Source organism: Pseudomonas sp. 10S5 (assembly GCF_035019745.1).
Taxonomy (GTDB): Bacteria; Pseudomonadota; Gammaproteobacteria; order Pseudomonadales; family Pseudomonadaceae; genus Aquipseudomonas.
This window is the reverse complement of sequence record NZ_JASJVL010000003.1, coordinates 1-56,893: the sequence shown is the minus strand read 5'-3', so window position 1 is coordinate 56,893 and position 56,893 is coordinate 1. Positions and strand designations below refer to the sequence as shown.

Sequence of the window (56,893 nt, the reverse complement as noted above, 5' to 3'; positions counted from 1 at the left end):
ACAGCATGCCGACCAGCATGGCTAGTATGAAAACGACGATTTGCCAGCGACCTGTCATTAGCATTGTCACCGCAGGCCCAGGACAGATACCAGCAATCCCCCAGCCAATACCAAACAATAAGCTGCCGCCGATGAGCCGCGAGTCCAACTCCCGCTTTACAGGTAGTTGCATTGGTCTCCCTAGCAATGATCTGGATTGGTGGCGCGCCCAAGTAAGCGGGCCGATGGCTATACCGATTGCCCCAACCATGACCAGGCCCAAGGACGGGTCCCAAGCACCCGTAAAATCTAAGAACGCCAATACCTTTCCAGGATTCGCCATGCCCCCCAAGAGCAGACCGAAGCCAAACAGCAGACCGGCAATGAACGCAGTTAGTTTGATCATATTTAGCCTCCGAACAAATGACGCAAAAAAAATACCGTAGTAAAACCACTGAACATGAAACACGCAGTGGCGATCATTGAGCGCGGCGAAAGGCGCGATATCCCGCACACCCCATGGCCGCTCGTACAACCCGATCCATAGCGGGTGCCGACCCCCACCAAGGCGCCTGCGACGACAAGACCGAACCAACCAGTCTGAAACTCCATCTGTGGCAGGGCGGTAAACAACTCCCATAAGAGCGGTGCGACGAGCAGTCCGAGGAGAAACAGCGCTTTTTCACTCACCCCCTCGCTACCACGCTGTAAAAGATTCGCAATCAGGCCGCTGATACCAGCAATACGCCCATTGGCAACAGTAAATAGACTTGCAGCCAAACCAATTAATATGCCGCCTGCAAGGGATGACCATGGAGTAAAGTTGAGCCAGTCGACATTCACAAAGCTTCTCCGACGCGAAATTGTTTAAACCGATTTGAATAACCACAAACCGCGCAGATGCAGATGCAGATGCAGATGCAGATGCAGATGCAGATGCAACAGATAATCTGCTTTCTGTAACGGCGAGTTTTCACCCGTCCTCCACGGCGTTTACTTGCTGCCCCACGCCTACAGCCTTCCGCGATGGTTACACACCCTGTGCAGACCGACGTATTTTAGTTCTGCCGACTGACCTAACGAAATCTGTCCAGATACCGATAGTCTTGGTACGAGGTGAGGTATGAACATAGGTGTCTGCGTTGACATATTTTTCATGGATTTTTTTTGCGAGCGAAGTCAGGCGACGTTAAGAGGGATTTTCAGATAGCGTGTGCCGTTTGCTTCAGCTTCAGGAAAATGTCCAGCTCGCATATTTACCTGAACCGATGGCAGGATCAGCGTCGGCATCTCCATGATTGCATCGCGCTTGGTGCGCATTGTTACAAACGCCTCCTCACTAATACCGTTACGGACATGTACGTTGTGGGCGCGTTGGTCAGCAACGGTGCTGACAAATTGCACCTCTCGGTCGTCGGGTTGATAGTCGTGACACATGTACAACAAGGTGTTGGCTGGCAGACTCAGCACCTTGTTAATCGACTGAAATAACGTGCGCGCGTCACCGCCGGGAAAATCACAACGTGCCGTACCGTAGTCGGGCATGAACAGGGTATCGCCAACGAATGCGACCGTTTCGTTGCCGTCGCTGATTACATACGTCATGCACGCCGGTGTGTGTCCTGGCGTGTGCAGCGTTCGGCATTGCAACGTGCCAATGGAGAATGGCTCGTCATTCATGAACAGGTGATCGAACTGACTTCCGTCCCGAGCCATTTCCTTACCTGTGTTGAACAAAGCGCCAAAGACTTCTTGCACGGCCGCAACTTGGTTGCCAATACCTGTTTTGCCACCGAGCTTTTCTTTTAGGTAAGGCGCAGCCGTAAGGTGGTCCGCATGCACATGGGTCTCAAGTATCCATTTAACCTTCGCATTTAGCTCGACCACCCTTGCAATCAACTTATCTGCAGACGTAGTAGCCGTGTGGCCTGACTTACAGTCGTAATTAAGTACGCTGTCCACTAAGGCGCAGTGGCGAGTAGGTAGATCCAGCACAAGATAGCTGACAGTACGGGTGGCAGTATCGAAGAATCCTTCAACGTGAAGTTTTGCGGTCATGATCAGTCTCCTTAGGGGGGCTCTTTCCGAGTCGCTCGCACCAAGGGCTGACAATTGCAATAAAGCTGCCAACTAGGAATAGTGCTCGTAGTAAATTCATCTAATTGATTTTATTGAAATATTTATTTATTTATTGGGATAACTCTGTATTCCAGCAGTTCTAACAAACTGCCATTGGCAGCTTGTTGACATAGGTGGCACTGCCACAACAGTATGAGCCAATCCCCTTGGAGCCATGATGACCAATAGCCGGCCTCCCCAAAACGGTCCACACCCGCACCAAGTACAGTCACTTGTCTCGTTTCTTGAACACGAGGCAGATCCAATGATCGTGCTTGATCCGGACTACAACATCCTGGCTGCCAATACCGCGTATCTGCGTCAGTTCGGGAGCATTGATAAACCCTTCATCGGCCACAAGTGCTATCAGATTTCGCACCATTACGATGTTCCCTGCGATCAGGCCGGCGAGCATTGTCCGATGAAAAAAGCGCAAGAGTTGCGCGGCCCAGATCGAGTTTTGCACATTCACCACACACCACGCGGTCCCGAGCATGTCGAAGTCGAACTACGCCCGATTCTAGATGTAAAGGGAGTCATCACCGCTTATGTGGAACGCCTTAAGCTGGTCCGCAGCGCATCGGCGCGACCCAGCAATGAGGGGTTGGTCGGATCGTCACCTGCTTTCAACCTTGCCCTGTCGGAACTTCAGCGAGTAGCACCGTCAATGTTGCCGGTACTGTTATTGGGAGAGTCCGGCACAGGTAAGGAGCTATTCGCCCGCGCCGTACATGAAACCAGCGAGCGCACAGCTGGACCGTTTGTGGTGGTCGATTGCTCGGGACTGACTGAAACGCTCTTTGAAAGCGAACTGTTCGGACATGAAAAAGGCGCGTTCACCGGTGCCACCACTCGCAAGCCTGGCTTAGTTGAAACAGCTCAGGGCGGCACGTTATTTCTCGATGAGATAGGCGACGTTCCACTGGCGATGCAGGTGAAATTGTTACGTTTGATCGAGTCCGGCACTTATCGCCGCGTTGGCAGCGTCGAGACCTTGCACGCTAACTTTAGATTGATTGCAGCAACTCACAAGCCTCTGGAAAAAATGATGGAGAAAGGCGAGTTCCGGCAGGACTTGTACTACCGCATCAGCGCTTTTCCGATTCAGCTGCCGCCGTTGCGCCACCGAATCGAAGACATTGGCTTGCTCACTCATTCATTTCTGCAACGGGTAGGCCCTGGTAGGCGCAGGCTGACCATCGACATTGATGCCCTTGTGCAACTGCAGCACTTTGCCTGGCCGGGCAATATTCGCGAGCTACGCAACGTGCTGGAGAGAGCCAGTCTATTCGCCGACGACGGCGTAATCCGCACGGTACATCTACCGGTGACGTCAGCTTCGATACCTGCCCAAGTTTCTGTTCCCGCTCCTTTCGACAGCGGCACGCTGAAACATGTACTGGCCACATTCAGAGGCACCCGCAGCGAACTTGCAAAGCATTTGGGCATTAGCGAACGTACGTTGTATCGGCGACTGAAAGAGCAAGGACTGGCCTAACTATACGACAGCCTATGGCTGCCAATCACTGCCGCAATGGCAGATTGGCAGCATCTCAATCTGCCAAGGTATCTCCGGTCTTTATACTGAAACATTTAAGTTATTGTTATTAAACGATAAAAATCACATTTCCCTCTTGGCATGACACGTGCTAACTGCATAGTCATGACCAATTCCGACAAACGACTACGGCGCCATCTGCTAATAGCAGTGCTAATCAAGTTGGTGGTGCTAACGGTGCTTTGGTGGCTGTTCATCCGAGAATCGCGCGTGAGCGTTGACTCGAACACCATCAGCGAAAGGTTCGGCGTACCCACCTCGACTCAAGGGGCAAGCAAGTGATTTCAGAACATCTGGTGGAATTGTCACGGCTGCAGTTTGCAGCCACAGCGCTGTACCACTTTCTATTTGTACCTCTCACCGTTGGCATGGTGTGGCTGCTGGTCATTATGGAAAGCGTCTACGTGATGACGGGTAATGTCATCTGGAAAGACATGACACGATTCTGGGGCAAGCTGTTCGGTATCAACTTCGCGTTAGGCGTGACTACCGGTATCACACTGGAGTTTCAGTTCGGGACCAACTGGGCGTACTACTCACACTACGTAGGCGACATCTTCGGTGCTCCGCTGGCGATCGAGGGCATGATGGCGTTCTTCCTCGAATCAACAATGATTGGTTTATTCTTTTTTGGCTGGGACCGATTAAAAAAGGAGCACCACTTTCTGGTCACCCTGCTAATGGCCATCGGGACCAACCTTTCAGCGCTGTGGATTTTGATTGCCAACGGCTGGATGCAAAATCCGGTGGGTTCTGAATTCAGCTATCTAACCATGCGCATGGAGATGGTTGACTTCTGGGCAGTGGTTTTCAATCCAGTTGCACAGGCCAAGTTTGTGCATACCGTCTCGGCCGGATACGTCACCGGTTCAATGTTTGTGCTGTCTATTTCAAGTTGGTATCTGCTTAAGAATCGAGATGTCGAGTTTGCAAAGCGAAGCTTTCGGGTTGCGGCAGCCTTCGGCTTGGCGTCAGTGTTAAGCGTTATCGTCTTGGGTGATGAGTCTGGTTATACGGTGGGCGAGGCACAGCAAACTAAGATGGCGGCCATGGAGGCCATGTGGGAAACAAAACCAGCACCCGCCGGACTGACATTATTGGCCAGCATCAACGAAGGCGAGTCGAAGAATAACTGGGAAGTTGAAGTGCCGTGGTTGATGGGGTTGATTGGCACCCGATCGGTAAGTAAGCAAATCCCTGGTATCCATGAGATCAAGGAAAAAAACCGGGCTCGCATCCTGCGCGGCATTACTGCAGTCAATGCGCTGGAAACATTGCGCAAGCATCGCGGTGATCCAGCTGCACTGCAGGTGTTCGAAGAATATAAGGCAGACCTCGGTTTCGGCCTGCTGCTTAAGAAGTATGTCGAGGATGTCAATCAGGCCACACCGGACATCATAGATAAAGCCGTCAACGATACCGTGCCTCGCGTTACACCTATGTTTTGGGCATTTCGGATCATGGTAGGTCTAGGGTTTGCGATGCTGCTGCTATTTGGGCTGTCGTTCTGGAGCACGTTGAAGTCGACCTGCACGCAACGCCGCTGGTTATTGCGTTTAGCGCTCTGCATGCTGCCAGCGCCTTGGATCTCCTGCGAACTTGGCTGGTTCGTTGCCGAATACGGCCGCCAGCCATGGACTATCTACGGTGTGTTACCAACCCACATGAGTGTCTCAACGCTTGGCGTCAACAATTTATACGGGTCGTTAGCAGGATTCATTGTCTTCTACACCACGCTGCTGGTGGTAGAGATGTTCTTGATGGTCAAGTTCGCCCGTCAAGGTCCAGGCAGTCTCGGAACTGGCCGGTATGTCTACGACGCCAATTTGAAGGAAAGCCATCATGCTTGATTATTTCACCCTGAAAATTATCTGGTGGGCGCTGGTAGGCGTACTGCTGATTGGCTTCGCCATTATGGACGGCCACGATATGGGGGTCGGTACATTACTGCCGTTCGTTGGCCGCAATGATATGGAGAGGCGCGTCGTTATAAACACTGTCGGCCCACACTGGGATGGGAATCAGGTCTGGTTCATCACTGCTGGCGGCGCGTTATTTGCAGCATGGCCAGTGGTTTATGCAACGGCGTTCAGCGGTTTTTACTGGGCGATGATACTGGTTCTTTGGGCGTTGTTTTTCCGCCCCGTCGGCTTCGATTATCGCAGCAAGATTCAAAATTCAACGTGGCGCAACACTTGGGATTGGGGTCTATTCGTGGGGGGTACAGTACCCCCACTTGTATTCGGGATCGCGTTCGGGAATTTGCTGCAAGGAGTACCGTTCCAGTTCAACGATTATTTGGTATCAACCTACACTGGCAGCTTCTGGCAGTTGCTGAATCCCTTCGCACTGTTGTCGGGCGTTGTCAGTAGCGCAATGATTACTCTGCAAGGCGCAAGCTATCTGGCACACCGTACTGAAGGTGTTATCCAGACCAGGGCTGTAAAGGGTGCGGTGGGTGCGGCCATCGTGCTGGCTTGCTCATTTGTAATCGCCGGAATTTGGCTACAGTCGATCGATGGCTATCGCATTACCTCAGTGGTTGACACGGCTGGACTGCCCGACATCCTCGGTAAATCAGTAGTACGCGAAGCGGGTGCCTGGATGACCAACTATAGCCACTACCCTTTGTTGTGGCTGTTACCTTTGATGGGCTTGGCTGGCGCAGCGAGCGCAGCCATGCTGCTGATGGTTCGCCGCACTCTCTCAGCATTTGTGGCGTCATCGCTTGCTGTCGCCGGTGTCATCAGCACCGCAGGCGTTTCAATGTTTCCATTCATCATGCCGTCATCGTCAATGCCCGCTGCAAGTCTGACCGTTTGGGACAGCGTTTCCAGCCACCTTAGCCTTGCCATCATGTTCTGGGCGGCATTGATTTTCATGCCACTGATCATCCTTTATACCTCATGGGCGTATCGCGTCATGCGGGGCAAGGTGACCATCGCGCACATTAAAGCCAACGACCACTCAGCCTACTAGTGCCAGCAAAGGAGTAAAAAATTATGTGGTATTTCGCCTGGATGCTGGGAGTCGGTTTTGCATTGCTACTGGCGATATTGAACGCGATGTGGGGCGAGAACGAAGCTGGTCGCGCCAGGACAGACAGCGATGAGGCAGAGTCACGATGACCCACGTCGCTAACGTCCCACCTACCTCACGCATACACGTGCTGAGTTTGATTATCGCCGTGGCGATCATGCTGGCTTGCACCCTTTATCCGCCTCTGATCGCAGCCGCAGATGGAAAAGCTGACCACGCTCTTGCAACTGCGCTGTTCGCAGCCATGAGCGTGGCTTTTGTAAACGGGGTGGGATTTGTCCCGCGCGCGCCGGTCTGGCGATGGTTATTTTCAGGATGGACCTGCCTTGCAGCGCTTGCCCTCGCCGGCTGGATAAAGTTCTTACTTTGAATAGTGATGACATGACTGAACTATTAAATTCCCAGCATGAGAACAACGCCAGTGCTTACCTCCAGTTAGGGGGTGAGGCAGGTATCCATAAATTGGTCGACCGTTTTTATGAGCTGATGGAAGTGCTATCCGAGGCGCGAATAGTGCGTCGGATGCACCCACCAAGTCTCAAGGGCAGCGCGGACAGCCTTTTTAAATTTTTGAGCGGGTGGCTTGGAGGGCCACCACTGTTCCGGCAGGAGCGTGGCCACCCGCGTCTGCGCATGCGACATGCGCCCTACGCGGTCGGTATTGTCGAACGCGATGAATGGATGTTGTGCATGCATCGGGCGATCAACGAGCAGGTAGACGACTCGGGCCTAAATGCGAAGCTGCAACGTATGTTTTCCGAAATGGCCGACCACATGATCAATGTCGACATTTCTTTCGATAAATAAGATGGGATTGGCCGCTAAAGCATTGCCTTTCGAATCCGCTTCGCCCGCGATGCGCTTGCCTCAGGGGATATTTAAATGCCCTATGTGCCGCCGTTGGTAGGGTCAACTACTTGAAGCACCCGAATTCCAGGCAAAAAAAGGGCTTAGATTATCTCTAAGCCCTTTATTTTTTTGATGTTTGGCGGGAAACCAGGGATTCGAACCCTGGGAACGCTATTAACGTTCGCCGGTTTTCAAGACCGGTGCATTCAACCGCTCTGCCAATTTCCCGTATTACCTGTAGCTTAACGCAGGCGTGCAGCTGAGAAGTACCTGATATAAGGACTCATCGACCTGTTACGGTCGGCGGCTTCAAGACTGCTACCTTAGACCGCTCGGCCACACCTCCGTTGCTGTTGCGGGCGCCATAATACCCGAATGAAACACACTGTCAAACTCTGATGCTAGCCAGCAGCGATGCCTCTGTTATGATCTTTGCGTCTTAACATTTCAACCACCGGGAGTCTCGCCATGCGCGAACAGGATTACGCAGTCAACAACGGCGTGCAGGCCGATCAGCTAGAGATTAGCCGCGTCCTGCGCAATACCTACGGTCTTCTGGCTATCACTCTCGCCTTCAGCGGTCTGATGGCTTATATCGCTCAGCAGAATCACGTGCCTTACCCTAACGTGTTCGTCGTGCTGATCGGCTTTTATGGCCTCTTTTTCCTCACCAACAAATTACGTGACTCGGCATGGGGCTTGGTTTCGACCTTCGCTTTGACCGGTTTCATGGGGTACCTGCTCGGCCCGATCCTCAATCGTTACCTGGGTATGCAGGGCGGCGCTGAGGTGGTTAGTTCGGCGTTTGCGATGACTGCCCTGGTGTTCGGCGGCTTGTCTGCTTACGTATTGATCACCCGCAAGGACATGAGCTTCCTCGGTGGCTTCATCACCGCTGGTTTCTTCGTTCTGCTGGGTGCCACGTTGGCGAGCATGTTCTTCCACATCAGCGGTCTGCAATTGGCGATCAGCGCCGGCTTCGTGCTGTTCTCGTCGGTGTGCATCCTGTTTCAGACCAGCGCCATCATTCAGGGCGGCGAACGTAACTACATCATGGCAACCATCAGCCTGTATGTATCGATCTACAACCTGTTCATCAGCCTACTGCAAATATTTGGCCTGATGGGCAGCAGCAAAAACTGATGCACTGCTGACCTTCAGTAAGCTTAGCTCCAACAAAAAGCCCGCCGAGCGGGCTTTTTGCTGCCTGCCGTTCGCAAACTCTTTATCATGGCCACAGATTTGTTGACCGAGCTGACACATGAAGTTTGCCATCGCCTTATTCTCTGCGGCCCACGTGCCCTCTTCCCGCCGCGCCTTGCTGTTTGCTCAGGCGGCGCTGGCCGGTGGTCATGAGATTGTACGGTTGTTCTTCTATCAAGACGGCGTGCACAGCGCATCGGGCAATATCGTCACGCCTCAGGATGAACTCGACCTGCCGCGCCTATGGCGCGAGTTCGTGACCGAGCATCAACTTGATGGCGTGGTCTGCATCGCCGCCGCCTTGCGTCGCGGCGTATTGAATGAAGAAGAAGCGCAACGCTACGAGCGACCGGCCGCCAACTTGCCAGCTCAGTGGGCATTGTCAGGGCTTGGCCAGCTGCACGATGCAGTGCAAGAAGCTGACCGACTGATCTGCTTCGGAGGACCGTGAAATGCCTAAATCACTATTGGTTATTAGCCGTCAGGCGCCATGGTCCGGCCCCGGTGCGCGGGAAGCGCTGGACATCGTGTTGGCAGGCGGCGCATTCGATTTGCCGATTGGCCTTCTCTTCATGGATGACGGTGTGTTTCAGCTGATACCCAATCAACAAGCCGCCCAACTCCAGCAGAAAGACCTGACCGCCAACTTGAAGGCCCTTTCGCTGTTTGGCATCGACGATATTTACGCGTGTGGCGACAGCCTCGCGGAGCGCGGCGTACTTCCCGACGAGTTGACGATCGAAAACCTGACGCTGCTGCACGGCCCGGAACTGTCGGCGACCATTGACCGCTACGACCAAGTGATCACGCTCTGATGTCGACTTTGCATGTGTTATCTCACTCGCCGTTTACCGACAGCCGCTTGACGAGCTGCCTGCGGCTGTTGGGCACCAAGGACGCCATTTTGCTGTGTGGCGACGCAACCTATGGGCTGAGTCAGGACTCTGCGCCATTCAAGGCGCTTGAGACCCGCCGCGCTTCACTCAAGCTGTTTGTGCTGGAAGAAGACCTCCTTGCGCGGAATCTGGCGTTACCGCTCTGGGCCGAAAGCGTCGATTATCCTGGCTTCGTTGCGCTGTCGATCCGCTTCGACAAGGTGAATACCTGGCTATGAAACAGTTGCAGATCGCCGAACACCATGTGGCGTTGGACAAGGATGGTTTCCTTGTAGACCTCAATGACTGGTCCAGCGAAGTGGCAACTACCATCGCCGAGCAAGAGGGCATTGCCCTTAACACCGATCATTGGGAAATTCTCCACTTACTGCGGGCGTTTTATGCGGAGTTCCAGCTATCACCCGCCACCCGCCCGCTGATCAAATACACGGCGTTGAAGCTCGGTCCTGAAAAGGGCAACAGCATGCACCTCAATCGCCTGTTCAATGGCACTCCCGCCAAACTCGCCGCCAAGCTGGCGGGCCTGCCCAAACCGACGAATTGCATATGACCGACTTTGCCCCGCTGACCCTTGAAACCCCCGCCGAACACCCGTTTGCCCCGTTCGTGCGTATTCTCGGCAAAGGCAAACGTGGCGCCCGCGACATGACCCGTGAAGAAGCCCGGGAAGCCATGGGCATGCTCCTCGACGATAAAGTCGAAGATACTCAGCTTGGTGCCTTCTTGATGCTATTGCGTCACAAAGAAGAAAGCGCGGAAGAACTCGCAGGCTTCACCGAAGCGGTGCGCGAACGCTTGCACGCGCCGGCACTCAAGGTGGATATCGACTGGCCAACCTACGCTGGCAAGAAACGTCACCTGCCGTGGTACCTGCTCGCGGCTAAATGCCTGGCACAAAACGGAGTCCGGGTATTGCTTCACGGTGGAGGCGCACATACCGCAGGGCGGTTATACAGCGAGCAGTTGCTCGACCTGCTGGGCATCCCGCTGTGCCGCAATTGGCAAGCGGTCGGGACCGCGCTTGAGCAGTACAACCTGGCGTTTATTCCACTGGGAGATTGGGCGCCGCAATTACAGCGCATGATCGACCTGCGCAACACGTTGGGCCTGCGTTCGCCGATTCACTCGCTGGCGCGGGTGCTCAACCCACTGGATGCACGCTGTGGCTTGCAAAGCATTTTCCACCCCGGCTACCAAGGGATGCACCGCGAAGCCAGCGGTCTGTTGGGGGATAACACCATCGTCATTAAAGGCGATGGCGGTGAAGTTGAAATGAACCCCGACACCATCAGCCATCTGTATGGCACCACTGGTGGCCAAAGCTGGGATGAAGAATGGCCTGCACTGGCACCACGACGCCACGTCAAACCGGCCACCCTTGACCCCTTACAGTTAACGGCGTTATGGCGCGGGGAGATTGAAGACAGCTATCCGCAGCTCGCGCTGATTTCAACCATCGCCCTGGCTTTACGGGGTCTTGGAACACCGCGGGATGAAGCATTCGTGCTGGCTCAGAAATATTGGGACGCCCGAGATCGATCGATTTAACCGATCATAACCGTCGATGCTTTGTATTATTTGCTCAAAGCATTGCCTTTAGACTGATCTCCAACGCAAAACAGCTTAGGAGATTGTCATGGGCCTTCTGATCGACGGACGCTGGCATGACCAGTGGCATCAAAGCAGCAAAGACGGCGCGTTTCAGCGCGAAGAAGCGCAACGTCGCAATTGGATCACTTCAGATGGCAGTGCCGGCCCTAGCGGTGAAGGCGGTTTCCCCGCGCAAGCCGGTCGCTATCATTTGTACGTTTCCCTCGCTTGCCCGTGGGCACATCGCACACTGATCGTGCGCAAGCTAAAAGGCCTCGAAAGCTTGATTGACGTGTCCGTGGTCAGTTGGCTGATGCTGGAAAATGGCTGGACCTTCGACCAGACCCTTGGCTCCAGCGGCGACAAGTTGGACGGTTTCGAGTTTATCCATCAGCGTTACACCGCAGACGACATCAACTACACCGGTCGGGTAACGGTCCCGGTGCTGTGGGACAAACAACAGCAGCGAATCGTGAGCAATGAATCCTCGGAAATTATCCGCATGTTTAATTCGGCGTTTGACGGATTGACCGGCAATCGATTGGACTTGTACCCGAAATCACTGCGCGCCAACATCGACGAGCTAAACAATCATATCTATCCCTCGGTGAACAACGGCGTTTACCGCGCAGGCTTTGCAACGTCGCAAGGCGCTTATGAGCAAGCATTTGATGAGGTGTTCGCGGAATTGGACACCCTGGAAATGCTTCTGGGCCAAAAACGCTATCTGGCTGGCGCGCATCTGACTGAAGCCGATGTACGCCTGTTCACAACCATCGTTCGCTTTGATGCGGTGTATTACGGTCACTTCAAATGCAACTTACGACGCATTACCGACTACCCGAACCTGAGCAATTGGCTACGGGAGTTGTATCAGTGGGAGGGCGTTGCTGAGACCGTGGACTTCAAACACATCAAGAATCATTACTACGGGAGCCACAAGACCATCAACCCCACCGGGATCGTGCCAAAAGGCCCAGCGTTGAACTTGCACACAAACCATGATCGCGCACGCCTTGAAGGCAGCGGCATTTGGTCAGGCGCTTAAACAGTTGAGGTAAAGACCCTGATCACCGGAAATGGGTGACCAGAGTCTTCGCGCAATCGTTAAATTTTCGACTGAGCGCCTTCAAACCATTTCAGTTTTTCCCGCAGCTGAACAACCTCTCCCACGATAACCAGTGTCGGCGCATGAACTTCATGCTCGGCCACTAATTGCGGAAGGTTCGCCAGCGTGCCAGTAAACACCCGCTGATTCGATGTGGTGCCTTGCTGGATCAGCGCGGCAGGAGTGTCGGCGCTGCGACCATGCTTGATCAGTTGCTCACAGATAATCGGCAACCCAACCAGCCCCATGTAAAACACCAACGTCTGTGCCGGTGCCACCAAGTCGTTCCAACGCAAGTCGGTGCTGCCGTCTTTAAGGTGCCCAGTGACGAAGCGCACAGACTGCGCATAATCACGGTGGGTCAGCGGAATACCGGCGTAGGCCGCGCAACCACTGGCGGCGGTAATGCCTGGCACCACTTGGAACGGTATGCCGTGGGCCGCCAACTCTTCGATTTCTTCGCCGCCGCGTCCGAAAATAAACGGATCGCCGCCCTTGAGGCGCAAAACACGCTTGCCTTGTTTGGCCAGTTCAACCAGCTGCTGATTGATCTCGTCTTGCGGCAATGTGTGATCGGCACGCTGTTTACCCACGTACACCCGCTCGGCGTCGCGTCGGCACAACTCAAGAATCGCCGGCGCAACCAAGCGGTCGTACAGCACCACGTCGGCTTGCTGCATCAATCGCAGGGCACGAAAGGTCAACAAGTCCGGATCGCCCGGACCCGCACCGACCAGATACACCTCGCCCACCGCGCTGGGTACTTCGCCGTTGATCTTGGCAACTAATAAACGCTCGGCTTCTGCACCTTGCCCGGCCAACTGCCGATCAGCAATCGGCCCTTGAAACACCTCTTCCCAGAACGCCCGACGCTGCTGAACATCCGGGAGCAGGTTTTTTACCTGACTGCGAAACCGCGCAGCGAGGCCAGCCAATTGACCGTAGGTCGATGGAATCCAGGTTTCCAGCTTGGCGCGAATCAACCGCGCCAGAACCGGCGCATCCCCACCGCTGGAGACCGCGATCACCAACGGCGAGCGATCAACGATGGCCGGGAAAATCACGCTGCATAACGCTGGCGAATCCACCACATTGACCGGCACACAACGCCGTTTGGAGTCACGGGAGACCTGGGCGTTGAGCGGCTCGTCGTCGGTGGCTGCGATGATTAACACGCAGCCGTCGAGATCACTCTCAACGTAACCACGGACAATCACTTCGCCGCCGCCACCCTCTACCAACTCGCGCAGTTGCACCTCTATTTCAGGTGCAACCACCCGTAACACTGCACCGGCATCAGCGAGCAGGCGGGATTTGCGTAACGCAATTTCACCCCCGCCCACCACCAGCACGCGACTGCCATGCAGGTTATGAAACAGCGGTAGAAATTCCATTTAGCCGATGACCTCAAGGCCACCCATGTAAGGCTTAAGTACCTCAGGTACCCGAATCGAACCGTCGGCCTGTTGGTAGTTTTCCAGCACGGCAACCAGCGTCCTACCGACAGCCAGACCCGAACCGTTCAATGTATGAACAAGTTCCGGCTTGCCGGTTTCCGGGTTGCGCCAGCGTGCCTGCATGCGTCGTGCCTGAAAATCACCGCAGTTTGAACACGACGAAATTTCACGGTATTTGTCTTGGCTAGGAATCCAGACTTCAAGGTCGTAAGTCTTGACTGCACTAAAGCCCATGTCGCCGGTGCACAGCGCCAGCACGCGGTATGGCAATTCCAGCAGTTGCAACACGCGTTCAGCGTTACCAGTCAAGCTTTCCAAGGCAGCTTGCGATTGATCGGGCTGAACGATCTGAACCATCTCGACCTTGTCGAATTGGTGCTGACGGATCATTCCCCGGGTGTCGCGGCCCGAGGCGCCAGCTTCGCTGCGGAAGCACGGGGTGTGTGCGACGAATTTCATCGGCAGCAGCTTGGGGTCCAAAATCTCGCCAGACACGATATTGGTCAGCGACACTTCCGCCGTCGGAATCAGGTACAGATCGGCCTCACCTTCGCGGGTGATTTTGAACAGATCTTCTTCGAATTTCGGCAATTGGCCGGTGCCCTGCAACGCAGGCGCCTGCACCAGATAAGGCGTGTAAGCCTCTTCGTAGCCGTGGTCGGTAACGTGCAGATTGATCATGAACTGCGCCAGCGCGCGGTGCATACGGGCAATCGGGCCACGTAACAACGCAAAACGTGCGCCAGAAAGCTTGGCCGCGGTTTCAAAGTCCAGCCAACCGAATTTTTCGCCCAGCGCGACGTGATCCTGAATCTCGAAATCGAAAGCAGTTGGAGTGCCCCAACGACGAACTTCGACGTTGTCGTTTTCGTCAGCGCCCAACGGCACCGATTCGTGCGGCAGGTTCGGCATGCTCAGTAACATCGAATCCAGATCTACCTGAATCGCGTCCAGTTCGATTTTGCCGGCAGCCAGTTCATCGGCCATGCGGTCCACATCGGCCATTAGTGGAGCGATGTCTTCGCCCCGCTGTTTAGCCTGGCCGATAGATTTGGATCGGGCATTACGCTCGGACTGCAACTGTTCAGTACGGGTCTGGACGGTCTTGCGCTGGGCTTCCAGCGCTTCGATGCGGGCGATATCCAGGGTGAAACCACGGGACGCCAGGCGATCCGCTACGTCCTGAAGTTGGGTACGTAACAGTTTTGAATCGAGCATATCGTTCTCTCGTCTATCAAAGTTTGGTCAGGGACAGGCCTGCCCAAGTGGCAAGTAGCCCGCCGAATACGCTAATACCCGCATAGCCCAGGGCCAGTGGCACTTGCCCGCTTTCAAGCAAGCGCAGCGTATCCAGTGAAAAGGATGAAAAGGTCGTCAGACCACCTACAAAGCCGACAATCAGGCCAGCACGAATCTCGATGGGTACTTCAGGACGGGTCAAGAACAGCCCGTACAGAATGCCAATGATAAGGCAGCCGACCAAGTTAACGGCCATTGTCGCCGCGTAAAAGTGGCGTGGCCAGTTAGCATTGACCCAGTTGCCCGTAGCGAAGCGCAATAATGTACCAGCGATGCCGGCTACGGACACCGCAAGAATCATTTGAATCACTACTTTCTCCGTTTGCGCGGGCTGGCTTTGTCTAGCGCCGCCAGATGGTTGAGCTTTTCTCCGATCTTCAACTCAAGACCTCGCGGGACGGGCTGGTAGTACTGACGCGGCTCAAGGTCGTCTGGAAAGTAGTCTTCGCCAGCGGCATAGGCATCAGGTTCATCGTGGGCATACCGATACTCCTCGCCATAACCGAGCTGTTTCATCAGTTTGGTCGGTGCGTTACGCAAATGCAGCGGGACTTCCAGCGAGCCGTGCTCAGTGGCTTCACGCATCGCGGCCTTGAAGCCCATGTACACGGCGTTGCTTTTTGGCGCACACGCGAGATAAACGATGGCCTGGGCCACGGCCAACTCTCCTTCAGGGCTGCCCAAGCGCTCTTGCACGTCCCACGCCGACAAGCAAAGGGTCAGCGCGCGCGGGTCGGCATTGCCGATATCTTCACTGGCCATGCGCACCACGCGCCGGGCCAGGTACAACGGGTCGCAGCCGCCATCGATCATGCGCGCGAACCAATACAACGCAGCATCCGGGTTTGAGCCACGAATCGATTTATGCAGCGCCGAAATCTGATCGTAGAACGCTTCGCCGCCTTTATCGAAACGACGACGGCTGTCGCCGAGCAAGCTTTGCAGCAGCTCGACGCTGATTTCGGCGCCGTCTTCGGCCAGGTCTGAGGCGTTTTCCAGCAGATTGAGCAAGCGCCGGCCATCACCGTCGGCGGCGGCCAACAGCATCTTGAAACCTTCATCGCTCAGCGACAGCTGATGTTTGGCTAAACCGCGCTCTTCGGTCAGGGCGCGCTGAACCAGTTTGTGCAGCGCCGCTTCGTCCAGGCTTTTAAGCACGTAGACTCGGGCGCGCGACAATAAGGCGTTGTTCAATTCGAAGGATGGATTTTCGGTGGTAGCGCCAATAAAAATCAGCGTACCGTCTTCAACATAGGGCAGAAACGCGTCCTGTTGTGACTTGTTAAAACGGTGCACTTCGTCGACGAACAGGATGGTGCGCCGCCCGTATTGCCCGGCCTGTTGTTTAGCGATTTCAACAGCCTGGCGAATTTCCTTCACCCCAGCCAAGACCGCCGAGACTGTCTCGAAGTGCGCATCAGAGACTTTCGCCAGCAGCCGCGCCAACGTGGTTTTACCCACGCCTGGTGGCCCCCAGAAAATCATCGAATGAAGCGCGCCCTGCTCCAGCGCCTCACGCAGAGGCTTGCCGGGAGCCAGCAAGTGTTCTTGGCCGACGTACTCATCAAGATTGGCCGCGCGCAGGCGTGCAGCCAAGGGTTGAGCAATCGGATCGCTTCGAAACAAGTCCATGGGCTGCGCTTGAAACCTCTTATTCCTGAATGACGTCAGCGCCTTTCGGGATGTCGAACACAAACTTGCTCGCCGGAATCGATTGGTTGGCCTTGACGCCAGTGAACAAGATATTGGTGCGCTGACCGACGCTGTCGACCAGTTGCATGTCATTGATCATGCCGTTACGGAACGACAGCCGCAGGCTGTCGAACAGCGTGTCCTTGGTCTTGGGCTTGAGGATAAAATCAATCACGCCACCCGCTTCTTTAGCGCTGATATCGAAGCTTTCGCTGATTTTCGACACATCACCGGAAAGCAGCAACGCAGGGGTTTGAGTCAGGCGCTGATCCAAGGTCTTGATGGTCACTTGTTGCAAATCCGGATCCCACAGTGAGACTTTTTTGCCGTTGGAAACCATCAATTGCTCTTGGGGCGCATCGGTGTGCCAGTAGAACAGGCCAGGGCGCTGCAGTGCCATGTCACCGGCGGTCTCCTGCAACTGGGTGCCACTGCCGTCTAGCGTCAGCTGAGAGAAGCGTGCAGATAGGGTTTTCGACGTTTCAAGCAACTGCGTCAGGCGCGTAACGTCCTTGCTATCGGCGTGAGCCGAAACCGCAGAAAAAGCCAGTGCAGATACAAACAACATGCGAATAAGGCGCATGGGATTCCTCATTGAATTCAGTGATAGTCCGAACGATGCAGAACCACGCCGTCCGGGTTAGTCGCGCATCGGGGCCGGCGCGAGCACTTCGCGCGAGCCATTGGTATTCATGGACGTCACAACCCCAGCCTGCTCCATGGTTTCGATCATACGCGCCGCACGGTTGTAGCCAATTTTCAGTTTGCGCTGAACGGCAGAAATGGAAGCGCGGCGGCTTTCCAAGACGAAACGTACTGCTTCGTCGTACAGCGCATCGCTTTCGCTGTCGTCGCTGCCTTCACTACTGCCACCGTCAAAGCCGCTGCCAGGCTCTTCAACGCCTGCCAGAATATCTTCGTTGTAATCGGGTGTACCTCGTAGTTTCCACGCCTCTACGACGCGGTGTACTTCTTCGTCGGAAACATAGGCGCCATGCACCCGAATCGGCAAACTAGTGCCAGGCGGCATGTAAAGCATGTCGCCGTTGCCCAACAGCTGTTCAGCGCCGCCCTGATCAATGATGGTCCGGGAATCGATCTTGCTCGATACCTGGAACGCCATACGGGTAGGAATGTTGGCTTTGATCAGGCCGGTGATAACGTCCACCGACGGACGTTGGGTCGCAAGAATCAAGTGAATACCGGCCGCTCGGGCTTTCTGGGCAATACGCGCAATAAGCTCTTCGACCTTTTTACCGACAATCATCATCATGTCGGCGAATTCATCCACCACCACCACGATGGTTGGAAGGGTTTTTAGCAAAGGCGCTATATCGTGAATGCTTTCGCGTTTGTACATCGGATCTGAAAGCGGTGTGCCCGCCTCTTCTGCGTCCTTCACCTTGCGGTTGAAGCCAGCGAGATTTCGCACACCCATATTCGCCATAAGCTTGTAACGCCGCTCCATCTCGGCAACGCTCCAACGCAGGGCATTTGCGGCGTCCTTCATGTCGGTAACCACCGGGCACAACAGATGCGGAATGCCTTCGTAGATCGACAGTTCAAGCATTTTCGGGTCGATCATGATCAGCTTGGCGTCTTCCGGGCCTGACTTGAACAGGATCGACAGGATCATGGCGTTGACCCCCACTGATTTACCGGAACCTGTAGTGCCGGCCACCAATAAGTGCGGCATTTTTGCCAAATCGGTGATAACCGGGCGACCGCCGATATCATGCCCCAGCGCCAAGGTAACGGGAGACTTGGCGTCATCGTATTCAGGCGACGACAGTACTTCAGAAAAGCGCACCACCTGACGGTCTTCGTTGGGAATCTCGATACCAACCGTAGTTTTGCCAGGAATCACTTCAACCACACGCACGCTGGTCACAGCCAGTGAACGCGCCAAATCCTTGGCCAAGTTTGAAATACGACTGACCTTGACTCCCGCAGCAGGCTGAATTTCGTAGCGCGTGATCACCGGGCCTGGGTGAATGGAGTCAACGGTGACTTCCACACCAAACTCTTTGAGTTTGATTTCCAGCAGATGGCCAACGGCGGCCAATGACTCGGGGGAATAGTTGAGCTTCTTGACCTCCGCCGGGTCGAGGATAGAAATGGGCGGCAGGGTGCCTTCTACCGCGCTGTCGATGAACAGTGGCGTTTGTTTCTCTTTCTGCACGCGCTTACTCGGCTCCAGGGCCTTCGCCGGTGCGGGGGTAATGACGGCTGGCACGTGCTTCTCGCGGTCGGTCATGTGCTTGCTGAGGGCTTGTTCCCGCTCGATCAACCGCTCTTTGGCCTTAACTTGCTCGCGGCGATCAGCGGTTACCGGGGCGACTACTTCGTTTACGCGGCTGTCGACCTCACGCAGTTGAGCAACCATTTGCTTGCGATCATTGCGCGATGACCACCAGCGATTGGCCGCGCTTTGAAACAATTCGAACAGATCAAGGGTGATCTTGCCGGTAACATCCATCACCTTGAACCATGAAAGGTCCGTGAATACGGTCAGGCCGAACAAAAACAGCGCGATGAACAACAACGTACTGCCCTGAATATTCAGTGCATTTTTTGCAAGGTCGCCCAGACTTTCTCCTAGCGCCCCGCCACTTGACGCAGGCAGCCCCGCCGTAAAATGAAAATGGATATGGGCCAATGCTGCGCCGGACAACACCAAAAATACCAAGCCGATCAACCGCCAGGAAAACAACCAGCCACTCCACAGCCACGGTTCATGCCGCTGACGGAAGATCTGATAGGTTTTAATCGCCAGCAACAGCGGGAATATGTAAGCGAAATAGCCCAACACCATAAACAGGATGTCGGCCGAGAATGCACCTGCGCGGCCCGCAGCGTTTTGTACCTGCAGCGAATTACTGGTATGACTCCAGCCGGGGTCGCTCTGGTCATAGGTCAATAACGCCATCATCAGGTACAGGCACAGAGCGCCAATGGCAATCAGCGCACCTTCCTTAAGTCGGTAGTGCAACTGCTGACGCCACAGCGGTAGGGGATTGGTTACTACGGTGGATTTCTTCAAACGCTTTTTTTCCTGCGCCTCGGCGCGAACATCTAATGATTGACTATAAAATCCAATTTCCAGCGCCAAGAAGTAATACACCCACGGCACCGTTCACTTCCAATTCACTCTGAAAATCTTTAGCCACATCATACGAACAGCATTGTACGGGTTTGCGCGACCGATGCCACGTTCCACTGGCATGAGTTAGCATAGCTTCACCTATTCAACAAACAGCGCAATTTGAGCACGCATTGTCTTTTGTGACAAAGGGTTATGAGATGCTTTCAATACGCACCAGTAAACCTAAACTCAGCACTCATCTGATCCACGAAACGTTTAGAAACAGCGGCTCATCGCAAGAATTCGAAACATGTTTCTTTAACGGGACCGTCTACGACCACGCCTGCAACCCAGAGTTGCAAACGTCGAGCGATTCCGCCCTCCCCTTGCGCAAAGTTCTTACGCCATGTTGACTTGGTTACAGCGAAACACCCTGACATTTCCTCCGCTGGAAAAAGCCATGCGCGAGCCCAATGGCTTATTGGCAGCCGGCGGCGATCTTTCTCCCGACCGATTGATTCAAGCATATCGGCATGGCTGCTTTCCGTGGTTCCAGGCAGGCCAGCCGATTTTATGGTGGTCGCCGGACCCGCGCACGGTTCTGTTTCCGCAAGAAATACACCTGTCCCGAAGCTTGGGTAAAGTCATGCGTCAGGGGAATTTTCAAGTGACCTTTGATCAGAACTTTACTGCGGTGATTCAAGCCTGCGCCGCACCACGCACTTACGCGGACGGAACATGGATTACCGACTCCATGCAATCGGCCTACCTTGAACTGCATCGGCGCGGCTTCGCCCATAGCGTAGAAGTTTGGGAAAACGGCCTGCTCGTCGGCGGACTTTACGGCTTGGCGATGGGTCAACTTTTTTTCGGCGAGTCCATGTTTAGCGTGGCGGATAACGCCTCTAAAGTTGGCTTTGCGACGCTAGTCGAACGGTTAACCGCGTGGGGATTCGTTTTGATTGACTGCCAGATGCCTACCCAGCACCTCCATAGCTTTGGCGCCAGATCAATAGCACGCCAGACGTTTGCTGATTACCTTCGCGCCCACTTGGATATGCCCACAATCGCCGACTGGTTACCTAGGCGAGTTCCGTAGCCTGACATACACTTAATAAAGATTTTATCCGAGGGTTGATCCATGACCGAGCTGGCGCGGCTTAAGTTTTATGCCACTCAACCCCATTCCTGCAGCTATTTGCCTGAGGAACAAGCGACGACGTTATTTCTGGACCCTAGCCAGCCTATGGATGTTCAGGTGTATGCCGATCTTTCCGACATGGGATTTCGCCGGAGCGGCGATCACCTGTATCGACCTCACTGCCAAAACTGCAGCGCCTGCGTACCTGCGCGCATCCCTGTCGGACTGTTCGCTCCAGACCGCCAGCAAAAACGCATATTTAAACGAAATGCTGATTTGCACGTCCGTGCGGCAAAACCCCATTTCAGTGAAGAGTACTTCGACCTCTATCAACGCTACATTGAGCAGCGACACGCCGACGGCGACATGTATCCTCCTAATCGCGATCAGTTTTCTACCTTTTTGATCCGCGATCTACCGTTCTCGACGTTTTATGAATTTCGCCTTGATGATCGCTTGTTGGCGGTAGCCGTTACAGACCTTCTGCCGAACGGACTGTCAGCGGTGTACACCTTTTACGAACCGGCCGAAGATCACCGCAGTCTGGGGCGCTATGCCATCCTTTGGCAAATCGAAGAGGCAGCCCGGCTGCAGCTGCATGCGGTTTATCTAGGGTACTGGATTAAGAACTGTAAAAAGATGAATTACAAAACACAATATCGCCCCATCGAGCTGCTGACTAATCAACGTTGGGTCACTCTTTATTGAACGCTTAGCTAGACCCCTATTTTTAACCCCATTTTTCGGGCACAATGCACGCCGCTTTTGCCTGGCGCAGTTGCACCAGGCCACTCATTGGATACCGAGGGCTTTTACTGCATGGCGAAAGAAGAAGCTTTTGAACTGGAAGGCACGGTCGTAGATACCCTGCCCAACACCATGTTCCGCGTGGAGTTGGAAAACGGGCACATCGTCACCGCGCATATTTCCGGCAAAATGCGTAAGAATTACATCCGTATTCTTACTGGCGACAAGGTGCGCGTCGAGTTGACGCCCTATGACTTGAGCAAAGGGCGTATCACTTACCGCGCCCGCTAACAGGTCTTAACAAAAACGCTCGGCTTACGCCGGGCGTTTTTGTGTGGCCGGCTTCTGAGGGACCGCTCAATCGGGCACCCGGCGAGGCTCAGACTCTGCGGCATCCCAAACCAGAAAAACCGACGCCCACAAAAAAGCCCCGCACCCATCTTTCGACGAAATGCAGGGCTTTTTTCCGGCTTTACGCCATTTCTGCCGTGGTCTCGAAGTCGAAGGTCATTTCTCCATCCTTGACGTCGATATGTACTACACCGCCATGCTCGGCCAATTCGCCAAACAGAATTTCTTCAGCCAGCGGACGCTTGATTTTATCTTGAATCAAACGAGCCATTGGTCGCGCACCCATTTGCGCATCGTAGCCACCTTCTGCAAGCCAGGTTCTGGCAGCATCGGTCACTTCAAGCAATACACGCTTGTCTTCCAGCTGCGCCTGCAGTTCGGTAAGGAATTTGTCCACCACACTTTTAATCACCTCATGGCTGAGGCGAGTAAATTGGATGATGGTATCCAGCCGGTTGCGGAACTCGGGAGTGAAGCTTTTCTTGATCACTTCCATTGCATCGGATGAGTGATCTTGGTGCGTAAACCCGATGGATGCCCGCGCCGCAGTTTCAGCGCCAGCGTTGGTTGTCATGATAACAATAACGTTGCGGAAATCCGCTTTACGTCCGTTGTTATCAGTCAGCGTACCGTGATCCATAACCTGCAGCAGAAGATTAAAGACTTCGGGGTGCGCTTTCTCGATTTCATCAAGCAGCAGAACACAATGCGGCTGCTTGGTGATTGCTTCGGTCAGCAAACCGCCCTGATCAAAACCTACGTAGCCCGGTGGAGCACCGATCAAGCGCGAAACGGTGTGACGTTCCATATATTCGGACATATCGAAGCGAACCAACTCGATACCCAACGCCTTGGCCAACTGACGGGCAGCTTCGGTCTTACCGACGCCTGTGGGGCCTGCGAATAGAAAAGAGCCCACTGGCTTGTCCGGAGACTTCAAGCCGGCACGTGATAGCTTAATCGCGGTCGACAGCGCATCGATCGCGGCATCCTGACCAAATACAGTCAGCTTTAAATCACGCTCTAGATTACGTAAAAGCTCTTTATCGGAGCTGTTGACGTGCTTGGGTGGAATACGTGCGATTTTGGCCACGATGTCTTCGACCTGAGGCACTTCAATACGCTTCACCCGTTTCTCGATCGGCTGCAGGCGCTGGTACGCCCCAGCTTCGTCGATAACATCGATGGCTTTGTCCGGCATGTGACGATCATTGATGTAACGCGACGCCAGTTCGGCTGCGGCGCGCAATGCTTCATCGCTGTATTCGATACCGTGATGCTGCTCGAAACGCCCCTTGAGGCCTCTCAGAATGCCAATGGTGTCTTCAACCGAAGGTTCCGACACATCGACTTTCTGGAAACGCCGGGCCAACGCGCGATCTTTTTCGAAAATGCCACGAAATTCTTGAAAAGTCGTCGACCCGATGCAACGGATATCGCCCGAAGACAATAACGGCTTTAGCAAGTTGGACGCATCCATCACGCCACCGGACGCGGCCCCGGCACCGATGATGGTATGAATTTCATCGATAAACAGGATCGCCTGAGGGCGCTTTTTCAGCTCGTTGAGCAACGCTTTGAAGCGCTTCTCGAAGTCGCCACGGTATTTAGTCCCCGCCAGCAAAGCGCCGAGGTCGAGGGAATAAACCACGCTATTAGCGAGCAAGTCAGGCACTTGGTTGTCAACGATGCGCTTGGCCAAGCCTTCAGCAATGGCGGTTTTACCGACACCGGCCTCACCCACCAGCAATGGATTGTTTTTGCGACGTCGGGCGAGGATCTGCGCGACACGCTCGACTTCCATTTCACGGCCAACCAACGGATCAATACGACCCTGACGAGCCAATTCATTCAAGTTGCTGGCATAGGCATCCAGAGGATTGCCAGAGGAAGAAGACTCACCGCCCTCGTCGTCCTGCATATCTTGCTCACCTTCAGAGTGATCGCCATGCCCCGGCACTTTGGAGATGCCATGAGCGATGTAATTGACAACATCGATCCGGGCAACAGTCTGCTGCTTGAGCAGAAATACTGCCTGGCTTTCTTGTTCGCTGAAGATAGCGACCAGCACGTTAGCGCCAGTCACTTCACGCTTGCCGGAGCTTTGCACATGGAAGACTGCCCGTTGTAATACGCGTTGGAACCCAAGTGTTGGTTGGGTTTCGCGATCTTCGTCATGGACAGGGATCAATGGGGTCGTGGAGTCGATAAACTCCTGCAAATCATGCTTGAGCTTATCGAGGTTTGCGCCGCAGGCACGCAGAACGGTGGCGGCAGCCTCATTATCCAATAGAGCCAAAAGGAGATGCTCAACTGTCATGAATTCATGACGCTTCGAGCGAGCCTCCTTGAAGGCTAAATTAAGGGTGACTTCGAGCTCACGGTTTAACATAGCTTCACCTCATACCCAAGTGGTCGGCGTTAACCGTCCTTCTCGATCTCACAGAGTAGCGGATGCTGGCTTTCCCTGGCGTATTGGTTCACCTGCATTGCCTTGGTCTCGGCGATGTCGCGGGTGAACAATCCACATACTGCCCGTCCCTCCGTATGGACGGCCAGCATGACCTTGGTCGCCAGCTCACGATTCAGGTTGAAAAATACCTCGAGTACTTCGACGACGAAATCCATCGGGGTGTAATCATCATTAAATAAAACCACCTTGTACATTGGTGGCGCCTGCAATGCTGGCTTAGCTTCTTTCAGCGCCACTCCAGCGGCGTCGTCGTCATGTGTTTGTGGACGATCCTGATTGAATGTTAGTCGAATCTGGCTGATTGCATGCATGGAAAGAAGGGTTCGTAGGTGGACGGATTCATTAATTAAGCCGCAGGTAGGTCGGTTTTTCAACGGACTGCCGCATGACCTTGACTATCGGCAAAACAGTGTTACAAACAATAGAACCCACATTGGGTAAAAAGGGTCCGTGCAGTCAACCAAATTCTTTTCGGTCCGGCGGATGAGGTGGATCATACTCCAGACGGAGTCCTTTGCAGAGGGATGAGAAAATGGCAATAGTTAGCAGTAGCAACTCTGTCAAGCACGGTAAGGTCAAGTGGTTCAACAATGCCAAAGGCTATGGTTTCATCAATGAAAACGACAAGACCGAAGACTTGTTTGCCCACTATTCAGCAATCACGATGGACGGCTACAAGACGCTGAAAGCAGGCCAACCCGTGGTTTTCGAAATCATTCAGGGCCCCAAAGGACTGCATGCGGTCAATATAATGGCCGCGAGCGAGATTCAATCGGAGCAACCGGTGGCTGCTCCCAGTGAGACCAAGACAACCTCAGATGTAAGTGCCTGAAACGTCGAATTCAAGACCTTAGCGAAAAAAAGCCAAAAAAACCGGCCAGTTCATCACCTGAACTGGCCGGTTTTTGCGTTCTGAACTGACGCTACATGTGCGAGATCAGCGCGTCGCCGAAGGCTGAAGAAGACAGCAGCGTGGCGCCGTCCATCAGGCGCTCGAAGTCGTAAGTCACGGTTTTGGCAGAAATGGCGCCATTGGTGCCTTTAATGATCAAGTCCGCAGCCTCGATCCACCCCATGTGACGCAACATCATTTCAGCGGAAAGAATCAGCGAGCCTGGATTGACCTGATCTTTGCCGGCATATTTGGGTGCCGTACCGTGAGTGGCTTCAAACATCGCGATGGTGTCGGACAAATTGGCGCCCGGCGCGATACCAATGCCGCCGACTTCTGCTGCCAGGGCGTCGGACAAATAGTCTCCGTTCAAATTAAGCGTCGCGATCACATCATATTCAGCTGGGCGGAGCAAAATCTGCTGAAGCATGGCGTCCGCAATCGCATCTTTGACGACTACGTTTTTGCCGGTTTTTGGATTTTTGAACTGCATCCAAGGGCCACCGTCGAGCAGGGTAGCGCCAAACTCTTCGGCCGCCACTTCATAGGCCCATTCCTTGAAGGCACCTTCGGTGAATTTCATGATGTTGCCTTTGTGCACAATCGTCAGGGAGTCACGATCGTTATCGACCACGTATTGCAAAGCTTTGCGCACCAGGCGCTTAGTGCCTTGCAGCGAAACAGGTTTGACGCCAATACCACAGTTTTCTTCGAATCGAATTTTAGTAACGCCCATTTCTTCTTTCAGGAATTTGATGATTTTGACGGCTTCAGGCGAGCCTGCTTTCCATTCGATCCCAGCATAAATATCTTCGGAGTTTTCACGGAAGATGGTCATGTCGACTTCGCCGGGTTTTTTCACCGGGCTCGGCACGCCTTCGAACCAGCGCACTGGCCTTAGACACACATAAAGATCCAGTTGCTGACGTAGAGCAACGTTCAGAGAGCGAATACCACCGCCGACAGGTGTGGTCAGCGGTCCCTTAATAGAGACGACGTACTCTTTTACGGCGTCCAAGGTTTCTTGAGGTAGCCAGGTGTCTTGATCGTAAACTTGGGTCGCCTTCTCTCCGGCGTACACCTCCATCCAAGAGATTTTCCGCTCACCGCTATATGCCTTATTAACGGCCGCATCTACTACTTTGATCATCACCGGACTGATGTCGACACCGATACCATCACCTTCAATAAAAGGAATAATCGGGTTGTTCGGCACATTCAAGGAATGATCTGGATTGACCGTGATCTTTTCGCCGACTTTGGGAACCTGAATCTTCTTGTATTCCATATGGGACTCCACGCTTAAGTTAACATCCTGGTTACGGCTGAGCGTAACCCACCTGAAACTTGACTGGAACTCTAGGATCAAGCCGTCAATACCCGCTTAATGATCCCGCCACAGGCCACTACCTGCGTATTAATGCCTAAAACCGGTGGTATACTGCGGCCGGTGACCAACAAGTCACTGAGGACGGAGCCTCTGGATCAGCACTCCCATGCTTCTAACAGGCCGAGCTTAACCTTAGCTCAATCGTTCGATGCCGTATGGATGCATTCCTCATCACCGTGACGCCCCTCGACTTTCGCCTCATTGATGACTTTGGACGAAAGCGCCTACCCTGCGCATCTCGAGATTTTGTGCACGCTCAGCAAAGAAGAGAGTTACCAAAAATGTCCATCCGCTCGAAAATCATCTACACCTTTACCGACGAAGCTCCTGCACTCGCCACTTACTCCTTGCTCCCCATCATCGAAGCGTTCACTGCCTTTGCTGATATCGACGTTGAAACGCGTGATATCTCTCTCGCAGGCCGAATACTTGCAAGCTTCCCTGAGAGCCTTAGTGCCGACCAGAAGGTGCCGAACCATCTTGCTGAGCTCGGCAGTCTGGCGAATACCCCAGAAGCCAACATCATCAAGCTGCCTAACATCAGCGCCTCGGCCCCTCAATTAATCGCAGCCATCAAAGAATTACAAGCCAGCGGTTTTGATATCCCGGATTACCCGGAAGCACCGACTAGCGACGCTGATAAAGAAGTTAAGTCACGCTACGACAAAATTAAAGGCAGCGCTGTAAACCCAGTGCTGCGCGAAGGCAATTCTGACCGTCGTGCGCCTCTTTCGGTCAAGAATTACGCTCGCAAGCACCCGCACAAAATGGGTGCATGGAGCGCAGATTCGAAGTCACACGTTGCTTACATGAATAACGGCGATTTCTACGGCAGCGAAAAAGCTGCCCTGATCGACAGCGCAGGCAGCGTTAAAATCGAATTGATCGCTCAGGGCGGCGTTATTACCGTTCTGAAAGAAAAAACCACCGTGAAAGCGGGCGAGATCATCGATTGCTCAACCTTGAGCAAAAAAGCCTTGAGCAAATTCGTTGCAATTGAAATCGAAGACGCTAAAAAGCAGGGCGTTTTGCTTTCGGTTCACTTGAAAGCCACCATGATGAAGGTCTCGGATCCAATCATGTTCGGCATCATCGTGGCCGAGTACTACAAAGATGCGCTGAACAAACACGCGGCAGTACTGAAAGATATCGGCTTTAATTTGAACAACGGCATTGGCGATCTGTACTCGCGCATCAAAGCCTTGCCAGCCGAAAAACAAGTTGAAATCGAAGCGGACATCCAGGCGGTTTACGCCACTCGCCCTCCTTTGGCGATGGTCAACTCCGACAAGGGCATCACCAACCTGCACGTCCCAAGCGACGTCATCGTCGATGCTTCGATGCCTGCAATGATTCGTGACTCTGGCAAAATGTGGAACACCGCTGGCATCCTTCAAGACACCAAGGCCGTTATTCCGGACCGTTGCTACGCGACGATTTACCAAGCCGTAATTGAAGACTGCAAAAAACACGGCGCTTTCGACCCGACTACAATGGGCAGCGTGCCTAACGTGGGCCTGATGGCACAAAAAGCCGAAGAGTACGGTTCGCACGACAAGACATTTGAAATTCAGGCCAACGGCGTTGTGCGTATTACTGACGACAAAGGCCGTCTACTGCTTGAACAGAACGTTGAAACGGGTGATATCTGGCGCATGTGCCAGGCCAAAGACGCACCGATCCAAGACTGGGTCAAACTGGCTGTCAACCGCGCCCGCGCCAGCAACACACCGGCCATCTTCTGGCTTGACCCGTTGCGCGCCCACGACGGTGTGGTGATCGAGAAGGTCCAAAAGTACCTGAAAGACCACGACACCTCTGGCCTCGACATTCGCATCATGTCGCCCGACGACGCGATGAAATTCACCCTGGCACGTACTCGCTTGGGCCAAGACACCATTTCGGTGACTGGCAACGTGCTTCGCGACTACCTGACTGACCTGTTCCCGATCATGGAACTGGGCACCAGCGCGAAAATGCTGTCGATCGTACCCTTGATGGCCGGCGGTGGCCTGTTCGAAACCGGCGCGGGCGGATCAGCACCGAAGCACGTTCAGCAACTGCTGGAAGAAAACTTCCTGCGCTGGGATTCTCTGGGTGAATTCCTGGCCCTGGCTGCGTCGCTTGAACACTTGGGCGTCACTTACCACAATTCGAAAGCCAAGGTATTGGCCAGCACACTTGACCAGGCAACTGGCAAGTTCCTGGACAACAACAAGTCGCCTTCGCGCAAAGTCGGCAACATCGACAACCGCGGCAGCCACTTCTACCTGGCGATGTACTGGGCTCAGGCGTTGGCAGCTCAAACTGAAGACGCCAGCTTGCAAGCACCGTTCAGCAAATTGGCTAAAACCCTGGCAGACAATGAGGCAACCATCGTTGCCGAATTGAACGCCGTTCAGGGCAAGCCAGTGGACATCGTCGGTTACTATCGCTTTGATCCTGAGTTGGCGAGCGCAGTCATGCGCCCAAGCAAAACCTTGAACGCGGCGATCGCCGCACTTTAAGGCGCAACCGGCCGGGCGCTTTAGCGTCAGACCTGTCAGAGACCCCGGCCGTGTGCCGGGGTTTCTGTCTCTGCGTTATTCTCTTTCTATAGAGGGCGAACATTCAAATGGATTGGCACCCCCATATTACCGTGGCAACTATCGTTGAAATTCAAGGCCGGTTTTTGCTGGTCGAGGAATTCAAGGGAAATCGAAACGTACTCAACCAGCCCGCAGGGCATCTTGATCCCAACGAAACCTTGCGCCAGGCCGCCGTGCGCGAAACCCTTGAAGAAACTGGCTGGGACGTTGAACTGACAGGCGTCGTTGGCATTTATTTGTACACTGCGCCCAGCAACGGGGTGACTTACCAGCGTGTGTGCTTTGCCGCCAAACCGGTTTTGCATCACCTGGAGCGCCTGTTGGACACCGGCATCGTCCAAGCCCTCTGGCTCAGCCGCGATGAACTGTTCTCTCAACCTGAGAATTGGCGCAGCGAATTGGTCATGCGCTGCATCGACGATTATCTCGCCGGGCCGCTTCATGACCTGGAGCTGATACGTGATTGATCACCGGTTTAGCCTTGGCGCGGACAGCCTGTTAGAATCGCGTCCTTTTTACAGACACACATCGAATCCCTATGCGTGATCAAGCCCTGCACGATCCAGCAAAAACGCGCGTTATCGTCGGCATGTCCGGCGGCGTCGACTCTTCCGTTTCTGCCGTTCTGCTGATTGAGCAGGGGTATCAAGTGGAAGGCCTGTTCATGAAGAACTGGGAAGAAGACGACGGAACCGACTATTGCACTGCCCGAGAAGACCTCGCGGACGCCCAGGCTGTTTGCGACAAAATTGGCATCAAGCTGCACACAGCCAACTTTGCCGTCGAATACTGGGACAACGTGTTCGAGCACTTCCTGGCCGAATACAAAGCAGGGCGTACCCCTAACCCAGACATCCTGTGCAACCGCGAAATCAAGTTCAAGGCGTTTCTCGACTACGCCCTGATGCTCGGTGCAGATTTGATCGCCACCGGACACTACGTGCGTCGCCGCGATGTAGACGGCCGTACCGAGCTGCTTAAAGGCCTGGACGCAAACAAAGACCAGAGCTATTTCCTGCATGCCGTAGGCGGCGAACAGATCGCCAAGACTCTGTTCCCGGTCGGGGAGCTGGAAAAGCCTGCGGTGCGCGCCATTGCCGAAAAGCACGATTTGGCCACGGCCAAGAAGAAAGACTCCACCGGTATCTGTTTTATCGGTGAGCGTCGCTTCAGTGACTTCCTCAAGCAGTACCTGCCGGCCCAACCGGGGGAAATCAAAACCACCGAAGGTGAAGTCATAGGCCGCCACCACGGCTTGATGTACCACACCATCGGCCAGCGCCAAGGCCTCGGCATCGGCGGTTTGAAAGACGCCAGCGATGATCCCTGGTACGTGCTGATCAAAGACCTGGAAAACAACGAGTTGATCGTTGGCCAAGGCAATGACCATCCTTGGTTGTTCTCCCAGGCACTGGTGGCCTCTGACATCTATTGGGTCAATCCGATTGATCTGAGCACCCCCCGACGGTTGACCGCCAAAGTGCGTTATCGCCAAAGCGATCAGCAATGCACCCTGGAGCAAACAGCGGCGGGCTATCGGGCCACCTTTAACGAACCTCAGCGCGCCGTGACACCCGGTCAATCCGTGGTGTTTTACGACGGCGAAATCTGCTTGGGCGGCGGCGTCATCGAACTCGCCGAACCGTGGCATAGCAAGGACAAGCGCTGATGACTCCAACACATGAACAACTGATCGCCTTAGGCGGTGTATTTCAAGCAGCAGTACTGGTCGACAAAATAGCCAAGACCGGACAAGTCAGTGAGGCGGCACTGGGCTGCATGCTAGGCAGCCTGTTGGTCATGGACCCAAAAGACACAATGGACGTCTACGGCGGCGATGACTTGAACCTGCGCGAAGGTTATCGCTCGTTGGTGAGTGCACTTGAGCGCGATCCCACGGCCTTGCAGCGAGAACCTCTGCGCTATGCCCTCTCCATGCTCGGGCTGGAGCGCAAGCTGGCCAAGCGCGATGACCTGCTCGAAGTCATCGGCAAACGTATACCGCAGATCAAATCCCAGGTCGAACACTTCGGACCGGTTCACGAAAACGTGATCGCCGCTAGCGGAGCGTTATATCAGGACACTCTGAGCACCTTGCGCCAACGTATACAGGTCCACGGTGACATGCGTAATTTGCAGCAACCAAACAACGCGTCGAAAATCCGTGCCTTGTTGCTGGCAGGCATTCGCTCCGCGCGCTTGTGGCGACAGTTGGGCGGTCATCGCTGGCAGTTGGTGGTCAGCCGTCGCAAATTATTGAAAGAGCTTTATCCGATGTTACGCGGCTGACTCATCCCTTTTAACGCCGTCGTTGTTAATCATTGCGCGCCATACGCTGGTCAGATCGAAACGGGCTGATCAGCTTTTCATGTATGATACGCGCCCCATTTCGTCGCCCGACTGTTTGAGAATACCCCATGCAGCTTTCTTCGCTCACTGCGGTTTCCCCTGTTGATGGCCGCTACGCCGGCAAAACCCAGGCCCTGCGCCCGATTTTTAGTGAATACGGTCTGATCCGTTTTCGCGTCATGGTCGAAGTTCGCTGGCTCCAGCGCTTGGCTGCTCATCCACAAGTGACTGAAGTCCCGGCGTTTTCCGCCGAAGCGAACGCGATCCTCAACACCTTGGCCGAGGAGTTTTCCCTCGTCCACGCTGAGCGTGTCAAAGAGATCGAACGCACGACCAATCACGACGTAAAAGCCATTGAATACCTGCTCAAGGAACAAGCGGCCAAGCTGCCTGAACTGGCCAACGTCAGTGAGTTCATCCACTTCGCCTGCACCAGCGAGGACATCAACAATCTGTCCCACGCGCTGATGCTGCGCGAAGGGCGCGATAACGTACTGTTGCCGCTGATGCATGAAATCGCCGGGGCCATTCGCGAACTGGCGATCCGCTTTGCCAACGTGCCGATGCTGTCGAGAACTCACGGTCAACCGGCCTCCCCCACTACATTGGGCAAAGAGCTCGCGAACGTGGTGTACCGTCTGGAACGCCAAATCGCTCAAATCGTTGCGGTTCCGCTGCTTGGCAAGATCAACGGCGCTGTCGGCAACTACAATGCCCACCTCTCTGCTTACCCGAATATTGACTGGGAAGAAAACGCGCGCGCCTTCATCGAAGACGAACTGGGTCTGGGCTTCAACCCGTACACCACGCAAATCGAACCACACGATTACATCGCCGAGCTGTTCGACGCGATTGCGCGCTTCAATACCATCCTCATCGACTTTGACCGCGACATCTGGGGCTATATTTCCCTGGGCTATTTCAAGCAGCGCACCATCGCCGGCGAAATTGGCTCGTCGACCATGCCGCACAAGGTCAACCCCATCGACTTCGAAAACTCCGAAGGCAACCTGGGTATCGCCAATGCGCTGTTTCAGCACTTGGCCAGCAAGTTGCCTATTTCACGCTGGCAGCGCGACCTCACAGACTCCACTGTCCTGCGCAATCTGGGTGTAGGCTTTGCACACAGCATCATCGCCTACGAAGCCAGCCTCAAAGGCATCAGCAAACTGGAACTCAACGCGGCGAAAATCGCGGCGGATCTGGATGCGTGCTGGGAAGTGTTGGCCGAGCCGATCCAAACGGTCATGCGTCGCTACAACATCGAAAACCCGTATGAAAAACTAAAAGAATTGACGCGCGGCAAGGGCATCAGCCCCGAAGCACTTCAGACTTTTATCGACGGCTTGGAAATGCCCGCCGAAGCCAAGGCTGAGCTGAAAAAGCTTACTCCTGCCAATTACATCGGCAGTGCAGTGACCCAAGCTACACGGATCTGATACGCAACAAAATTTGCACGCCCGGCTGTGCCGGGCGTTTTCATTTCAAGGGCTTACACATGAATCCTGATATTCCTCTTCAACTTCTGGGCGGCATCAGCGCTCGCGTCTTTCTGCGCGACTACTGGCAGAAAAAACCACTGCTGATCCGCCAGGCTCTTCCGGATTTCCAAAGTCCGATAGACCCGGACGAACTGGCTGGCCTGGCCTTGGAAGAAGAAGTTGAGTCGCGCCTGATCATCGAAAATGGCGAACGCCCTTGGGAAATGCGCCGTGGTCCGTTTGCTGAAGATGAATTCAGCAAATTGCCTGAGCGTGACTGGACCCTGCTGGTACAAGCGGTGGATCAGTTCGTACCCGACGTCGCTGAACTTCTGGAAAACTTCCGTTTCTTGCCGAGCTGGCGCATCGACGACGTGATGATCAGCTTCGCCGCCCCCGGTGGCAGCGTTGGCCCGCATTTCGATAATTACGATGTGTTTTTGCTTCAAGGTCACGGCCAGCGCAACTGGAAAATCGGCCAAATGTGCGATTCCGATAGCCCGCTGCTGGATCATGCCGACCTGCGCATTCTCAAGGACTTCCATGCCACCGACGAGTGGGTACTGGAACCTGGCGACATGCTTTATCTGCCACCCCGTCTGGCCCATTGCGGTGTAGCCGTTGATGACTGCCTGACCTACTCCGTCGGTTTCCGCGCACCTAGCGCCGCCGAAGTGCTGACTCACTTTACCGATTTCTTGAGCCAGTTCCTGCCGGATGAAGACCGTTACTCCGACGCCGATGCGCAGCCGGTCAGCGACCCGCATCAAATTCAGCACGACGCCCTTGACCGTCTCAAAAGCCTGCTGGCAGAGCACATGAGCGATGAACGCTTATTGCTGACCTGGTTCGGCCAGTTCATGACCGAGCCACGCTACCCGGAAATGGTTGTCGGCCCAGAATTGGACGAAGACGATCTGTTCAGCAGCCTGGAACAAGGTGCTGTGCTGATTCGCAATCCGAGCGCGCGCTTGGCTTGGTCCGAGGTAGATGACGATCTGTTGCTGTTTGCCAGCGGCCAAAGCCGCCTGTTGCCGGGTAATTTGCGCGACTTTCTGAAATTGATCTGCGCCGCTGACGCCTTACACACAGAAAACCTCGGCCCATGGTTGGCTGATGAATATGGACGCAACCTGCTCTGCGAGCTGGTTAAACAAGGAAGTCTGGGGTTTGCTGATGAATAAAATCCACGTACGTGTCGCCGATTGGCAGAAAGATAACGCCGACATACGGCGCATTCGGGAAGCCGTGTTCATCGCCGAGCAATGCGTGCCGCCTGAATTGGAATGGGATGCCGAAGACGCCAGTGCCGTTCATTTTCTGGCGTATGAAGGTGATTTTCCGATTGGAACTGCGCGGTTGTTGCCCGACGGCGAAATTGGTCGCCTATCGGTGCTTAAGGATTGGCGCGGCTTGAAAGTGGGCGACGCAATAATGAAGGCGGTAATCGGCGAAGCGGAAAACCACGGACTGAAACAACAAAAGTTGATTGCTCAGGTACAGGCCACACGCTTCTACGAGCGTTTGGGTTTTACCATTGTCAGCGGTGAGTTTCTTGAAGCTGGAATTCCGCACGTCGACATGGTGCGGGGCGCATAAGACGCCGCGAAAAAACCGCCCTAAGAGTTTCTAAACGCCCCGTTTTTTCGTCATGACCGGGGCGTTTTATTGTCTGCGATTCAACTTGGTCCCATCCGCGCCGACAAAGTGTCAAACTCAGGCTTTAATGCGCCTATTGCGGAGACACGGACATGTTCCTACGCATCCTATTGACGTCACTATTGTTGGTTTGGAGCTTCGACTCCTTGGCCGCGACAGAAGTCGTACCTCTGAACTATCGTACCAGCGACGATTTGCTACCGGTGGCGAAGTCTTTTCTAGGTAAAGACGGAACCGTCAGCGCTTACGGCAATAAACTGATCGTCAACGCTGAACCAGGCAAGATCGAAGAGTTGCGTACCCTGCTAGGACAGCTAGACAAAGCGCCCAAGCGGTTATTAATCAGCGTCGACACCAGCGACAACAACAATCAAGACAGCCAACGCGCCAATCGGACTCGGATCATTAATCGCAGTACTGACAGCCGTGACGGCGGTGTGCAGCAAATTCAAGCCAGCGAAGGCACGCCGGCACTGATTCAAGTTGGACAATCAGTGCCCTTGACCACTACACGCACCGACTCTTACGGCTATGCACAAAGCGACACTCAGTACCGCAACGTGACTCAAGGCTTTTACGTCACCGCTAGCCTGACCGGCGACACCGTACACCTGAGTATCAGCACCAATCACGACCGGATGAGCCAGGAACACCCCGATGTAGTGAATGTTCAAAGTACTGACACAACCGTCACAGGACGTTTGGGAGAGTGGATAACCCTCGCCGGTGTTAGCGACCAATCGCAAGCCAATCAACAAGGCTCAGCCCAGAGCTATAGCACCCAGGGCCGCAGCGACATGAGCTTGCGGGTCAAAGTGGACGTTCTTGACTAAGCGCAAAACCTCATGCCCAAAAATTGACCGCATGGTCGCATCAACGCAAATATGTAGTGCTTTTAAAAAAGCACTACAAAACATTTGACGAGTCAAATCTGAGGAGGCATGATTGCCCCGCTCCCGCTAATCAGAGGCTCTGCCACGAGCCTTCGAATCGCCGCTCTGACTTATCCAACATGAGCCGATTCGTGTCTGTACCGCCCACAAGGCTGTTTGACGAGGTTGTGACTGAGAACGAGGTTGTCCCGAGGGACGGAAGCTTAATTCGGTAGATCGGCACTGCGTTCTGATGATCACAACAAGGCATCCACGAGCCGAACTGCGACTTTCAGTTGAGCCTTTTATTCCGCTGTCTTGCTCTCTTTGCACTCATCGTTCATTCGTCATAGCCCCGACTGAAACTGGCTTGACTGCCACGCTTCTGATTAGCGAGTAGCCCATGACGCGCATTATTGAATAAGGCCGTATTGGCGGAGCAGGATTTTTCACTCAAGACTATGCGACGAGGCTTATCTCCATGGCACTGACACGCGAACAGCAAATTGCAGCCCTTGAAAAAGATTGGGCTGAAAACCCACGCTGGAAAAACGTGACGCGCAATTATTCTGCCGCTGACGTCGTCCGCCTGCGTGGCTCTGTCCAGCCTGAACATACATTCGCCAAGCTGGGTGCCGAAAAGCTCTGGAATCTGGTCACCCAAGGTGCTCACCCGTCTTTCCGCCCTGACAAAGATTTCGTCAACTGCATGGGCGCCCTGACCGGCGGCCAAGCGGTGCAACAAGTCAAGGCCGGTATTCAGGCGATCTACTTGTCTGGCTGGCAAGTAGCTGCCGATAACAACTCCGCCGAGTCCATGTACCCTGACCAATCGCTGTACCCGGTTGACTCGGTTCCAACCGTGGTCAAGCGCATCAACAACTCGTTCCGCCGTGCCGACCAGATTCAATGGAAAGCGGGCAAAACTCCGGGCGACGAAGGTTACATTGACTACTTCGCACCTATTGTTGCTGACGCCGAGGCCGGTTTCGGCGGTGTGCTGAACGCTTACGAATTGATGAAAAGCATGATCGAAGCAGGCGCTGCCGGCGTTCACTTTGAAGATCAATTGGCATCAGTCAAAAAATGCGGCCATATGGGCGGCAAAGTATTAGTGCCAACCCAAGAAGCCGTGCAGAAGCTGACCGCTGCTCGCTTGGCCGCTGACGTTGCTGGCGTACCGACCATCATTCTGGCCCGTACCGACGCTAACGCAGCTGACTTGCTGACTTCCGACTGCGATCCGTACGACGTGCCATTCGTGACCGGCGAACGTACTCAGGAAGGTTTCTACAAAGTCCGGGCCGGCCTGGACCAAGCTATTGCTCGCGGTTTGGCTTACGCGCCATACGCCGATCTGATTTGGTGTGAAACCGCCAAACCGGATCTGGCAGAAGCTCGTCGCTTTGCTGAAGCGATCAAAAAGGAATACCCGGACCAACTGCTTTCCTACAACTGCTCGCCGTCTTTCAACTGGAAGAAAAATCTGGACGACGCAACCATCGCCAAGTTCCAACGCGAACTTTCAGCCATGGGCTACAAGCACCAGTTCATCACGCTGGCGGGTATTCACAACATGTGGCACAGCATGTTCAACCTGGCGCACGACTACGCCCGCAACGACATGACTGCCTACGTGAAACTGCAAGAGCAAGAGTTCGCTGACGCTTCCAAGGGTTACACCTTCGTGGCTCACCAGCAGGAGGTCGGTACTGGCTATTTCGACGACATGACCACTGTGATCCAAGGTGGCTCGTCCTCCGTGACCGCACTGACCGGCTCGACCGAAGAAGAACAGTTCCACTAAATCTTCATCGCAACCCGCAGCACTGAAAAAGCCGCCCCACTTGGGGCGGCTTTTTCGTATCTGCGCTATCGCGCAGCAGATAGCGCCTAGAGAAACACGCAATTGCGGCCGGCTGCAAAATTACACATCACGATGGCTTCTTTGCAAGCAAGTTGACTCCACGTGACTGATAGATGTTTTAAATCTAATTAATCGCATCGAACATCGATAGGTTACGAAAACAGTCCACGGATGATATTAATTATCATCAATAAAACGAATGTTTATTACCCTACGAAAGAATCATTATTGGCGAAATTCCGTGTAATGCCCGTGGAGCCTGGCCCTGCGGGGGTTTAAGCGTGTTCGGCCGGTTAACCAAATGAATATTTTTGAGCTAGATAATTTTACTTGGCACCCGTTTACCCATAAAATCACCCGGATTGATTTGCTGCGACATATCGTCACTGCTTTGTTACTCAAGCTCAGAGACCTTTGCTCTCTGTTAAGGATTACAGCATGCCCGAATCGACAGGTCTGATTGCCCATAACTGGGGCTTCGCCATTTTCCTTTTGGGTGTAGTAGGCCTTTGTGCCTTCATGCTCGGTGTATCTAGCCTCTTGGGCAGCAAAGCCTGGGGCCGCAGCAAAAACGAACCGTTCGAATCAGGCATGCTGCCTACTGGTGGTGCCCGGCTGCGGCTTTCGGCAAAATTCTATCTGGTCGCGATGCTCTTCGTGATCTTCGACATCGAAGCCCTTTTTCTCTTTGCCTGGTCTGTGTCCGTCCGCGAAAGCGGCTGGACCGGATTCGTTGAAGCTCTCGTTTTCATAGCAATTCTGTTGGCAGGTCTTGTCTACCTATGGCGGGTTGGAGCACTTGATTGGGCTCCTGAAGGTCGCCGTATTCGGCAAGCGAAGCTGAAACAATGAGGCTTTGGCGATGCAATACACTCTTACAAAGATCGATCCGGATGCTCCTAACGAGGACTATCCAATCGGCGAGCGAGAAATCGTTGCCGACCCGCTAGAAGATCAAGTCCACAAAAACATTTACATGGGCAAGCTCGAAGACGTGCTCAACGGTGCCGTCAACTGGGGTCGAAAAAACTCCCTGTGGCCGTACAATTTCGGCCTGTCGTGCTGTTATGTGGAAATGACCACCGCTTTCACGGCGCCCCATGACATCGCACGCTTCGGCGCCGAAGTTATTCGGGCATCACCGCGTCAAGCGGACTTCATGGTTATTGCCGGGACTTGCTTTATCAAGATGGCGCCGATCATTCAGCGCCTCTACGAGCAAATGCTCGAACCCAAGTGGGTTATCTCCATGGGCTCGTGCGCCAACTCCGGTGGTATGTACGACATCTATTCTGTAGTCCAGGGGGTGGATAAATTCCTTCCCGTGGATGTCTACGTGCCTGGCTGCCCACCCCGTCCAGAGGCATTTCTGCAAGGCTTGATGCTGCTGCAGGAATCTATTGGACAGGAGCGTCGTCCGCTTTCTTGGGTTGTCGGTGATCAAGGCGTATACCGCGCCGAGATGCCGTCGCAAAAGGAACAGCGCCGCGAACAGCGTATTCAGGTCACCAACCTGCGCAGCCCCGACGAAGTCTGATTCGGTTCTTTCTTTTTACAAAAGAGAAAAGAACCTGGGTTCATTCTGTACGTTGACCGAAAGCGATCGAGACCTATGACTGCAGACACCGCTCTGTACATCCCGCCTTACAAGGCTGACGACCAAGACGTCGTCGTTGAATTGAACACCCGCTTTGGCCCGGAGACGTTTACCGTCCAGCCTACGCGCACCGGTATGCCGGTGCTCTGGGTTGACCGTGCGAAGCTGGTTGAAGTGATGACCTTCCTGCGCAAGCTGCCTAAGCCCTACGTCATGCTGTACGACCTGCATGGCATGGATGAACGCCTGCGCACTCACCGGCGCGGCTTGCCGGCTGCCGACTTCAGCGTGTTCTACCACCTGCTGTCGATCGAACGTAATAGTGACGTGATGATCAAGGTCGCCTTGTCTGAGAGCGACCTCAGACTGCCGACGATCACCGGCATATGGCCAAACGCCAACTGGTACGAGCGCGAAGTGTGGGACATGTTCGGCATCGACTTTGCGGGCCATCCACACTTGACTCGAATCATGATGCCGCCGACCTGGGAAGGTCACCCGCTGCGCAAAGACTTCCCGGCACGCGCCACTGAATTCGACCCGTTCAGCCTGAACCTGGCTAAACAACAGCTTGAAGAAGAAGCCGCACGCTTCCGCCCTGAAGACTGGGGCATGAAGCGTTCGGGCGCGAACGAGGACTACATGTTCCTCAACCTCGGACCGAACCACCCTTCTGCCCACGGCGCGTTCCGCATCATCCTGCAACTGGACGGTGAAGAAATCGTCGACTGCGTTCCGGACGTCGGTTACCACCACCGGGGTGCCGAGAAAATGGCCGAGCGCCAGTCCTGGCACAGCTACATTCCATACACGGACCGCATCGACTATCTCGGCGGGGTTATGAACAACCTCCCGTATGTACTCTCAGTCGAAAAGCTGGCCGGCATTAAGGTGCCAGAAAAAGTCGACGTCATTCGCATCATGATGGTCGAGTTCTTCCGTATCACCAGTCACCTGCTGTTCCTCGGGACTTACATCCAGGACGTAGGAGCAATGACCCCGGTGTTCTTTACCTTCACCGACCGTCAACGGGCGTACACCGTAATCGAAGCTATCACCGGCTTCCGTCTGCACCCGGCCTGGTTTCGCATCGGCGGCGTCGCCCACGACTTGCCTCGTGGCTGGGAAAAGCTGGTCAAGGACTTCATCGACTGGATGCCAAAGCGTCTGGACGAGTATCAAAAAGCCGCGCTGGACAACAGCATTTTGAAGGGTCGTACGGTGAACGTTGCGGCCTACAACACCAAAGAAGCGCTGGAGTGGGGCGTTACCGGCCCGAGCCTTCGTGCGACGGGCCTGGACTTCGACCTGCGTAAGGCGCGTCCGTATTCAGGCTACGAAAACTTCGAGTTTGAAGTTCCGCTCGCGGCCAATGGCGATGCCTACGACCGCTGCATCGTGCGCGTTGAAGAGATGCGCCAAAGCCTCAAAATCATCGGCCAATGCCTGCGCAATATGCCGGAAGGCCCGTACAAAGCGGATCACCCGCTGACGACGCCGCCGCCCAAAGAGCGCACTTTGCAGCACATCGAAACCTTGATCACGCACTTCCTGCAAGTTTCGTGGGGGCCGGTAATGCCGGCCAACGAAGCGTTCCAGATGATTGAAGCGACCAAGGGTATCAACAGTTATTACCTGACGAGCGACGGCGGCACCATGAGCTACCGTACCCGAATTCGCACCCCAAGCTTTCCGCACCTGCAGCAGATCCCTTCGGTGATCAAAGGCAGCATGGTCGCGGACTTGATTGCGTATCTGGGTAGTATCGATTTCGTTATGGCCGACGTGGACCGCTAAGCATGAATAGCACGCTGATCCAGACAGACCGTTTCGCCCTGAGCGAAACCGAGCGCTCGGCCATCGAGCACGAGATGCATCACTACGAAGACCCGCGAGCGGCGTCTATCGAAGCGTTGAAAATTGTTCAAAAGGAGCGTGGCTGGGTGCCGGACGGCGCTATCTATGCCATCGGTGAACTCCTTGGCATTCCTGCCAGCGACGTTGAGGGCGTGGCGACGTTCTACAGTCAGATCTTCCGCCAACCGGTAGGACGCCACATAATCCGTGTGTGCAACAGCATGGTCTGCTTCATCGCTGGCCACGAGTCGGTGCTGAGTGAGATCCAGTCTTCGCTGGGCATTGTTCCAGGACAAACCACGGCCGACGACCGCTTCACCTTGCTGCCTGTCTGCTGCCTGGGCAATTGCGACAAGGCCCCGGCCGTGATGGTCGATGACGATACATTTGGCAACGTGCAACCTGGCGGCGTGGCCAAAATGTTGGAGGGTTACCTATGACCATCACTTCCTTCGGCCCCGCCAACACAATTGCGCGTGCGCCGGAAACTCACCCGCTGACCTGGCGCTTGCGCGACGACGGCGAGCCGGTGTGGCTGGATGAATACCAGCGCAAGGACGGCTACGCTGCCGCCCGCAAAGTGTTCGCCGAGCTATCGCCGGACGAAATCGTTCAAGCGGTGAAGGAATCCGGCCTTAAGGGTCGCGGCGGTGCGGGCTTTCCCACCGGCGTAAAGTGGGGCCTGATGCCAAAAGACGATTCCATGAATATCCGTTACTTGCTATGCAACGCGGATGAAATGGAACCTAACACCTGGAAAGACCGGATGTTGATGGAGCAACTGCCCCATCTGCTGATCGAAGGCATGCTGATCAGCGCCCGGGCGTTGAAAGCCTATCGCGGCTACATCTTCTTGCGCGGCGAATACACTACTGCAGCGGTGCACCTGCGCCGTGCAGTAAAAGAAGCCGAAGCGGCTGGTTTCCTTGGCAAAAACATTCTGGGCACCGGGTTCGATTTCGAACTGATCGTCCACACCGGCGCCGGGCGTTACATCTGCGGCGAAGAAACCGCACTGATCAACTCCCTGGAAGGCCGTCGCGCCAACCCACGCTCCAAGCCGCCCTTCCCCGCTGCCGTTGGCGTGTGGGGCAAGCCGACCTGTGTGAACAACGTCGAAACCCTGTGTAACGTCCCGGCCATCGTCGCCAACGGCAACGATTGGTACAAGGCGATCGCGCGCCCAGGCAGTGAAGACATGGGCACCAAACTCATGGGCTTCTCCGGCAAAGTAAAGAACCCTGGCCTGTGGGAACTGCCTTTCGGCTTGCCGGCTCGTGAGTTGTTCGAAGATTACGCGGGCGGCATGCGCGACGGCTTTAAGCTCAAGTGCTGGCAACCAGGCGGCGCCGGTACGGGGTTCCTGCTACCTGAGCATCTGGACTGCCTGTTTTATGCCGGTGGCGTCGCCAAAGTCGGCACGCGGATGGGCACTGGTCTGGCGATGGCCGTTGATGACACGGTCAACATGGTATCGCTGATGCGCAACCTGGAAGAGTTCTTCTCCCAAGAGTCTTGCGGCTTCTGCACCCCATGCCGTGATGGTTTGCCATGGAGCGTAAAGATTTTGCGCGCCATCGAAAACGGCGAAGGTCAACCGGGCGATATCGAAACGCTGTTGGGCTTGGTCAACTTCCTCGGCCCTGGCAAAACCTTCTGTGCCCACGCACCGGGCGCCGTGGAACCGCTGGGCGCAGCCATCAAGTATTTCCGGTCGGAATTCGAAGCCGGTATCGCGCCAGCACGTGCGGGCAGCCTGACTCAGGTGATCAGTCCGACAGTGGTTGGCGCATAACAAGATAGAAAAGGTCGGCAGCCCATAAAGCCGCCGACCTCGTACCCGATGACGTCCTGACGGGCTGTTTGATACGGGTAGCACCGAGATTCCATTAGCCACGCCCGCTGACACCGGGCCAACGAAGAACTTTGAACCATGGCCACTATCCACGTAGACGGCAAAGCGCTCGAGGTCGATGGCGCAGACAACCTGTTACAGGCATGTCTGTCGCTGGGCCTCGATATTCCCTATTTCTGCTGGCACCCCGCCCTTGGCAGCGTTGGCGCTTGTCGCCAATGCGCAGTCAAGCAGTTCACCGACGAGAACGACACCCGTGGTCGTATCGTCATGTCCTGCATGACCCCCGCCACCGACGGCAGCTGGATTTCCATCGACGACCAGGAAGCGAAAATGTTTCGCGCCAGCGTCGTCGAATGGCTAATGACCAACCATCCGCACGACTGCCCAGTCTGCGAAGAAGGCGGTCACTGTCACCTGCAAGACATGACAGTAATGACGGGACACAACGAACGTCGCTATCGCTTTACCAAGCGCACGCACCAGAACCAGGAACTCGGCCCGTTCATCGCTCACGAGATGAACCGCTGCATCGCCTGCTACCGTTGCGTCCGCTTCTATAAAGACTACGCCGGCGGCACTGACCTCGGAGTATTCGGTGCCCACGACAACGTGTACTTCGGTCGCGTTGAAGACGGCGCGCTGGAAAGCGAGTTCTCCGGCAACCTCACCGAGGTTTGCCCGACCGGTGTGTTCACCGATAAGACTCACTCCGAGCGTTACAACCGTAAATGGGACATGCAGTTCTCGCCGAGCATTTGCCACGGCTGTTCGAGCGGTTGCAACATCAGCCCCGGTGAACGTTATGGCGAAATTCGTCGTATCGAAAACCGCTACAACGGTTCGGTAAACCAGTATTTCCTGTGTGACCGTGGCCGCTTCGGTTATGGCTACGTTAACCGCGAAGACCGTCCGCGCCAGCCGCTGTTGGCTGATGGCATGGTCAAGTTGGGCCTCGATGCCGCCCTCGATAAGGCCGCTGATTTGCTACGCGGTCGCAATATCGTGGGCATCGGTTCACCGCGTGCCAGCCTCGAAAGCAACTACGCGCTTCTCGAACTGGTCGGTGCGGAGCATTTCTACTCGGGTATCGAAGCCGGCGAGCTGACGCGTATTCAACTGATCGCCAAGGTTTTGAAAGACAGCCCGCTACCGATCCCGACTATGCGCGACATCGAAGATCACGATGCAATTTTCGTTCTCGGCGAAGACTTGACCCAAACCGCAGCCCGAATGGCGTTGGGCCTGCGTCAAGCGGTCAAAGGCAAATCTGAAGACATGGCCGCGGCGATGAAAGTCCAGCCGTGGCTCGACGCTGCGGTTAAGAACATCGGTCAGCACGCGCTGAACCCGCTGTTTATTGCCAGCCTTGCCGAGACCCGTCTCGATGATGTTGCCGAAGAATGCGTCCACGCAGCGCCGGACGATCTGGCCCGTATCGGTTTCGCCGTCGCCCATGCCATTGACGCCAGTGCGCCAGCGGTTGAAGGCTTGGACAGCGATGCCCTTGAACTGGCCCAGCGTATCGCCACGGCGCTACTCGCCGCCAAGCGTCCGTTGATCATTTCCGGAAGCTCCTTGGGCTCGATCGCGTTGATCGAAGCGGCGGCAAACATTGCCAAAGCCTTGAAGCTGCAAGACAAGCAAGGTTCGATCAGCCTGATCGTGCCGGAAGCCAACAGCCTTGGCCTGGCAATGCTCGGCGGCGGGTCCCTCGACGACGCATTGCAGGCGGTGATTTGCGGTAAAGCCGACGCCATGGTGGTGTTGGAAAATGACCTGTTTACCCGTGTCGACGCCCCTACGGTGGACGCTGCGTTCAAGGCCACTAAGGTACTGATCGTTGCTGATCACCAGAAAACCCCAACCAGCGATCGCGCTGATCTAGTCTTGCCGGCGGCCAGCTTTGCCGAAGGCGACGGTACGTTGGTTAGCCAGGAAGGCCGCGCCCAGCGCTTCTTCCAAGTGTATGACCCAACCTACCTAGACGCTGGCATCCTGATTCATGAAGGCTGGCGCTGGTTGCACGCCCTGCGCTCGACACTGCTGAACAAGCCGATTGACTGGACTCTGCTTGATCACGTCACCGCCGCAGTTGCTGCCAGCACTTCCCAGTTGGCCGGAATCATCAACGCAGCACCGTCCGCATCGTTCCGCATCAAAGGCTTGAAACTGGCTCGCGAACCGTTGCGTTACAGCGGCCGCACCGCCATGCGCGCGAACATCAGCGTGCATGAACCGCGCACCTCGCAGGACAAAGACACCGCGTTCTCGTTCTCGATGGAAGGCTATTCGGGCTCGGTTGAACCTCGCCAACAGGTGCCGTTCGCCTGGTCGCCGGGTTGGAACTCGCCACAAGCGTGGAACAAGTTTCAGGACGAAGTTGGTGGCCACTTGCGCGCCGGTGACCCTGGTGCGCGCTTGATCGAAACCCAAGGCGACAATTTGTCCTGGTTCGCCAGCGTACCCGGTGCGTTTTCGCCGGCTCGCGGAACGTGGCAAGTGGTGCCGTTCTATCACCTGTTCGGCAGCGACGAAACCTCGTCCAAGGCCGCACCTGTTCAGGAACGCATTCCCGCCGCCTACGTCGCGCTCGCCAAGTCGGAAGCTGATCGTCTGGGTGTCAATGAAGGCGCGCTGCTGAGCGTGAATATCGAGGGTAAGACCCTACGCTTGCCCCTGCGGATCAGCGAAGAGTTGGGCGCCGGTCTGGTGGCGCTGCCTTCGGGTCTCGCCGGGATTCCGCCAGCGCTGTTTGGCAAAACCGTTGATGGTCTGCAGGAGGCAGCACTATGACTTGGTTTACCCCTGTCGTGATCGACTCGATCATCGCGGTCGTCAAAGCCATTGTGATTCTGTTGGCCGTGGTGGTCAGTGGCGCACTGCTGAGCTGGGTCGAGCGTCGTTTGCTCGCCCTTTGGCAAGACCGTTACGGTCCGAACCGAGTAGGCCCATTCGGTGCGTTCCAAATCGCTGCCGACATGATCAAGATGTTCTTCAAGGAAGACTGGACACCGCCGTTCGCCGACAAGGTGATTTTCACCTTGGCCCCGGTAGTGGCCATGAGTGCCTTGTTGATCGCCTTCGCGATTATCCCGGTCACCGAAAGCTGGGTCATTGCTGACCTGAACATCGGCATCCTGTTCTTCTTCGCCATGGCCGGTCTGTCCGTCTACGCGGTGTTGTTTGCTGGCTGGTCGAGCAATAACAAGTTTGCCTTGCTCGGCAGCCTAAGGGCTTCGGCCCAGACGGTGTCCTATGAAGTATTCATGGGCCTGTCGTTGATGGGTATCGTGGTGCAGGTCGGCTCGTTCAACATGGGCGATATTGTCCAGTACCAAGCCCAACACCTGTGGTTCATCATTCCGCAGTTCTTTGGCTTCTGTACCTTCTTCATCGCTGGCGTCGCCGTGACTCACCGTCACCCGTTCGACCAACCGGAAGCCGAACAGGAACTGGCCGACGGTTACCACATCGAATATGCAGGTATGAAGTGGGGCATGTTCTTTGTCGGTGAGTACATCGGCATTGTGCTGATCTCGGCATTGTTGGTGACCCTGTTCTTCGGCGGCTGGCATGGTCCGTTCAACATTCTGCCTTCGCTGTCTTTTATTTGGTTCGCCTTGAAGACCGGGTTCTTCATCATGCTGTTCATTCTGTTGCGTGCTTCTATTCCGCGCCCACGGTATGACCAGGTGATGGATTTCAGCTGGAAATTCTGCCTGCCGCTGACCCTGATCAATTTGTTGGTGACCGCTGCGATCGTGTTGTTAAACACGCCCGCTGGCGCGGTTCAGTGAGGATATAACCCATGCTCAAGTATCTAATTGGCATCGTGCATGGCACCTACACCCAGCTTCGCAGCCTGGTGATGGTGTTCTCACATGCATTCCGCAAGCGCGACACATTGCAATACCCGGAAGAACCGGTGTACCTGCCGCCCCGCTACCGTGGCCGTATCGTCCTGACCCGCGACCCTGACGGCGAAGAACGTTGTGTAGCGTGCAACCTGTGCGCCGTGGCTTGTCCGGTCGGCTGTATATCGTTGCAAAAAGCCGAGACCGACGACGGTCGCTGGTATCCGGAGTTTTTCCGCATCAACTTCTCGCGCTGCATTTTCTGTGGCCTCTGCGAGGAAGCCTGCCCGACCACTGCGATCCAGCTGACACCGGATTTCGAAATGGCCGAGTTCAAACGTCAGGATCTGGTTTACGAGAAGGAAGATTTATTGATCTCCGGCCCTGGTAAAAACCCTGATTACAACTTCTATCGCGTTGCCGGTATGGCCATCGCCGGTAAGCCTAAAGGCTCCGCGCAGAATGAAGCCCAGCCGATCAACGTGAAGAGCTTGCTGCCTTAAGGAAGAAAGATGGAATTCGCTTTCTATTTCGCGTCCGGCGTCGCTGTTGTGTCCACCCTTCGGGTGATCACCAACACTAACCCGGTGCACGCCCTGCTCTACCTGATCATTTCGCTGATTGCCGTGGCAATGACGTTTTTCAGCCTCGGCGCGCCGTTTGCCGGGGTTTTGGAAGTTATCGCTTACGCTGGCGCCATCATGGTCCTGTTCGTGTTTGTGGTGATGATGCTGAACCTGGGGCCTGCCTCGGTGCAGCAAGAACGTGTCTGGCTCAAGCCCGGCATCTGGACGGGGCCGGTTATTCTCGGCGTTTTGTTGTTGGCTGAATTGCTGTATGTGCTGTTCAACAATTCCACCGGCGCCGCCATCGGGCACACCACTGTAGACGCCAAAGCCGTGGGCATTAGCCTGTTCGGTCCTTACCTGCTGGTGGTTGAACTGGCCTCCATGCTGCTGCTCGCAGCAGCGGTGACGGCATTCCATCTTGGCCGCAGTGAGAGCGAAGGAGCTAAGCCATGAATGCAATACCTCTAGAGCATGGTCTGGCGGTTGCCGGCATCCTGTTCTGCCTTGGCCTGGTCGGCCTGATGGTGCGGCGCAACATTCTCTTCGTGCTGATGAGCCTGGAGATCATGATGAACGCGTCAGCGCTGGCCTTCGTCGTCGCCGGCAGCCGTTGGGCACAGCCGGATGGACAGATCATGTTCATTCTGGTGATCAGCCTTGCGGCCGCCGAGGCCAGTATTGGTCTGGCGATCCTGATGCAGTTGTATCGCCGCTTCCACACTCTCGATATCGACGCTGCCAGCGAGATGCGCGGATGAACCTTCTCTTTCTGACATTCGTATTCCCCCTCATTGGTTTCCTGCTGCTGTCGTTTTCTCGCGGGAAAATCTCCGAAAATCTGGCCGCGCTGATTGGCGTTGGCTCTATCGGCTTGTCGGCTATTGTTGCCGCCTGGGTCATCTTCCAGTTCAACGTTTCACCGCCTGAGGGTGGCCATGTCACCTACGTACTGTGGCGCTGGATGTCGGTGGATGGTCTGGAACCCAACTTCGCCCTGTACCTGGATGGCCTGGCGGTCACCATGTTGGGCGTGGTGGTTGGCGTTGGATTCCTGATTCACGTGTTCGCGTCCTGGTACATGCGCGGTGAGGCCGGTTACTCGCGCTTCTTCGCTTACACCAACCTGTTTATCGCCAGCATGCTGTTCCTGATCCTCGGCGATAACCTGATGTTCCTGTATCTGGGCTGGGAAGGCGTAGGACTGTGCAGCTATCTGTTGATCGGGTTCTACTACAGCAACCGTAACAACGGTAATGCCGCTCTAAAAGCTTTTATCGTGACCCGAATCGGCGACGTCTTCATGGCCATCGGTTTGTTCATCCTGTTCCAGCAATTGGGAACCTTGAATATTCAGGAACTGCTGGTCCGTGCACCACAGCACTTCACCACTGGCGATTTCTGGATCGTATTTGCCACCTTGATGCTGCTCGGCGGTGCAGTGGGTAAATCCGCACAACTGCCGTTGCAAACCTGGCTGGCGGATGCGATGGCAGGCCCGACCCCGGTTTCTGCGTTGATCCACGCGGCAACCATGGTGACTGCCGGTGTTTATCTGATAGCCCGGACCCACGGTCTGTTCGAGCTGGCACCGAACGTTCTGCACTTGGTCGGTATCGTTGGTGGTGTCACGCTGGTGTTGGCGAGTTTTGCGGCGCTGGTCCAAACCGACATCAAACGTATCCTGGCGTACTCGACCATGAGCCAAATCGGCTACATGTTCCTGGCGTTGGGCGTTGGTGCTTGGGAGGGTGCGATTTTCCACCTGATGACCCACGCGTTCTTCAAGGCGCTGCTATTCCTTGCGTCCGGCTCGGTGATCGTTGCCTGCCACCACGAACAAAACATCTTCAAGATGGGCGGTCTGTGGAAAAAGCTGCCGCTGGCTTACACCAGTTTTATCGTGGGCGGCGCCGCGTTGTCGGCTCTGCCTCTGATCACCGCGGGCTTCTACTCCAAGGATGAAATTCTTTGGGAAGCGTTCGCCAGCGGTAATCACGGGCTCCTGTATGCCGGTTTGTTCGGGGCGTTTATGACGTCGCTGTACACCTTCCGTCTGATCTTTATTGCCTTCCACGGTGAAGCGAAAACTGAAGCGCACGCTGGTAAAGGCATTGCGCATTGGTTGCCGCTGTCGGTGCTGATTGTGCTGTCGACCTTCGTCGGCGCGCTTATCACTCCACCGCTGGCCAGCGTGCTGCCGCAAAGCGTTGGGCATGCCGGTGGCGCTGCCAAAGACAGTTTGGAAATCGCCTCGGGCGCCATCGCCCTGGCCGGTATTCTGCTGGCGGCGATGCTGTTCCTCGGCAAGCGCCGCATTGCAACGGCCGTTGCTAAAAGCGAGCTGGGGCGTTTCCTGTCAGCCTGGTGGTTCGCCGCATGGGGCTTCGATTGGTTATACGACAAACTCTTCGTCAAGCCGTATCTGATGATCAGCCACGTGCTGCGCAAAGACCCGCTCGACCACATGATTGGCTTGATCCCGCGAGTGGTTAAAGGCGGCAACACCGCCATGAGCCGCACCGAGACCGGTCAATTGCGTTGGTACGCTGCTTCAATGGCTGCAGGCGCTGTATTGGTGCTCGGCGCCATCGTGCTGGTTGCGGTCTGATATGAACCTTGCGAATTTGCGAAAGGAAATGAGCCCGTCATGATTCTGCCTTGGCTAATCCTGATCCCCTTTATCGGTGGCCTGCTGTGTTGGCAAGGTGAGCGCTTCGGCGCCACCCTGCCACGTTGGATCGCGCTACTGACCATGTCTCTGGAACTTGCTCTCGGCCTTTGGCTGTGGGGCACCGGTGACTTCCATTTTGCCCCGGCGCCCGGCGTCGATCCTACGTGGGCAGTTGAATTCAAGCAGCAGTGGATCGCCCGCTTCGGCATCAGCGTGCATTTGGCGCTCGATGGCTTGTCGCTGCTGATGGTGCTGTTGACCGGCATGCTCGGTATCTTGTCGGTGCTGTGTTCGTGGAAGGAGATCCAACGTAACGTCGGTTTCTTCCACCTCAACCTGATGTGGATTCTGGGCGGTGTGATTGGCGTATTCCTCGCTATCGACCTGTTCATGTTCTTCTTCTTCTGGGAAATGATGCTGGTGCCGATGTATTTCCTCATCGCGCTTTGGGGTCATAGTTCGTCAGACGGCAAGAAAACCCGAATCTACGCAGCGACCAAGTTCTTCATCTTCACTCAGGCCAGCGGCTTGATCATGTTGGTGGCGATCCTCGGCTTGGTGATGGTCCACTTCAACAGTACCGGGGTGATCACCTTTGATTACACCCAATTGTTGAAAACCAAACTGGCACCGGGCACTGAATACATCCTGATGCTGGGCTTCTTCGTCGCGTTTGCGGTGAAACTGCCGGTGGTGCCGTTCCACTCCTGGCTGCCGGATGCCCACGCACAGGCTCCGACCGCAGGTTCTGTTGACCTTGCCGGTATTCTGTTGAAGACGGCAGCCTATGGCCTACTGCGCTTCGCTCTGCCGCTGTTTCCCAATGCTTCGGCAGAGTTTGCCCCCATTGCCATGACGCTGGGCCTGATCGGTATCTTCTATGGCGCGTTCCTTGCGTTCGCCCAAACCGATATCAAGCGCCTGATTGCGTTCTCCAGCGTGTCGCATATGGGTTTCGTACTGATCGGGATTTATTCCGGCAGCCAGCAGGCGCTGCAAGGCGCCGTGATTCAGATGCTTGCTCACGGTGTTTCGGCAGCCGCCTTGTTTATTCTCAGCGGCCAGTTGTACGAACGTCTGCACACCCGTGACATGCGTGAAATGGGGGGTATCTGGTCGCGCATAGCTTACTTGCCGGCTATCAGCCTGTTCTTCGCTGCCGCGTCGCTCGGCCTGCCCGGTACCGGTAATTTTGTCGGGGAGTTCCTCATTCTGATCGGCACTTTCGTCCACTCCCCTTGGATCACCGGCATAGCAACGGCGGGCCTGGTGTTCGGTTCGGTCTACTCGTTGATCATGATCCACCGTGCCTATTTCGGCCCTTCCAAGTCGGAAGAAGTCTTGCACGGTATGGACGCACGCGAGCTGCTCATGGTGCTCGGCTTAGCGGCATTGCTGGTATACATCGGCGTATACCCACAACCGTTCCTCGACACCTCTGCTGCCACGATGCATGGCGTGCAGCAATGGCTTGGCATCGCCTTCACTCAACTTGCTTCGGCACGGTAAGAGCGCTATGGACCTTACGATTCAACACTTTATTGCGCTTGCGCCGCTGCTGATTACCAGCCTCACCGCCGTTGTGGTGATGTTGGGCATCGCATGGCGTCGCAATCACTCGCAGACCTTTCTGCTCACCGTGGGTGGCCTCAATCTTGCGCTGCTTTCAATTTACCCGGCACTGAAAGTAGCGCCGCTGGCGGTCACGCCGCTGTTGCAGATCGATAATTTTGCTTGCCTTTACATGGCCCTAATCCTGGCGTCTACGCTGGCCTGTGTCACTTTGGCTCATGCTTATCTGGGCGAGAAGTCCACAGGTTATCCGGGTAACCGAGAAGAACTTTACCTGCTGATCCTGATGGCTGCGGCCGGTGGCTTGGTATTGGTCAGCGCGCAACACTTGGCAAGCTTGTTTATCGGCCTCGAACTGCTGTCGGTACCGGTTTACGGTTTGGTCGCTTACGCCTTCTTCAACAAGCGTTCTCTCGAAGGCGGCATCAAGTACATGGTGTTGTCGGCTGCCGGTTCTGCGTTTCTGCTGTTCGGCATGGCGCTGTTGTATGCCGAAGCGGGTTCGTTGAGCTTCAGCGGTATCGGCCACGCGTTGGCGGCTACCGGTCTGCCTAGCCCGATCGCCCAGATGGGCTTGGCGATGATGTTGATCGGCTTGGCGTTCAAACTGTCGCTGGTGCCGTTCCACTTGTGGACCCCGGACGTGTACGAAGGTGCCCCTGCCCCGGTAGCGGCGTTCCTGGCAACCGCGAGTAAAGTTGCGGTGTTCGCGGTGCTGGTCCGTCTGTTCCAGATCTCACCGGCGGCCGGCAGCGGTGTGCTGTACACGGTGATGGCGGTGATTGCCGTTGCGTCGATCCTGATCGGTAACTTACTGGCGTTGACTCAGACCAACCTCAAGCGACTGCTGGGCTACTCGTCCATCGCTCACTTCGGTTATCTGATGATCGCGTTGGTGGCCAGCAAGGGCATTGCTGTCGAAGCCATAGGTGTTTACCTGGTGACGTATGTCATTACGACCTTGGGCGCTTTCGGTGTCGTGACGTTGATGTCCTCGCCTTACAGCGGTCGCGATGCCGACGCGCTGTTCGAATTCCGTGGTCTGTTCTGGCGGCGTCCGTACCTGACGGCAGTGATGACCGTAATGATGCTGTCGCTGGCGGGTATCCCACTGACGGTTGGCTTCATTGGTAAGTTCTACATCATCGCCACCGGTGTCGAATCGCACCTGTGGTGGTTGACCGGTACGCTAGTGATTGGTAGCGCCATCGGCCTGTTCTATTACCTGCGAGTGATGGTCACGCTGTTTCTGGTGGAACCTACCCTGCACCGTCACGATGCCCCGTTCAACTGGGCACAACGTACTGGCGGCGTGATGCTGCTGGTAATCGCGGTGTTGGCGTTCATCCTCGGCGTGTACCCACAACCGTTGCTGGACATGGTGCATCACGCCGGCTTGCAACTGCTTAGCTGATTGGGACGCACCTACAAAAAATGCCCTGCAATGCAGGGCTTTTTATTGGCTGCTGGAACGCTATCCGGGCAGACGCACGGTTTGTTTCGCCTCGGTGAACAGAGCCCACGTAGACATGAACAAAGCGGCAACCATCGGCCCTATAACAAACCCGTTAATCCCGAAGACCGCCATACCGCCTAGAGTCGAAATCAGGATCAAGTAGTCCGGCATCCGCGTGTCCTTACCCACCAGAATCGGGCGCAATACGGTGTCCACCAAGCCGATGACGAATATACCAAACAACGTAAGCACCACCCCCTGCCAAATCAGGCCGCTGAGCAAGAAGTAAGCAGCCACTGGCGCCCAGACGATACCCGCCCCCACCGCTGGCAATAATGAAAGAAAGGCCATCAACACGGCCCACAGCAAGGCGCTGGGAATATCGAGGACCCAGAAGATGAGTCCACCTAACACCCCCTGAACCACCGCCATGACGACGTTACCTTTCACCGTAGCCCGCACAACCCGATTGAACTTGAGTTGTAACCGGCGCTTTTGCGGCTCTGCCAGTGGGATAGCCAGACGAATTCTACGGACCAGGTCATGCCCGTCGCGCAGGAAGAAAAACAGCAAGTACAGCATGATGAAAAAGCTGATCACAAAGTTGAACGTGCCCTGACCGAAGCTGAATGCCTGGGTCGCCAAGTATTGGCTACCTTCCATGGATACCTTGACGATTTTATCCCGCAAGCTATTAAGGTCACCCATTCCAACCCGGTCGAGCAAGTGCCTGAAGTACGGCGGCAACGCGTCTTTGAAATGCGCCAGGTATTTGGCAATGTCCAATTGCCCACTCTCGATGTTGTTATAAACCATGGCTCCTTCTTGAACCAGCAAGGTGCTGATAATGATGACCGGCAAAATTGCGATTAGCAGGCATACGGTCAAGGTACACAGCGATGTCAGGTTGCGTTGCCAGCCAAACTTCATCAGCAACCGTCGTTGCAGAGGCGCGAAGATGATGCCGAGAATCACAGCCCAAAAGACCGCACCATAAAACGGCATCAAAATCCAAATAAAAGCGATGGTGACTACTACCATCAGCACCAGGAAGGTTTTGTGTTGCAGCGTGGTTTCGTTCATGTCCGATCCATGTCAGTAAGACTCCGCACAAATGCGACTTACTGTTTAGTCAGCCAATCTTCGAGCGAGTGCCGTAGCTTTGTACTGTCCCTGGACGGTAGGAGAAACGACACAAAATAACCAATAAGGCATGGGTAGAACCATTGCGGCGCTACCCAAATAAAATCAAATACGAAATTGGCCGACGAGCTTACCAAGTCGTTGTCCGAGGTCTGCAAGATTACGGGACGTTTGTGCACTTTGTTGGGTCTGGTCAGCAACGCTGTCTACCGCCTCAGCGATCTGGTGCACACTGCGGTTGATTTCTTCGGCCACAGCGGTTTGCTCATCAGCGGCGCTAGCAATCTGCGCGTTCATCGAGTTGATGGTGCCGATCAGCGTCGCAATGGTGTCCAGCGAAACACCCGCTTCATTAGCCTGCGCGGAAGTGCCATCACCCGCTTCACTGGAACGACGCATGGCCTCAACCGCCCCTTTTGTGCCGGTTTGCAGACGATCAATCATGGTCTGAATTTCTTGTGTGCTCTGCTGGGTGCGACTGGCCAGTGCCCGCACTTCGTCAGCAACGACCGCAAACCCCCGTCCGGCCTCTCCTGCCCGTGCCGCCTCAATGGCCGCGTTAAGTGCCAATAAATTGGTTTGGTCGGCGATAGAGCGAATGACGCCCAACACATTCACGATCGAAGAGACATCATTCTGCAGACTATCGAGGGACGTGCCACTGCTGCGGATGTCTTTAACCAGCGCATGAATTTGCTTGATACTGCCATCCACAACGCGCTTTGCTGCCTGCCCCTCCGCATCAGTTTGCTGAGCGGCAATAGCGGCCCCTTGAGCGCTTTTTGCTACCTCGTGTGCGGCCGCAGACATTTCATTGATGGCGGTGGCTACTTGATCAGTTTCCTGACGTTGACGGTCCATTGCTTTTTCTGAGCGATGAGCTTGGTCTGATACTTCCGTTACCAGTCCTGATAACTGATCGGTCATTTCAGCAATTTGGCACACTAAGCCATGAATTTTGTCGACGAAACGGTTGAAAGAACCTGCTAATTTCCCTAACTCATCGTCACTTGAAACGCTTAGTCGACGAGTCAGGTCTCCCTCACCCGAGGCAATGTCGTCAAGATTGGCTTTCATCAGGCCTATTGGCCGTACAATCGTACCGGCCAATAGGCCGCCGACGATGGCAATGATGAGCAGTACTAACAGGGCAATGCCAACGATACTTATCAACATGCTGTGCATGCGATCATCAACGTTCTTCTCGACAAGCGCCACTTGGGCGTCGATACCCGCCAAACTGACCGATGAGCCGACCACCATATCCCATTTAGGCAGGTACTCGGTGTAGCCCAACTTTGGCATGGATTCATGGGATTTACCGGGCATTGATGAGGAGTACTGCAAGTAATGCGTACCGGCTTTGCCAACCGCCACTAAGTCTCGGTTGTAGTAGACGCCGTTGGCATCACGAACGTCTTTGAAGCTTTTACCTATGTCATCAGAGCTGCTGCCTTTGAACAGGCGTACGGCTTCCGAATCATAGCCAAAAAAGTAGCCATCCTTGCCGTAAGAAATTGCCGAGAGCATTTTCACGACCTGTGCGCGGGCCACCTTATCGCCTTGCGCGGAGGCGTCGTAAAGGGGCTTGACTGCACCCAGCGCTACCGCGACGAAATTCTGCAAATTTGCCTTTGCGTCGTTAAGAAGTCGCTCGCGGGTATCGTCAACTTCTCTTTTGGCTTGATCCTGCAACATAATGACGGTGGTCACGCTTATGACTAGCGCGAAAATGAGCACGGGCAGCACAGCCAGCGACAGCACTTTGGTCTTCAAATTGAGACGCATAAGTTTCAACTCTTATTTAAGGTCAAGCGTTTTAGTCAATACATTCGTCTAGTTAGCGGCCCCAGCGTTAAAAAGTTGAGCTTCAACTGCAGGGTCGTCAAGAAACGCTATTTATGGGTACAAAAAAATATAAATGGTCACTATACGACCAGCCGAGGGTGAGGCCCGCAACTACAGATTTACGGCCCATACATTAATAATTCGCGCACGAGACCGCCTTTTGAGCGCGGGGGTTAGCCCTTTTTCGGACATCAAGCCGTGACTCATTGCTTAGCCTTCTAGTAAAGCATTGCTGCTAGACTACTAATCTTTTTTCGCCCTGGCGAATGCCTTTTTAGAGCTCAATGCATTGTGGAAATTTTTAAAGAGTTTACGTTTGAATCCGCACATCGCCTGCCTCATGTACCAGAAGGTCATAAGTGCGGCCGTCTGCATGGACACTCATTCCGCGTCGCTGTCTATCTGGCTGGCAAGGTTGATCCTCATACCGGTTGGATTCGCGACTTTTCCGAAATCAAAGCGATATTTAAACCGCTGTACGATCGTCTCGATCACAATTATCTAAATGACATTCCGGGTCTTGAAAATCCAACCAGCGAAGTGTTGGCTAAATGGATCTGGGAGCAGCTGAAGCCTCTACTCCCAGAACTCTCGGCCATTCGTATTCACGAGACGTGTACCAGTGGCTGCGAATATCGGGGCGACTGAATTCGGAAGCAGTCAAAAACCACCTTTATGGTGGTTTTTTTATGGATTGGATCTGCCTCGGTTTATTTCTGCGCACAAACAAAACCCCTGAACGCGTAAGCGATCAGGGGTTCTGGAATTTAATCTTGACGATGACC

General features: G+C 54.9%; 55 protein-coding genes and 1 tRNA gene (1 of these 56 cut by a window edge). 41 read left to right on the top strand and 15 right to left on the bottom strand.

Going from position 1 to position 56,893, the window contains the following annotated elements:
- The 3 genes from QN378_RS03390 to QN378_RS03380 form a co-directional block, all read right to left on the bottom strand.
- Positions 1-385, bottom strand: the 5' portion of a protein-coding gene (locus QN378_RS03390) for a DUF6691 family protein (RefSeq protein WP_322202220.1). The gene continues 35 nt to the left of window position 1, outside the view; 385 of the gene's 420 nt are visible here — the first part of the coding sequence; it begins with the start codon at positions 383-385; its stop codon lies beyond the left edge, outside the window.
- A gap of 2 nt (positions 386-387) precedes the next feature.
- The gene (locus QN378_RS03385) at positions 388-822 is read right to left on the bottom strand and encodes a YeeE/YedE family protein (protein WP_322202218.1); all 435 of its coding nucleotides are present in this window, start codon (positions 820-822) and stop codon (positions 388-390) included.
- Between the two features lie 336 nt (positions 823-1,158).
- The gene (locus QN378_RS03380) at positions 1,159-2,037 is read right to left on the bottom strand and encodes an MBL fold metallo-hydrolase (protein ID WP_322202216.1); all 879 of its coding nucleotides are present in this window, start codon (positions 2,035-2,037) and stop codon (positions 1,159-1,161) included.
- A gap of 238 nt (positions 2,038-2,275) precedes the next feature.
- On the opposite strand from QN378_RS03380, the gene QN378_RS03375 reads away from it, so the two are divergent.
- The 7 genes from QN378_RS03375 to QN378_RS03350 all read left to right on the top strand — a co-directional run bounded on the left by QN378_RS03375 (position 2,276) and on the right by QN378_RS03350 (position 7,501).
- A complete protein-coding gene (locus tag QN378_RS03375; protein ID WP_323567411.1) occupies positions 2,276-3,595 on the top strand; it encodes a sigma-54 interaction domain-containing protein in 1,320 nt (439 codons plus the stop codon).
- Between the two features lie 141 nt (positions 3,596-3,736).
- Positions 3,737-3,937, top strand: a complete 201-nt coding sequence (gene cydP / locus QN378_RS23455; protein WP_369124906.1) for a cytochrome oxidase putative small subunit CydP — start codon at positions 3,737-3,739, stop codon at positions 3,935-3,937.
- Positions 3,934-5,505, top strand: coding sequence for a cytochrome ubiquinol oxidase subunit I (locus tag QN378_RS03370; protein ID WP_322202212.1), 1,572 nt, complete (start codon positions 3,934-3,936; stop codon positions 5,503-5,505). The genes cydP and QN378_RS03370 overlap by 4 nt, the downstream gene beginning before the upstream one ends.
- Positions 5,498-6,634 (top strand): cytochrome d ubiquinol oxidase subunit II, encoded by a 1,137-nt coding sequence (gene cydB / locus QN378_RS03365; RefSeq protein WP_322202210.1) that lies wholly within the window; start codon positions 5,498-5,500, stop codon positions 6,632-6,634. Before QN378_RS03370 ends, cydB begins: the two co-directional genes overlap by 8 nt.
- A 23-nt stretch (positions 6,635-6,657) precedes the next feature.
- Positions 6,658-6,783: a cytochrome bd-I oxidase subunit CydX gene (gene cydX / locus QN378_RS03360; protein ID WP_322202208.1), complete on the top strand. Its 126-nt coding sequence runs from the start codon at positions 6,658-6,660 to the stop codon at positions 6,781-6,783.
- Positions 6,780-7,064 carry a cyd operon YbgE family protein gene (locus QN378_RS03355; RefSeq protein ID WP_322202206.1) on the top strand — a complete coding sequence of 95 codons (285 nt, stop codon included), beginning with the start codon at positions 6,780-6,782 and terminating at the stop codon, positions 7,062-7,064. Before cydX ends, QN378_RS03355 begins: the two co-directional genes overlap by 4 nt.
- A gap of 11 nt (positions 7,065-7,075) precedes the next feature.
- Positions 7,076-7,501, top strand: a complete 426-nt coding sequence (locus QN378_RS03350) for a group II truncated hemoglobin (RefSeq protein WP_322202204.1) — start codon at positions 7,076-7,078, stop codon at positions 7,499-7,501.
- A gap of 179 nt (positions 7,502-7,680) precedes the next feature.
- Here the strand turns inward: QN378_RS03350 and QN378_RS03345 are convergent.
- Positions 7,681-7,771: transfer RNA gene (locus QN378_RS03345), tRNA-Ser, on the bottom strand.
- A 240-nt stretch (positions 7,772-8,011) separates the two neighbouring features.
- On the opposite strand from QN378_RS03345, the gene QN378_RS03340 reads away from it, so the two are divergent.
- The 7 genes from QN378_RS03340 (at position 8,012) to QN378_RS03310 (ending at position 12,280) form a co-directional block, all read left to right on the top strand.
- The gene (locus QN378_RS03340; RefSeq protein ID WP_322202202.1) at positions 8,012-8,686 is read left to right on the top strand and encodes a Bax inhibitor-1/YccA family protein; all 675 of its coding nucleotides are present in this window, start codon (positions 8,012-8,014) and stop codon (positions 8,684-8,686) included.
- A gap of 118 nt (positions 8,687-8,804) precedes the next feature.
- Entirely contained in the window at positions 8,805-9,197 is a 393-nt protein-coding gene (gene tusD / locus QN378_RS03335) for a sulfurtransferase complex subunit TusD (protein WP_322202200.1), read from the top strand.
- A gap of 1 nt (position 9,198) precedes the next feature.
- A complete protein-coding gene (tusC, locus tag QN378_RS03330) occupies positions 9,199-9,561 on the top strand; it encodes a sulfurtransferase complex subunit TusC (protein WP_322202197.1) in 363 nt (120 codons plus the stop codon).
- On the top strand, positions 9,561-9,860 hold the full coding sequence (gene tusB, locus QN378_RS03325; RefSeq protein WP_322202195.1) for a sulfurtransferase complex subunit TusB: 300 nt from the start codon (positions 9,561-9,563) through the stop codon (positions 9,858-9,860). Before tusC ends, tusB begins: the two co-directional genes overlap by 1 nt.
- Positions 9,857-10,192 carry a TusE/DsrC/DsvC family sulfur relay protein gene (locus QN378_RS03320; RefSeq protein WP_322202193.1) on the top strand — a complete coding sequence of 112 codons (336 nt, stop codon included), beginning with the start codon at positions 9,857-9,859 and terminating at the stop codon, positions 10,190-10,192. Before tusB ends, QN378_RS03320 begins: the two co-directional genes overlap by 4 nt.
- Positions 10,189-11,190: a glycosyl transferase family protein gene (locus tag QN378_RS03315; RefSeq protein WP_322202191.1), complete on the top strand. Its 1,002-nt coding sequence runs from the start codon at positions 10,189-10,191 to the stop codon at positions 11,188-11,190. Before QN378_RS03320 ends, QN378_RS03315 begins: the two co-directional genes overlap by 4 nt.
- Before the next feature lie 88 nt (positions 11,191-11,278).
- A complete protein-coding gene (locus QN378_RS03310; RefSeq protein ID WP_322202189.1) occupies positions 11,279-12,280 on the top strand; it encodes a glutathione S-transferase family protein in 1,002 nt (333 codons plus the stop codon).
- A gap of 59 nt (positions 12,281-12,339) precedes the next feature.
- On the opposite strand, the gene cysG is transcribed toward QN378_RS03310, so the two are convergent.
- Genes cysG through ftsK form a run of 6 tightly spaced genes read right to left on the bottom strand, consistent with a single transcriptional unit; the run spans position 12,340 to position 19,831 of the window.
- A complete protein-coding gene (cysG, locus tag QN378_RS03305) occupies positions 12,340-13,734 on the bottom strand; it encodes a siroheme synthase CysG (RefSeq protein WP_322202187.1) in 1,395 nt (464 codons plus the stop codon).
- Entirely contained in the window at positions 13,735-15,015 is a 1,281-nt protein-coding gene (serS, locus tag QN378_RS03300; protein WP_322202185.1) for a serine--tRNA ligase, read from the bottom strand.
- 16 nt (positions 15,016-15,031) lie between these two features.
- Complete coding sequence (gene crcB / locus QN378_RS03295) at positions 15,032-15,406, bottom strand: fluoride efflux transporter CrcB (RefSeq protein ID WP_322202183.1); 375 nt, start codon at positions 15,404-15,406, stop codon at positions 15,032-15,034.
- Positions 15,406-16,728 (bottom strand): replication-associated recombination protein A, encoded by a 1,323-nt coding sequence (locus tag QN378_RS03290; protein ID WP_323550566.1) that lies wholly within the window; start codon positions 16,726-16,728, stop codon positions 15,406-15,408. Before QN378_RS03290 ends, crcB begins: the two co-directional genes overlap by 1 nt.
- Before the next feature lie 19 nt (positions 16,729-16,747).
- Complete coding sequence (gene lolA / locus QN378_RS03285; RefSeq protein WP_322202179.1) at positions 16,748-17,371, bottom strand: outer membrane lipoprotein chaperone LolA; 624 nt, start codon at positions 17,369-17,371, stop codon at positions 16,748-16,750.
- A gap of 57 nt (positions 17,372-17,428) precedes the next feature.
- Positions 17,429-19,831, bottom strand: coding sequence for a DNA translocase FtsK (gene ftsK, locus QN378_RS03280; protein ID WP_322206834.1), 2,403 nt, complete (start codon positions 19,829-19,831; stop codon positions 17,429-17,431).
- Between the two features lie 448 nt (positions 19,832-20,279).
- Here ftsK and aat point away from each other — a divergent pair, with 448 nt between their 5' ends.
- The 3 genes from aat to infA all read left to right on the top strand — a co-directional run bounded on the left by aat (position 20,280) and on the right by infA (position 22,052).
- The gene (aat, locus tag QN378_RS03275; protein ID WP_322202177.1) at positions 20,280-20,972 is read left to right on the top strand and encodes a leucyl/phenylalanyl-tRNA--protein transferase; all 693 of its coding nucleotides are present in this window, start codon (positions 20,280-20,282) and stop codon (positions 20,970-20,972) included.
- Between the two features lie 42 nt (positions 20,973-21,014).
- Positions 21,015-21,722 carry an arginyltransferase gene (locus tag QN378_RS03270; protein ID WP_322202175.1) on the top strand — a complete coding sequence of 236 codons (708 nt, stop codon included), beginning with the start codon at positions 21,015-21,017 and terminating at the stop codon, positions 21,720-21,722.
- Positions 21,723-21,833: 111 nt separating this feature from the next.
- The gene (gene infA / locus QN378_RS03265) at positions 21,834-22,052 is read left to right on the top strand and encodes a translation initiation factor IF-1 (RefSeq protein WP_322178418.1); all 219 of its coding nucleotides are present in this window, start codon (positions 21,834-21,836) and stop codon (positions 22,050-22,052) included.
- Positions 22,053-22,233: 181 nt separating this feature from the next.
- Here infA and clpA read toward each other — a convergent pair whose 3' ends face one another.
- Together clpA and clpS are read right to left on the bottom strand one after the other, a co-directional pair.
- On the bottom strand, positions 22,234-24,504 hold the full coding sequence (clpA, locus tag QN378_RS03260; RefSeq protein ID WP_322202173.1) for an ATP-dependent Clp protease ATP-binding subunit ClpA: 2,271 nt from the start codon (positions 24,502-24,504) through the stop codon (positions 22,234-22,236).
- Between the two features lie 29 nt (positions 24,505-24,533).
- Positions 24,534-24,896, bottom strand: coding sequence for an ATP-dependent Clp protease adapter ClpS (gene clpS, locus QN378_RS03255; protein WP_322202171.1), 363 nt, complete (start codon positions 24,894-24,896; stop codon positions 24,534-24,536).
- 221 nt (positions 24,897-25,117) lie between these two features.
- Between clpS and cspD the strand changes: the two genes are divergently transcribed.
- Positions 25,118-25,417, top strand: coding sequence for a cold shock domain-containing protein CspD (gene cspD, locus QN378_RS03250; RefSeq protein WP_322202170.1), 300 nt, complete (start codon positions 25,118-25,120; stop codon positions 25,415-25,417).
- 91 nt (positions 25,418-25,508) lie between these two features.
- On the opposite strand, the gene icd is transcribed toward cspD, so the two are convergent.
- Positions 25,509-26,765 carry an NADP-dependent isocitrate dehydrogenase gene (gene icd / locus QN378_RS03245; RefSeq protein ID WP_322202168.1) on the bottom strand — a complete coding sequence of 419 codons (1,257 nt, stop codon included), beginning with the start codon at positions 26,763-26,765 and terminating at the stop codon, positions 25,509-25,511.
- Positions 26,766-27,148: 383 nt separating this feature from the next.
- On the opposite strand from icd, the gene QN378_RS03240 reads away from it, so the two are divergent.
- From QN378_RS03240 to nuoN, 22 genes are all read left to right on the top strand, one after another.
- Positions 27,149-29,374 (top strand): NADP-dependent isocitrate dehydrogenase, encoded by a 2,226-nt coding sequence (locus QN378_RS03240; RefSeq protein WP_323550565.1) that lies wholly within the window; start codon positions 27,149-27,151, stop codon positions 29,372-29,374.
- A 107-nt stretch (positions 29,375-29,481) separates the two neighbouring features.
- Positions 29,482-29,922, top strand: coding sequence for an NUDIX hydrolase (locus tag QN378_RS03235; RefSeq protein ID WP_322202164.1), 441 nt, complete (start codon positions 29,482-29,484; stop codon positions 29,920-29,922).
- Positions 29,923-29,993: 71 nt separating this feature from the next.
- A complete protein-coding gene (gene mnmA, locus QN378_RS03230; protein ID WP_322202162.1) occupies positions 29,994-31,124 on the top strand; it encodes a tRNA 2-thiouridine(34) synthase MnmA in 1,131 nt (376 codons plus the stop codon).
- The gene (gene hflD, locus QN378_RS03225) at positions 31,124-31,744 is read left to right on the top strand and encodes a high frequency lysogenization protein HflD (protein WP_322202160.1); all 621 of its coding nucleotides are present in this window, start codon (positions 31,124-31,126) and stop codon (positions 31,742-31,744) included. The genes mnmA and hflD overlap by 1 nt, the downstream gene beginning before the upstream one ends.
- 128 nt (positions 31,745-31,872) lie before the next feature.
- The gene (gene purB, locus QN378_RS03220) at positions 31,873-33,243 is read left to right on the top strand and encodes an adenylosuccinate lyase (RefSeq protein ID WP_322202158.1); all 1,371 of its coding nucleotides are present in this window, start codon (positions 31,873-31,875) and stop codon (positions 33,241-33,243) included.
- Positions 33,244-33,302: 59 nt separating this feature from the next.
- Positions 33,303-34,469: a cupin domain-containing protein gene (locus tag QN378_RS03215; protein ID WP_323550564.1), complete on the top strand. Its 1,167-nt coding sequence runs from the start codon at positions 33,303-33,305 to the stop codon at positions 34,467-34,469.
- Positions 34,462-34,884 carry a GNAT family N-acetyltransferase gene (locus QN378_RS03210; protein WP_322202154.1) on the top strand — a complete coding sequence of 141 codons (423 nt, stop codon included), beginning with the start codon at positions 34,462-34,464 and terminating at the stop codon, positions 34,882-34,884. The genes QN378_RS03215 and QN378_RS03210 overlap by 8 nt, the downstream gene beginning before the upstream one ends.
- A gap of 152 nt (positions 34,885-35,036) precedes the next feature.
- Entirely contained in the window at positions 35,037-35,777 is a 741-nt protein-coding gene (locus QN378_RS03205) for a secretin N-terminal domain-containing protein (protein ID WP_322202152.1), read from the top strand.
- A 520-nt stretch (positions 35,778-36,297) separates the two neighbouring features.
- Positions 36,298-37,623 (top strand): isocitrate lyase, encoded by a 1,326-nt coding sequence (gene aceA, locus QN378_RS03200; protein WP_297840380.1) that lies wholly within the window; start codon positions 36,298-36,300, stop codon positions 37,621-37,623.
- A gap of 498 nt (positions 37,624-38,121) precedes the next feature.
- On the top strand, positions 38,122-38,535 hold the full coding sequence (locus QN378_RS03195) for an NADH-quinone oxidoreductase subunit A (protein WP_322165208.1): 414 nt from the start codon (positions 38,122-38,124) through the stop codon (positions 38,533-38,535).
- A 10-nt stretch (positions 38,536-38,545) separates the two neighbouring features.
- Entirely contained in the window at positions 38,546-39,220 is a 675-nt protein-coding gene (locus QN378_RS03190; protein ID WP_322202149.1) for an NADH-quinone oxidoreductase subunit B, read from the top strand.
- A 75-nt stretch (positions 39,221-39,295) separates the two neighbouring features.
- Complete coding sequence (gene nuoC / locus QN378_RS03185) at positions 39,296-41,077, top strand: NADH-quinone oxidoreductase subunit C/D (RefSeq protein ID WP_322202147.1); 1,782 nt, start codon at positions 39,296-39,298, stop codon at positions 41,075-41,077.
- A gap of 2 nt (positions 41,078-41,079) precedes the next feature.
- Positions 41,080-41,577, top strand: a complete 498-nt coding sequence (gene nuoE, locus QN378_RS03180) for an NADH-quinone oxidoreductase subunit NuoE (protein WP_322165211.1) — start codon at positions 41,080-41,082, stop codon at positions 41,575-41,577.
- The gene (gene nuoF, locus QN378_RS03175) at positions 41,574-42,932 is read left to right on the top strand and encodes an NADH-quinone oxidoreductase subunit NuoF (RefSeq protein WP_322202145.1); all 1,359 of its coding nucleotides are present in this window, start codon (positions 41,574-41,576) and stop codon (positions 42,930-42,932) included. The genes nuoE and nuoF overlap by 4 nt, the downstream gene beginning before the upstream one ends.
- A 138-nt stretch (positions 42,933-43,070) precedes the next feature.
- Entirely contained in the window at positions 43,071-45,788 is a 2,718-nt protein-coding gene (gene nuoG, locus QN378_RS03170) for an NADH-quinone oxidoreductase subunit NuoG (RefSeq protein WP_322202143.1), read from the top strand.
- Complete coding sequence (nuoH, locus tag QN378_RS03165) at positions 45,785-46,792, top strand: NADH-quinone oxidoreductase subunit NuoH (RefSeq protein ID WP_322202141.1); 1,008 nt, start codon at positions 45,785-45,787, stop codon at positions 46,790-46,792. The genes nuoG and nuoH overlap by 4 nt, the downstream gene beginning before the upstream one ends.
- 11 nt (positions 46,793-46,803) lie before the next feature.
- A complete protein-coding gene (gene nuoI, locus QN378_RS03160) occupies positions 46,804-47,352 on the top strand; it encodes an NADH-quinone oxidoreductase subunit NuoI (protein WP_322202139.1) in 549 nt (182 codons plus the stop codon).
- 9 nt (positions 47,353-47,361) lie between these two features.
- Positions 47,362-47,871, top strand: coding sequence for an NADH-quinone oxidoreductase subunit J (gene nuoJ / locus QN378_RS03155; RefSeq protein ID WP_322202137.1), 510 nt, complete (start codon positions 47,362-47,364; stop codon positions 47,869-47,871).
- Positions 47,868-48,176, top strand: a complete 309-nt coding sequence (gene nuoK, locus QN378_RS03150) for an NADH-quinone oxidoreductase subunit NuoK (protein WP_219064405.1) — start codon at positions 47,868-47,870, stop codon at positions 48,174-48,176. Before nuoJ ends, nuoK begins: the two co-directional genes overlap by 4 nt.
- The gene (nuoL, locus tag QN378_RS03145) at positions 48,173-50,026 is read left to right on the top strand and encodes an NADH-quinone oxidoreductase subunit L (RefSeq protein ID WP_322202135.1); all 1,854 of its coding nucleotides are present in this window, start codon (positions 48,173-48,175) and stop codon (positions 50,024-50,026) included. The genes nuoK and nuoL overlap by 4 nt, the downstream gene beginning before the upstream one ends.
- A 39-nt stretch (positions 50,027-50,065) precedes the next feature.
- Positions 50,066-51,598, top strand: a complete 1,533-nt coding sequence (gene nuoM / locus QN378_RS03140) for an NADH-quinone oxidoreductase subunit M (RefSeq protein WP_322202133.1) — start codon at positions 50,066-50,068, stop codon at positions 51,596-51,598.
- Between the two features lie 7 nt (positions 51,599-51,605).
- Complete coding sequence (gene nuoN, locus QN378_RS03135; protein WP_322202131.1) at positions 51,606-53,075, top strand: NADH-quinone oxidoreductase subunit NuoN; 1,470 nt, start codon at positions 51,606-51,608, stop codon at positions 53,073-53,075.
- 60 nt (positions 53,076-53,135) lie between these two features.
- Here the strand turns inward: nuoN and QN378_RS03130 are convergent, their stop codons facing one another.
- Both QN378_RS03130 and QN378_RS03125 read right to left on the bottom strand, forming a co-directional pair.
- Entirely contained in the window at positions 53,136-54,200 is a 1,065-nt protein-coding gene (locus tag QN378_RS03130; protein WP_322202129.1) for an AI-2E family transporter, read from the bottom strand.
- Between the two features lie 165 nt (positions 54,201-54,365).
- On the bottom strand, positions 54,366-56,048 hold the full coding sequence (locus QN378_RS03125) for a methyl-accepting chemotaxis protein (RefSeq protein ID WP_322202127.1): 1,683 nt from the start codon (positions 56,046-56,048) through the stop codon (positions 54,366-54,368).
- A 351-nt stretch (positions 56,049-56,399) separates the two neighbouring features.
- On the opposite strand from QN378_RS03125, the gene queD reads away from it, so the two are divergent.
- The gene (queD, locus tag QN378_RS03120) at positions 56,400-56,756 is read left to right on the top strand and encodes a 6-carboxytetrahydropterin synthase QueD (protein WP_322202125.1); all 357 of its coding nucleotides are present in this window, start codon (positions 56,400-56,402) and stop codon (positions 56,754-56,756) included.
- Positions 56,757-56,893 lie beyond the last annotated feature (137 nt).

What these genes read in the sequence shown, in the direction of transcription:
- QN378_RS03340 (WP_322202202.1), top strand. Translation starts at nt 8,012, where the DNA reads ATGCGCGAACAGGATTACGCAGTCAACAACGGCGTGCAGGCCGATCAG.
- QN378_RS03240 (WP_323550565.1), top strand. Translation starts at nt 27,149, where the DNA reads ATGTCCATCCGCTCGAAAATCATCTACACCTTTACCGACGAAGCTCCT.
- hflD (WP_322202160.1), top strand. Translation starts at nt 31,124, where the DNA reads ATGACTCCAACACATGAACAACTGATCGCCTTAGGCGGTGTATTTCAA.
- QN378_RS03315 (WP_322202191.1), top strand. Translation starts at nt 10,189, where the DNA reads ATGACCGACTTTGCCCCGCTGACCCTTGAAACCCCCGCCGAACACCCG.
- nuoE (WP_322165211.1), top strand. Translation starts at nt 41,080, where the DNA reads ATGAATAGCACGCTGATCCAGACAGACCGTTTCGCCCTGAGCGAAACC.
- nuoN (WP_322202131.1), top strand. Translation starts at nt 51,606, where the DNA reads ATGGACCTTACGATTCAACACTTTATTGCGCTTGCGCCGCTGCTGATT.
- QN378_RS03215 (WP_323550564.1), top strand. Translation starts at nt 33,303, where the DNA reads ATGAATCCTGATATTCCTCTTCAACTTCTGGGCGGCATCAGCGCTCGC.
- QN378_RS03130 (WP_322202129.1), bottom strand. Translation starts at nt 54,200, where the DNA reads ATGAACGAAACCACGCTGCAACACAAAACCTTCCTGGTGCTGATGGTA.
- clpS (WP_322202171.1), bottom strand. Translation starts at nt 24,896, where the DNA reads ATGCATGCAATCAGCCAGATTCGACTAACATTCAATCAGGATCGTCCA.
- tusB (WP_322202195.1), top strand. Translation starts at nt 9,561, where the DNA reads ATGTCGACTTTGCATGTGTTATCTCACTCGCCGTTTACCGACAGCCGC.
- purB (WP_322202158.1), top strand. Translation starts at nt 31,873, where the DNA reads ATGCAGCTTTCTTCGCTCACTGCGGTTTCCCCTGTTGATGGCCGCTAC.
- lolA (WP_322202179.1), bottom strand. Translation starts at nt 17,371, where the DNA reads ATGCGCCTTATTCGCATGTTGTTTGTATCTGCACTGGCTTTTTCTGCG.
- aat (WP_322202177.1), top strand. Translation starts at nt 20,280, where the DNA reads ATGTTGACTTGGTTACAGCGAAACACCCTGACATTTCCTCCGCTGGAA.
- QN378_RS03310 (WP_322202189.1), top strand. Translation starts at nt 11,279, where the DNA reads ATGGGCCTTCTGATCGACGGACGCTGGCATGACCAGTGGCATCAAAGC.
- nuoM (WP_322202133.1), top strand. Translation starts at nt 50,066, where the DNA reads ATGATTCTGCCTTGGCTAATCCTGATCCCCTTTATCGGTGGCCTGCTG.
- QN378_RS03235 (WP_322202164.1), top strand. Translation starts at nt 29,482, where the DNA reads ATGGATTGGCACCCCCATATTACCGTGGCAACTATCGTTGAAATTCAA.
- icd (WP_322202168.1), bottom strand. Translation starts at nt 26,765, where the DNA reads ATGGAATACAAGAAGATTCAGGTTCCCAAAGTCGGCGAAAAGATCACG.
- serS (WP_322202185.1), bottom strand. Translation starts at nt 15,015, where the DNA reads ATGCTCGATTCAAAACTGTTACGTACCCAACTTCAGGACGTAGCGGAT.
- QN378_RS03350 (WP_322202204.1), top strand. Translation starts at nt 7,076, where the DNA reads ATGACTGAACTATTAAATTCCCAGCATGAGAACAACGCCAGTGCTTAC.
- cydB (WP_322202210.1), top strand. Translation starts at nt 5,498, where the DNA reads ATGCTTGATTATTTCACCCTGAAAATTATCTGGTGGGCGCTGGTAGGC.
- QN378_RS03380 (WP_322202216.1), bottom strand. Translation starts at nt 2,037, where the DNA reads ATGACCGCAAAACTTCACGTTGAAGGATTCTTCGATACTGCCACCCGT.
- nuoI (WP_322202139.1), top strand. Translation starts at nt 46,804, where the DNA reads ATGCTCAAGTATCTAATTGGCATCGTGCATGGCACCTACACCCAGCTT.
- infA (WP_322178418.1), top strand. Translation starts at nt 21,834, where the DNA reads ATGGCGAAAGAAGAAGCTTTTGAACTGGAAGGCACGGTCGTAGATACC.
- tusC (WP_322202197.1), top strand. Translation starts at nt 9,199, where the DNA reads ATGCCTAAATCACTATTGGTTATTAGCCGTCAGGCGCCATGGTCCGGC.
- QN378_RS03270 (WP_322202175.1), top strand. Translation starts at nt 21,015, where the DNA reads ATGACCGAGCTGGCGCGGCTTAAGTTTTATGCCACTCAACCCCATTCC.
- QN378_RS03290 (WP_323550566.1), bottom strand. Translation starts at nt 16,728, where the DNA reads ATGGACTTGTTTCGAAGCGATCCGATTGCTCAACCCTTGGCTGCACGC.
- cysG (WP_322202187.1), bottom strand. Translation starts at nt 13,734, where the DNA reads ATGGAATTTCTACCGCTGTTTCATAACCTGCATGGCAGTCGCGTGCTG.
- nuoH (WP_322202141.1), top strand. Translation starts at nt 45,785, where the DNA reads ATGACTTGGTTTACCCCTGTCGTGATCGACTCGATCATCGCGGTCGTC.
- QN378_RS03125 (WP_322202127.1), bottom strand. Translation starts at nt 56,048, where the DNA reads ATGCGTCTCAATTTGAAGACCAAAGTGCTGTCGCTGGCTGTGCTGCCC.
- QN378_RS03355 (WP_322202206.1), top strand. Translation starts at nt 6,780, where the DNA reads ATGACCCACGTCGCTAACGTCCCACCTACCTCACGCATACACGTGCTG.
- cydX (WP_322202208.1), top strand. Translation starts at nt 6,658, where the DNA reads ATGTGGTATTTCGCCTGGATGCTGGGAGTCGGTTTTGCATTGCTACTG.
- tusD (WP_322202200.1), top strand. Translation starts at nt 8,805, where the DNA reads ATGAAGTTTGCCATCGCCTTATTCTCTGCGGCCCACGTGCCCTCTTCC.
- QN378_RS03375 (WP_323567411.1), top strand. Translation starts at nt 2,276, where the DNA reads ATGACCAATAGCCGGCCTCCCCAAAACGGTCCACACCCGCACCAAGTA.
- clpA (WP_322202173.1), bottom strand. Translation starts at nt 24,504, where the DNA reads ATGTTAAACCGTGAGCTCGAAGTCACCCTTAATTTAGCCTTCAAGGAG.
- nuoC (WP_322202147.1), top strand. Translation starts at nt 39,296, where the DNA reads ATGACTGCAGACACCGCTCTGTACATCCCGCCTTACAAGGCTGACGAC.
- nuoG (WP_322202143.1), top strand. Translation starts at nt 43,071, where the DNA reads ATGGCCACTATCCACGTAGACGGCAAAGCGCTCGAGGTCGATGGCGCA.
- nuoF (WP_322202145.1), top strand. Translation starts at nt 41,574, where the DNA reads ATGACCATCACTTCCTTCGGCCCCGCCAACACAATTGCGCGTGCGCCG.
- QN378_RS03210 (WP_322202154.1), top strand. Translation starts at nt 34,462, where the DNA reads ATGAATAAAATCCACGTACGTGTCGCCGATTGGCAGAAAGATAACGCC.
- nuoK (WP_219064405.1), top strand. Translation starts at nt 47,868, where the DNA reads ATGAATGCAATACCTCTAGAGCATGGTCTGGCGGTTGCCGGCATCCTG.
- QN378_RS03195 (WP_322165208.1), top strand. Translation starts at nt 38,122, where the DNA reads ATGCCCGAATCGACAGGTCTGATTGCCCATAACTGGGGCTTCGCCATT.
- cydP (WP_369124906.1), top strand. Translation starts at nt 3,737, where the DNA reads ATGACACGTGCTAACTGCATAGTCATGACCAATTCCGACAAACGACTA.
- cspD (WP_322202170.1), top strand. Translation starts at nt 25,118, where the DNA reads ATGGCAATAGTTAGCAGTAGCAACTCTGTCAAGCACGGTAAGGTCAAG.
- QN378_RS03205 (WP_322202152.1), top strand. Translation starts at nt 35,037, where the DNA reads ATGTTCCTACGCATCCTATTGACGTCACTATTGTTGGTTTGGAGCTTC.
- nuoL (WP_322202135.1), top strand. Translation starts at nt 48,173, where the DNA reads ATGAACCTTCTCTTTCTGACATTCGTATTCCCCCTCATTGGTTTCCTG.
- nuoJ (WP_322202137.1), top strand. Translation starts at nt 47,362, where the DNA reads ATGGAATTCGCTTTCTATTTCGCGTCCGGCGTCGCTGTTGTGTCCACC.
- aceA (WP_297840380.1), top strand. Translation starts at nt 36,298, where the DNA reads ATGGCACTGACACGCGAACAGCAAATTGCAGCCCTTGAAAAAGATTGG.
- QN378_RS03190 (WP_322202149.1), top strand. Translation starts at nt 38,546, where the DNA reads ATGCAATACACTCTTACAAAGATCGATCCGGATGCTCCTAACGAGGAC.
- mnmA (WP_322202162.1), top strand. Translation starts at nt 29,994, where the DNA reads ATGCGTGATCAAGCCCTGCACGATCCAGCAAAAACGCGCGTTATCGTC.
- QN378_RS03320 (WP_322202193.1), top strand. Translation starts at nt 9,857, where the DNA reads ATGAAACAGTTGCAGATCGCCGAACACCATGTGGCGTTGGACAAGGAT.